We start from the raw sequence: 57,671 nt of genomic DNA on the forward strand, positions 1-57,671 counted from the left end.
GCGCGACCGGCATGAAGGACTCGGATTTCGGCAAGCCGATTATTGCGGTGGTGAACTCCTTCACCCAGTTCGTCCCCGGTCACGTCCACCTCAAGGATCTCGGCCAGCTGGTCGCACGCGAGATCGAGGCAGCCGGCGGCGTTGCAAAGGAATTCAATACGATCGCGGTCGACGACGGCATCGCCATGGGCCATGACGGCATGCTCTATTCGCTGCCGTCGCGCGAGATCATCGCGGACTCTGTCGAGTACATGGTCAATGCCCATTGCGCCGACGCCATGGTCTGCATCTCGAACTGCGACAAGATCACCCCCGGCATGCTGAATGCCGCGATGCGCCTCAACATTCCGTCCGTCTTCGTCTCCGGTGGCCCGATGGAAGCCGGAAAGGTCGTTCTTCACGGCAAGAAGCACGCGCTCGACCTGGTCGATGCCATGGTTGCCGCCGCCGACGACAAGATCTCCGACGAGGACGTCAAGGTCATCGAGCGCTCCGCCTGCCCGACCTGCGGCTCCTGCTCCGGCATGTTCACGGCCAACTCGATGAACTGTCTGACCGAAGCCCTCGGCCTGTCGCTGCCGGGTAACGGCTCGACGCTCGCCACCCACGCCGACCGCAAGCGCCTGTTCGTCGAGGCCGGTCATCTCGTCGTCGACCTCGCCCGCCGTTACTACGAGCAGGAAGATGAAAGCGTGCTGCCGCGCAACGTTGCCAACAAGAAGGCCTTCGAGAACGCCATGTCGCTCGACATTGCGATGGGAGGCTCGACCAATACGGTGCTGCACATCCTCGCCGCCGCCTACGAAGGCGGGATCGACTTCACGCTGGACGACATCGACCGTCTGTCGCGCAAGGTGCCGTGCCTGTCGAAGGTGGCACCGGCGAAGAACGACGTTCACATGGAAGACGTCCACCGCGCGGGCGGCATCATGCGCATTCTCGGCGAACTCGATCGCGGTGGCCTTATCCACCGCAATAGCCCGACTGTGCATGCCGAAACACTCGGCGACGCCATCGACCGCTGGGATATCACCCGCACCAGCAGCGAAACCGTTCGCACCTTCTTCCGCGCGGCACCGGGCGGCATCCCGACCCAGGTCGCCTTCAGCCAGGAGGAGAGGTGGGACGATCTCGACACCGACGGCGAAAAGGGCGTCATCCGCTCGGTCGAACACCCCTTCTCCAAGGACGGCGGGCTTGCCGTGCTGAAGGGCAACATCGCGCTCGACGGCTGCATCGTGAAGACGGCGGGCGTGGATGAGTCCATCCTGAAGTTCACCGGCCCGGCGGTCGTCTTCGAAAGCCAGGACGCAGCCGTCAAGGGCATCCTTGGCAACGAAGTGAAGGCCGGCGACGTCGTCGTCATCCGCTACGAAGGCCCGAAGGGCGGCCCGGGCATGCAGGAAATGCTGTATCCGACGAGCTACCTCAAGTCGAAGGGCCTCGGAAAAGCCTGCGCGCTCGTCACTGACGGCCGCTTCTCCGGCGGCACCTCCGGCCTCTCGATCGGCCATGCCTCGCCGGAAGCGGCGCAAGGCGGCACGATCGGTCTGGTGCGCCAGGGCGACATCATCGAAATCGACATCCCGAACCGCACTATCAATCTCGCGATCTCGGATGCAGAACTTGCCGTCCGTCGCGCCGAGCAGGACAAGCTTGGCTGGAAGCCGGCACAACCGCGCAAGCGCAACGTTACCACGGCACTCAAGGCCTATGCCGCGTTTGCCAGCTCCGCCGACCTCGGCGCAGTGCGCATCCTGCCGGAATGATATCCATATGGCTCAGCCCGGAGACCTCCGCCTGAGCCATATGCCGCCCCCCCGCAAGCGTCGTGAAGACAATGTCAGCTGCCCGTGACGATCGTTTGGGCCGTCACAGCGGCCTGCTGATGTTCTTGTAGGCCTGGTCGAGTTCCAGCATGCGCTTCTCATAGGCGCGTCCGATGCAATCGGCATCGCCGCCGCAGGCCTGCCGCTCCTTGAGCCACGCCGCCTGCTGGTCCTGGAGCGTGCCGCGCGCACCCATCGCCAGAAGGCCCGACAACAGATCGAAGGTCGTGACCATGCGCACGTCCGCATCGTTCAGCTTCCGGTTTTCGCAGATCGCTTTCTCGTCCGCGGCAAGTTCGGCAGCGTCGCAATCGAAGCTCGCGGCCTCGGCCCGAGATGTCACCGCGATCAGGCAAACGACCGCCGCCATCACCGGCTGCGAGCGGAAAAGACTGAGAAATTGCATACCTCGCATGATGTCAGGTTCCTCGTGATCATCTCCTGCTCCAGATAGCGCACACTTTTTTTTGACAAGGCGTGTCGGATTGCTGCCCTTTCCTTCGTCTACAGGTAACGGCGCGGATGAAGGAGGTTGCAGCCGGGTGGTTCGCCCCCTCCGGAACCCGTCGGATTTTTGACAGATACGAGAAACGTTGATATCAACTCATACAGTCGAAATGTCTTGTGAAAGAGGAGTTACGAGCATGAGACCAGATCACGAGGTCGTATCCCGTGAGGAGTGGCTGGAGGCGCGCAAGGCGCTCCTGGCGATGGAGAAGGAAGAAACCCGCCTCAGGGACAAGGTCAGGGCCGAGCGCCTGACGCTGCCCTGGGTGAAAGTGGACAAGACCTACACATTCGATACACCGACCGGCAAGAAGACCTTGGCCGAACTCTTCGACGGCCGAAGCCAGCTGATGGTCTACCACTTCATGTTCGGCCCCGACTGGGAAGCCGGATGCCCCGGATGCTCGTTCATGGCGGATCACATCGACGGCATGTTGACCCACCTGAACCACCACGACGTGACCTATGTCTGCGTCTCTCGGGCACCGCTGGATAAGATCGAAGCCTACAAGAAGCGCATGGGCTGGAACTTCCCCTGGTTTTCCTCCTACGGCAGCGACTTCAACTTCGACTACCACGTGTCCTTCTCCAAGGACGAGCTGGCGCGCGGGACGGTCTACTACAACTACCGCGACACGCCCTCTGCGGATGCACACGACGAACTGCCCGGCATGAGCGCCTTCATCCAGGACGAAGCGGGCAACGTCTATCACACCTACTCCGACTATGCCCGGGGCGGCGAGGAATGCCTCACCACGCTGATGGTCCTCGACCGGGCACCGAAGGGGCGCAACGAGACGGGCACGCTGAGCTTCGTCAAGCGCCATGACGAATATGAGGACGCAGCCCCGAAGAAGGCCAATGCCTGCTGTGACTGACAGGTACGTCTCGAAACGAAGCGGGCTTTGACCCGCGGCACCCGACCGCAGCGTCCACGCGATTGATTGCGGCCGGAAAGCCGAAAACACAATCTTGGGAGAAGAGAATGACCAAGCATCAAGGAAGATTTGTCTGGTACGAGCTCATGACCAGCGACATCAGCGCGGCCGAGAATTTCTACAAGTCGGTCGTGGGCTGGAGCGCCAAGGACGCAGGCATGCCGGACATGAAGTACACGATCGTTTCTGCGGGCGAACGGATGATTGCCGGCCTGATGACGACCCCGAAGGAGGCGGAAGGCATGCCGCCGGCCTGGATCGGCTACATCTATGCCGACGACGTGGACGCCACGGCGAAGGAGATCGCTGCCAAGGGTGGCAAGGTGCACCGCCAGCCGGACGACATTCCCAATATCGGTCGCTTCGCCGTGGTCGCAGACCCTCATGGTGCAATCTTTTCGATCTTCAGCTCGGCCAGCGAGGGCGAGCCCCCTGCCGATCCGATGTCCCCCGGCCATGTCGGCTGGCATGAGCTGATGGCCGGCGATCTCGAAAGCGCATGGAGCTTCTACGCCCAGCTCTTCGGCTGGACCAAGGACGAGGCACTCGACATGGGAGAGATGGGCACATACCAGCTCTTCAAGATCAACGACCAGACGGCAGGCGGCATGATGACCAAGCCGAAGGACCTGCCGGCACCGCCCTACTGGGGCTTCTATTTTACGGTCGATGCCATTGATTCGGCGATCGAGCGCGTCAATGCCGGTGGCGGCAAGGTGGTCATGGGGCCGATGGAAGTCCCCGGCGGCGCCTGGATCATCAACGGTGTCGACCCGCAGGGAGCCTATTTCTCGCTGGTAGCGCCGAAGCGCTGATTGCTCGAAGGCCCGCGCCCGGCGCACCCATCCGGTGCCCGTGCGCGGGCCTCCGCGCGGCGGAGGCAGGTCGTTCGGCCCGCGTTGCCCGCCGTTGCGATCCATATCCCGCAGGCTGGCGCCCGCTCGACGGCGCGAAGATCCGAACGCTGTTCGCCATTCCTGCTTGCAATCCTTCTTTGCATTGCACAAACTTCCACGGATGGCGGCAAAGACCGTCACCGAGGGGATAAAAATCGCGCATGTCGATAAAGGCCAGCATCTACCACCTGACCCACTACAAGTATGACAACCCGGTCCGCCTCGGACCGCAGATCATAAGGCTGAAGCCGGCCGCCCATTCGAAGACCAAGGTCATAAGCCACTCACTCAAGGTTTCGCCGGCAAATCACTTCGTCAATCTGCAGCAGGACCCCTACGGCAACTATCTTGCCCGATATGTTTTTCCTGATCCGGTGAGCGAACTGAAGATCGAGGTTGATCTCGTCGCCGACATGACGGTCTACAACCCCTTCGATTTCTTCGTCGAGGAGGAGCACGAAAACTGGCCCTTCAGCTATCCGCAGGAGCTGCGGGAAGACCTGATGATTTACACGCAGCCGGAGCCCATGGGGCCTGCGCTCGAAGCGTTCATGAAGACGATCGACAGGTCCCGCCAGCGGACCGTGGACATGGTGGTCGGCATCAATGCCCGCCTGCAGCACGACGTCGGCTACGTGATCCGCATGGAACCGGGCGTCCAGACGCCCGAGGAGACGCTGACCACGGCGCGCGGGTCCTGCCGTGACTCGAGCTGGCTGCTCGTCCAGGTGCTGCGCAATCTCGGCTATGCCGCCCGCTTCGTCTCAGGCTACCTCATCCAGCTCACGCCCGACCTGAAGGCCCTCGACGGTCCCTCCGGTACCGAAGTGGATTTCACCGACCTCCATGCCTGGTGCGAGGTTTACATTCCGGGCGCCGGCTGGATCGGGCTCGACCCTACCTCGGGCCTCCTGACCGGGGAGAGCCACATTCCCCTCGCCGCCACGCCGCACTACCGCAACGCTGCGCCGATATCGGGCGGCTACTTCGGCCATGCCAACACCTCGTTCGATTTCGACATGAGAGTGACCCGGGTGGCCGAGCATCCGCGCATTACCAAGCCCTTTTCCGACGAATCCTGGGAGGCGCTGAACGCGCTTGGCAAGGACGTCGACCGCGTTCTCGCGAGCAACGACGTACGCCTCACCATGGGCGGAGAGCCCACCTTCGTCTCGGTCGACGACTTCGAATCCGGGGAATGGAACACCGATGCCGTGGGTCCGACCAAGCGCGAGAAGGCGGATACGCTGATCCGTCGCCTCAGGGAACGCTTCGCACCGGGCGGCTTCCTCCACTATGGACAAGGCAAGTGGTATCCGGGCGAAAGCCTTCCGCGCTGGACGTTCTCGCTCTACTGGCGCCGCGACGGCAAGCCGATCTGGTCCGATCCGAAGCTCATCGCCGTGGAAGGCAAGTCCTCTCCGGTGACGACGGACGACGCGGAACGATTGCTCTCGGGAATGGCCGCCGAACTCGGCATCGCGAAGGAGATGGTCGTACCCGCCTTCGAGGATCCTGCCGAGTGGCTGATCAAGGAGGCCAACCTTCCCGACAACGTCGACCCGTCCAACTCGAAGCTCGAGGATCCGGAGGAGCGGACCCGTATCGCCCGCGTCTTCGAACGTGGCCTCACCAGTCCGACCGGCTATGTTCTGCCCGTCCAGCGCTGGAACGCGCAGGCCAAGGACGTACGCTGGATGAGTGAAAAATGGCGGACGCGTCGGGGGCGGATCTTCCTGGTGCCGGGCGACAGCCCCGTCGGCTACCGCCTGCCGCTCGGATCGCTGCCATGGGTTTCCGTCTCGGCCTATCCCTACATCAATCCGGTGGACCCGACGGTCGAGCGCCCCGAACTGCCTGATTTCACCGAGGAAAAGGGCCGGACCATGGCGGCCGTGCACTTCCAGGCGGCGACCGGCCAGCAGCAGATTAACCCGCAAAGCACGGAAGAGATCGACGGCCATGTACGCACCGCCATCAGCGTCGAACCGCGCGAAGGCCGGCTGTGCGTGTTCATGCCGCCGACGACGAGCCTGGAAGAGTATCTGGACCTCATCGCATCCGCCGAGCGCGCCGCCGCGGCGCTGAAGCTGCCCGTCCACATCGAAGGCTATGCTCCGCCGCAGGACGAGCGCCTGAATGTCATCCGCGTGGCGCCGGATCCCGGAGTGATCGAGGTCAACATCCATCCGGCTTCGAACTGGCAGGAATGCGTCTCCATCACCTCGGCGGTCTATGAGGAGGCTCGCCAGAGCCGCCTCGGCGCCGACAAGTTCATGATCGACGGTCGCCACACGGGCACGGGCGGCGGCAACCACGTCGTCGTCGGCGGCAGGAACCCGAACGACAGCCCGTTCCTTCGCCGCCCTGATCTGCTCAAGAGCCTCGTCCTGCACTGGCAGCGCCATCCTTCGCTGTCCTATCTCTTCTCGGGCATGTTCATCGGCCCCACCAGCCAGGCACCGCGCATCGACGAAGCCCGTCACGATTCGCTCTACGAGCTGGAGATCGCCCTTTCCCAGATCCCTGCCCCCGGCAAGGGCGCAGCACCCCTGCCGTGGCTGGTCGACCGGCTCTTCCGCAACCTGCTCGTGGACGTCACCGGCAACACCCACCGTTCCGAGATCTGCATCGACAAGCTGTTCTCGCCGGACGGCCCGACCGGTCGCCTCGGCCTTGTCGAGTTTCGTGGCTTCGAGATGCCGCCGAACGCGCGCATGAGCCTCGCCCAGCAGCTTCTCGTCCGCGCACTGATTGCGCGCTTCTGGCTGCAACCCGCCGACGGCAGGTTCGTTCGCTGGGGCACGACGCTGCACGACCGGTTCATGCTGCCTCACCATGTCTGGCAGGATTTCCTCGAGGTGCTTGCCGATCTGAAAACCAACGGCTTCGATTTCCGTCCCGAATGGTTCGAGGCCCAGCTGGAGTTCCGCTTCCCCTTCTGCGGCGAGGTCGAGTACGAGGGCGCCACGCTCGAACTGAGGCAAGCGCTGGAGCCCTGGCACGTGATGGGCGAGCAGGGAGCGATCGGCGGTACGGTCCGCTATGTCGATTCCTCTGTCGAAAGGCTGCAGGTAAAGCTAGAGTCCGCCAATCCCGGGCGCTATGCCGTTACGTGCAACGGGCGGCCGCTTCCTCTCGCCAGGACCGGCGCCAACGGCGTTTCGGTCGCAGGCGTCAGGTACAAGGCCTGGCAGCCCGCTTCCGGGCTCCATCCGGTTCTGCCCGTAAACACCCCGCTCACATTTGACATTTATGATACATGGTCGCGCCGGGCGATCGGCGGATGCATTTATCACGTTGCCCATCCGGGTGGGCGCAACTATGAGACATTTCCGGTGAACGGAAATGAAGCGGAAGCGCGTCGGCTGGCGCGTTTCGAACCGTGGGGACATACGGCTGGCGGATATACGGTCTGGCCGGAGACACCATCTCCGGAATTTCCGTTGACGCTGGACCTTAGGCGCCCCGCAGGAGTGTAGGGATTGACGAGAAAGGTCGCCGAGGCAGAGCGTTCCGGTACCGGGCTTTCTGGAAAGCCGGTAGACGGTTACGCGCCGCTGTCCGGCATTGCCGACGAGATGGTCGATACCAACGGCAGCGTCCGCCCCGTGTGGCGCCGCCTGCTTTCGGCGATCGAGAAGATGGACGAAACGGAACTTGCGAACCGCTTCGCCCGCGCCGACCGCTACCTGAGGGATGCCGGCGTCTTCTATCGCGCTTACGGAGGCAAGGAATCGGGCGCCGAACGCGCCTGGCCGCTTTCGCATGTCCCGGTGCTGATCGACGAAGCCGAATGGGAAAACCTGTCCCGCGGCATCATCCAGCGCGCCAATCTGCTCGAGATGATCGTCGCCGACATCTACGGCAAGAACAGGCTTGTGGCCGAGGGGCACCTGCCGCCGGCGCTGATCGCCTCGAATGCGGAGTTCCTGCGCCCGCTCGTCGGCGTCGCGCCCGCTGACGGCCATTTCCTCCATTTCTGTTCCTTCGAGATCGGCCGTGGCCCGGATGGGACATGGTGGGTCCTTTCCGACCGGACCCAGGCTCCGTCAGGCGCCGGTTTCGCGCTTGAGAACCGGGTGGCGACCACCCGCGCCTTCTCCGACATCTACGCCGAAACGCACGTGCACCGCCTCGCCGGCTTCTTCGGCGAGTTCCGCGAGACGTTGCAGGGCAACAAGCTGCATTCCGAGGATCGCATCGCCGTCCTGACGCCCGGCCTTGCGAACGAGACCTATTTCGAGCACGCCTATATCGCCCGCTACCTGGGCTTCATGCTTCTCGAAGGCGAGGACCTGACGGTCGTCGACGACAAGGTCATGGTCCGCACCGTTGCCGGCCTCAAGCCTGTGGGCGTGCTCTGGCGCCGCCTCGACGCGACGTTCGCCGATCCGCTCGAATTGAACCAGAACTCCCACATCGGCACGCCCGGCATGGTCGAGGCGCTGAGGGCGGGGTCCGTCAGCATCGTCAACGCGCTTGGCTCCGGCATACTCGAGACCCGTGCGCTGCTCGCCTTCATGCCCGGCATCTGCCGCCACCTGATGGGCGAAGACCAGATACTGCCGAGCATCGCCACCTGGTGGTGCGGCCAGAAGGCCGAACGCGAACATGTCGCCCGCAGCATCGAGAAGATGGTCATCGGGCCCGCCTACTCGACCCGTCCCTTCTTCGACGACAACGAGCAGTCGGTGCTCGGCTCGTCGCTGACGGACAACGCGAAGGTCTCGATTTCCGATTGGCTCGCCGCCGACGGAGCCAAGCTCGTCGGCCAGGAAGCGGTGACGCTGTCCACCACGCCGGCCTTCGTGAACGGCAAGCTGGTTCCGCGACCGATGAGCCTCCGTGTCTTCGCGGCGCGCACGCGCGACGGCTGGCAGATCATGCCCGGCGGCTTCGCGCGCATAGGCGCGGACAACAACGTCTCCGCCATCGCCATGCAGAAGGGCGGCTCGGCGGCGGACGTCTGGATCGTCAGCTCCAAGCCGGTCGCCCGCACCACGCTTCTCCCGGCCGAGGAAACCTTTACCCGCAACATGCCGGGAAGCCTGCCGAGCCGGGCAGCGGACAATCTCTACTGGCTCGGTCGCTACATCGAGCGCGCCGAGGGGGCGCTGCGCATCCTGCGCGCCTGGCACGGCCGGTTCGCTGAGTACGCGGACCCGGAACAGCCGCTCCTGAAGGACGTCAGCACCTATCTCGACGTGCTGGATATCGACACCGCCGAAGCGGTTCCGAGCAGCCTGATACGCAACATCGAAAGCGCGGTGTTCAGCGCCAGCAACATCCGCGACCGCTTCTCGCCCGACGGCTGGCTGGCCCTTACCGATCTTTCCAAGACCGCACGTCGCTTCCACGTCAGCGTCGAGGCTGGCGACGACGCGACGCGGGCGATGACCGTGCTGCTCAGGAAGCTTGCGGGCTTTGCCGGTCTCGTCCACGAAAACATGTACCGGTTCACCGGCTGGCGCTTCCTGTCGATCGGACGCTATCTCGAGCGCGGACTGCATATGACGCGCCTGCTTGGCCACATGTCTGGCGAGGATGCACCGGATGGCGCGCTGGACATGCTTCTTGAGATCGGCGACAGCGTCATGACGCACCGCAGGCGCTACAACGTCGCCACCGCGCGCCTCACCGTGACCGATCTTCTCGCACTCGATCCGCTCAATCCTCGCTCCGTGCTCTATCAGCTGAACGAGATCAAGAACGAGGTCGAGCAACTGCCGAACGCCTTCTCCAACGGACAGATGTCGCCCTTCTACCGCGAGGCCATGAGGCTGCATGCGGGCCTTGCGGTCATGACGCCCGAAGGCATGTCGGGCCCGATCTACAAACGGTTCGAACAGGAACTGGAAAAGCTTTCCGACGTTCTCGGCCAGACCTATCTGAGTTGAGCCGAGAGAACCCAGACGGACACTGACCCGCCCAATCTACCTCACGAGGGACACGCATTCCGCCCATGCTTTACGATGTCACCCTCCGGATCGAATACGTCTATGACACGCCGGTTTCCGGCGGACGCCACATGGTGCGCGTTCTCCCGCTCTCGATCGGCGGTCGCCAGAGGCTCGTTGCAGGATCGATCGACGTCATGCCGCGGCCGATCGAACGCACCAACGTGACGGACTTCTTCGACAATCCCGCCATGTCGATCCTCTTCCGCAGCGTACATGACCGGCTCGACATCAAGATGCAGGCGCGCGTCCACGTCGACGGCCAGGATCCGACACCCGACTTCTCGCCGCAGCTTGATGGCCTTCCCGACGACATCGTGAGCTACTGGTCGCTCGACGCCGGTTCTCCCCACCACTATGTCGGCCCAAGTCCTCGCCTTCCCCACTGCCCCGAGATTGCCGAGTATGCGAGCCGGTTCGTCACCCCGGACATGACGGTGCGTGAAATCGCAAAGGCCATCTGCGCCGGCATCCACAAGGACTTCACCTACGATGCGAAGGCCACCACCGTGGACACGACGCCGCGCGAATCCTTCAAGCTGAAGCGTGGCGTCTGCCAGGACTTCACCCATGTCATGATCGTCGCGTTGCGCAGTCTCGGCATCCCGGCCGGATATGTCAGCGGTTTCCTGCGCACGATCCCGCCACCCGGCAAGGAACGGCTGGAAGGAGCCGACGCGATGCACGCATGGGTGCGTTTCTGGGGCGGGCGGATCAACGGCTGGATGGAGCTCGATCCCACCAACAACATTCCCGCCGGAACGGACCACATCGTGGTCGGCTACGGCCGCGACTATTCCGACGTGGCGCCGGTGATCGGCATCCTGAAGGGATACGGCCGCCACAAAACGGATCAGGCCGTGGACGTCGTACCCGTTCATCAGTTCGCGTGAGGGCGGGATTCCCGAATGTAAACAGCCTGGGTGACCCTCAAAGTGCCGAAAATTCGGCATTGGTGCAATTTTACTAAAACTACACCACCCGGTAGAACCGATAAATAAGAGTTCGCTGCTACTTTCCCCCCAACATTATGACAATGGGTGGGTAAGTCAGATGAGTGACAACAGGCAACGGCAGGCATCTTTCCTGAAACTCTACAAGGACCGTCTCGGCAATTTCTCCATGCTGACGGCGCTCGTCCTGCCGGTCCTGCTGGGGCCGGCGGCGTCGCGATCGACCTGACCGGCATGATCCGGACCAAGGCCAACCTCCAGGACGCAACGGACGCTGCCGCACTTGCAGCCGCCGCCGCGATGACCAAGCAGGGCTTCACCGCGGAAGCGGCAAAGCTCCTGGCGATGAACTTCCTAAAGACGCAGATGGGTAGCACCAACAGCGTCGACGGGGAGGACGAGGCAAAAGGTGACGGCGGCAGCGACATCGACTCCAACTCGTCCGTCACCGTTACCGAAACCGCCCTTGAAGGCGGCGGCAAATCCTACAAGGTCGAGGTCAGCGCCAAGTACGACTTCATTTTCAATCCGTTGACCCAGCTCTTCGGCCAGGAGTCGACGACGCTGAACGCCGAAAGCACGGCCGAAAGCGGCACCGAATCGAAGAACGCGCTTTCGATGTACTTCGTGCTCGACCGTTCCGGCTCCATGGCTGAGGATACGTCCACGAAGACGACCTACACCTGCTACGACAAGAAGGGCAACGCGAAGACCTGCACGGGCTATCTGACCAAGATGGAATCCCTGAAGCTGGCGACCGCCGACCTTCTCACGCAGATGAAGACGGCAGACCCGACGGAGACCTACGTTCGCACGGCGGCGATCTCCTACAACTCCGCCGCCCAGACACCCACGGCCTTCGCCTGGGGCACGTCCGGCGTGCTGTCCTACGTGAATGCGCTTACCGCATCCGGCAATACGGACTCCTCGACCCCGTTCAAGACGGCCTACCAGACGCTCGCGACAACGGCTGAGGATACCGCGCACAAGAACAAGGCGAACAACGGCCAGGTGCCGACGAAGTACATCGTCTTCATGACGGACGGTGACAACACGTCGTACAACGGCAGCTCCAGCGGCAGTGCCGGGACCTCGGCCGACACCGAAACCAAGAAGTGGTGCGACAAGGCCAGGACCGACAAGATGGAGGTCTACACGATCGCCTTCATGGCACCGACCCGCGGCCAGACCCTTCTGAAGTATTGCGCCACCACCACGAGCCACTACTTCGCGGCGGAAAGCGCGACCGACCTGATCGCCGCCTTCAAATATATCGGCCAGCAGAGCTCCGCAGTCGTCGCCCGCCTGACGAAATAGCGGTTCCGAAACAGCAATTCACGATCAGCCCCGCTTCGCGCCGCGAAGCGGGGCTTTGCATTTCAGGGCTTTTGCCCGTACTTCCGACAGACGCTCAGTTAATGAAAATGGTATATTGCAAGCGCTTCGGATAGATGCATAAATCGGACCGTGGATTGATTTTCATGAAGCCGATCAAGAATTAAAGGGGATAGCGTCCTGCTATGACGAACCGGGTTTCCGCCACCGACCTCCCCACTCCGGCGCTACGCTCGTCGAATCCGGATCAGATCGCCACCGAGCTTCTCGAGCGTCTGAAATACCGTATCGGCAAGGATCCGAAGGTCGCCAAGCCGCATGACTGGCTGACCGCTGCGATCCTGGTGGCGCGCGACCGCATTACCGACAAATGGATGGAATCGACCCGTCGCACCTACGCGACTGGCGCCAAGCGCGTCTATTATATGTCGCTCGAGTTCCTCATCGGCCGCCTGATGCGCGATGCGATGACGAACATCGGCATAATGGACGAGATGCGGGCAGCGCTGACGTCCCTCGGCGTGGACATCGACATAATCGCGGAGCTCGAACCCGATGCGGCGCTCGGCAATGGCGGCCTTGGCCGTCTCGCGGCCTGTTTCATCGAATCGATGGCGACGGTGGACGTGCCGGCCTATGGCTACGGCATCCGCTACGTCCATGGCCTGTTCCGCCAGCAGATGGCCGACGGCTGGCAGGTGGAACTGCCCGAGACCTGGCTGGCCCACGGCAACCCCTGGGAATTCGAACGCCGCGAAAGCTCCTACGAAATCGGCTTCGGCGGCTCGGTCGAGACGGTCAACATCGGCGAGGACAGGCAGCGTTTCGTCTGGAAGCCTGCCGAGCGGGTGATCGCGACAGCCTATGATACGCCGGCCGTCGGCTGGCGTGCGAAGCGCGTCAATACCCTTCGCCTCTGGGCGGCCAATCCCATCGATCCGATATTGCTCGATGCGTTCAATGCCGGCGACCACATCGGGGCGCTGCGCGAAAGCAACAAGGCCGAAAGCCTGACCCGCGTGCTCTATCCGGCCGACGCAACGCCCGCGGGCCAGGAACTGCGGCTGCGTCAGGAGTTCTTCTTCTCCTCGGCGTCGCTGCAGGACATCCTGCGCCGCCATCTGCAGCAGTACCCGGATTTCACCTCCCTCCCGGACGCGGTGGCGATCCAGCTGAACGATACCCACCCGGCGGTTTCCGTTGCCGAGCTCGTGCGCCTGCTGACTGACGTTCACGGCATGGATTTCGACATCGCCTGGGATATCGCTCGCAGGACCTTTTCCTACACCAACCACACCCTGCTGCCGGAAGCGCTGGAAAGCTGGCCTGTACCGCTGTTCGAACGGCTCCTGCCCCGCCACATGCAGATCGTCTATGCGATCAACGCGAAGATCCTGCTCGTCGCACGCAAGGAAAAGCAGTACGACGATCCCCGCATCCGCAACATATCGCTGATCGAGGAAAGCGGAGAGCGGCGCGTGCGCATGGGCAACCTCGCCTTCGTCGGCTCGCATTCCGTCAACGGCGTATCCGCGCTTCACACGGAGCTGATGAAGGAGACCGTCTTTGCCGATCTCCACCGGCTCTACCCGGACCGCATCAACAACAAGACCAACGGGATCACGCCGCGCCGCTGGCTGATGCAGTGCAATCCGGGCCTGTTCGGCCTCGTCCGCGAGGCGATCGGCGATGACTTCGTCGACAATGCCGAAGCGTTGACCGCGCTCGACGCCCATGCCGGCAACGCTGAGTTCCAGGAGCGCTTCGCGGCCATCAAGCGGGCAAACAAGAACCGGCTGGCAAACCTCGTCCAGAGCCGCATGGGCGTGCGCATCGATCCTTCGGCGATGTTCGACATCCAGATCAAGCGCATCCACGAGTACAAGCGCCAGCTTCTCAACATCGTCGAGGCCGTGGCTCTCTACGACCAGATGCGCTCGCATCCCGAGCTCGACTGGGTGCCGAGGGTCAAGCTCTTCGCGGGCAAGGCTGCCCCGAGCTACCACAACGCCAAGCTCATCATAAAGCTCGCGAACGACGTGGCGCGCGTGATCAACAACGATCCGTCCGTGCGCGGCCTTCTGAAGGTGGTGTTCGTCCCGAACTACAACGTCTCGCTCGCCGAGGTGATGGTGCCCGCGGCCGACCTGTCCGAGCAGATCTCCACCGCCGGGATGGAGGCATCGGGCACGGGCAACATGAAGTTCGCCCTGAACGGTGCGCTCACCATCGGCACGCTCGATGGCGCCAACGTCGAGATGCGCGATCACGTCGGCCCCGAGAACATCATCATCTTCGGCATGACCGCGGCGGAAGTCGCCAAGGTCCGCGCGGATGGCCACAACCCGCGGGAAATCATCGAGGCTTCGCCCGAACTGTCGCAGGCGCTCGCCGCGATATCTTCCGGCGTCTTCTCGCCCGACGACCGCAACCGCTTCACCGCACTCGTCGACGGCATCTACAATCACGACTGGTTCATGGTGGCCGCTGATTTCGAGGCCTACGCCAAGGCGCAGCGCGAAGTCGATGCGCTCTGGAATGACAAGGCAGCCTGGAACTCCAAGGCGATCCTCAACACTGCCCGGATGGGCTGGTTCTCTTCCGACCGGACGATTCGTCAGTATGCGACCGAGATCTGGAGAGCCTGATGAAGGACGCGCAAAACAAAGGCGCGGACGCTGCGTCAGGGCCCCTGACGCGTTCAGACATTGATGCGATTCTCGGAGCCAGGCACCCCGATCCCTTCGCTGTCCTGGGACTTCACGAAAGCGGCGGGAAATACGATACGCGCTGCTTCATCCCCGGTGCGCTGTCCGTCACGGCGGAGACGCTGGCGGGCAAGGAAATCGGCGTGCTGGAGCGCCTTGACCCCGCCGGCATCTTTGCCGGCAGCGTCTCCGTTCGCAAGCAGCAGCCGATCAGATACCGTGCCCGCAACGACGGCGGCGAATGGATCGTGGTCGATCCATACAGCTTCGGCCCGGTTCTCGGACCGATGGACGACTACTATATCCGGCAGGGTTCGCACCTGCGTCTCTTCGATCGCATGGGTGCCCATCCTCTCAATCTGGATGGGGTCGATGGGTTCCACTTCGCCGTATGGGCCCCCAATGCGCAACGCGTTTCGGTGGTCGGCGAATTCAATTCGTGGGATGGACGCCGCCACGTCATGCGGCTGCGGCGCGATACCGGCATATGGGAGATATTCCTCCCCGGCGTTCCGGCCGGAAGCGCCTACAAGTACGAAATCGTCGGCAAGAATGGCGACCTCCTGCCGCTGAAGGCGGATCCCTTCGCCCGCCGTTCGGAATTGCGTCCCCAGAACGCATCGGTGACCGCGGCCGAAATCGAACAGGAGTGGCAGGACGAGGCCCACCGCGCCTTCTGGTCGTCAACCGACGCGCGCCGGCAGCCGATTTCGATTTATGAGGTCCATGCGACCTCCTGGCAGCGGCGTACCAACGGCGAGATGCTAACCTGGGACGAGCTTGCGGAAAAGCTGATCCCCTACTGCGTCGACATGGGCTTCACCCACATCGAGTTCCTGCCCATCACGGAGTACCCGTTCGATCCCTCCTGGGGCTATCAGACAACGGGCCTCTACTCGCCGACCGCCCGTCTCGGGGAGCCGGAGGGACTGACGCGTTTCGTCAACGGCTGCCATAAGGTGGGCATCGGCGTCATTCTCGATTGGGTGCCGGCGCATTTTCCGACGGACGAGCATGGCCTCATGTGGTTCGACGGCACGGCGCTTTACGAGCACGAGGACCCGCGCCAGGGCTTCCACCCCGACTGGAACACGGCCATCTACAACTTCGGCCGCATGGAGGTCCTTGCCTACCTGTTGAACAACGCCCTCTACTGGGCGGAGAAGTTTCATCTCGACGGGCTGCGCGTCGATGCCGTCGCGTCCATGCTCTACCTCGACTATTCGCGCAAGCATGGCGAATGGGTACCGAACGAATACGGCGGCAACGAAAATCTGGAGGCGGTGCGTTTTCTCCAGAACATGAACGCCCGTGTCTATGGCAGCCATCCCGGCATTCTGACCATCGCGGAGGAATCGACCTCCTGGCCGAAGGTCTCGCACCCTGTCCACGAGGGCGGCCTCGGCTTCGGCTTCAAGTGGAACATGGGGTTCATGCACGACACGCTGCAGTATCTGTCGCGTGAGCCGGTGCATCGCAAGTTCCACCACAACGACATGACCTTCGGATTGCTCTACGCATTCTCCGAGAATTTCGTGTTGCCCCTTTCGCACGACGAGGTGGTTCACGGGAAAGGGTCGCTGATCGCCAAGATGGCTGGTGACGACTGGCAGAAGTTCGCGAACCTCAGGGCCTATTACTCCTTCATGTGGGGATATCCCGGCAAGAAGCTGCTGTTCATGGGACAGGAATTCGCTCAGTGGCAGGAATGGAGCGAAAGCAAGGCCCTCGACTGGAACCTGCTGGAGTATCCGCTTCACGCCGGAATGCGCCGGCTGGTCAGGGACCTGAACGGAACATATCGCCGCAAGCCTGCCCTCCATGCCCGCGACTGCGAGGGTGAAGGGTTCGAATGGCTGATCGCCGACGACCGCGACAACTCGGTCTTCGCCTGGCTGCGCAAGGCGCCGGGCGAGAAGATGATCGCCGTGATCACCAACTTCACGCCCGTCTACCGGGAGAACTATTCCGTGCCCCTGCCTGTCGAAGGCAGATGGAAGGAAATCCTGAACAGCGATGCCGAGATCTACGGAGGAAGCGGGAAGGGCAACGGAGGCGCCGTTCAGGCGATAAAAGACAATAAGGGAACAGTGTCGGCCGCAATCACTTTGCCACCCCTGGCAACATTGATGCTGGAACAGGACACGTAGTCGTTTGTCGGGAGGACACTATGGATCAAAAGCGAATTCAACCCCTCGCCCGTGACGCCATGGCCTACGTGCTCGCAGGCGGGCGCGGCAGCCGTTTGAAGGAACTCACGGACCGCCGGGCAAAGCCGGCCGTCTATTTCGGCGGCAAGGCGCGCATCATAGACTTTGCGCTTTCCAACGCCCTGAACTCCGGCATCAGGCGCATCGGGGTCGCCACGCAGTACAAGGCGCATTCGCTGATCAGGCACCTGCAGCGGGGCTGGAACTTCTTCCGCCCGGAGCGCAACGAAAGCTTCGACATCCTCCCGGCCAGCCAGCGCGTCTCCGAGACGCAATGGTATGAAGGCACGGCCGATGCGGTCTACCAGAACGCGGATATCATCGAGGACTACGGCGTCGAGTACATGGTGATTCTCGCCGGGGACCACATCTACAAGATGGACTACGAATTGATGCTGCAGCAGCACGTCGATTCGGGCGCCCACGTGACGATCGGCTGCCTGGAAGTGCCGCGCATGGAAGCGACCGGCTTCGGCGTCATGCACGTCGACGAGAAGGACGAGATCATCGCCTTCGTCGAGAAGCCTGCCGATCCTCCCGGCATACCCGGCAATCCGGAAATGGCACTGGCGTCGATGGGGATCTACGTCTTCCATACGAAATTCCTGATGGAACTGCTGCGGCGCGACGCGGCCGACCCCAACTCCAGCCGGGATTTCGGCAAGGACATCATCCCCTACATCGTCGAGAACGGCAAAGCGGTGGCACATCGGTTCGCCGCCTCCTGCGTGCGCTCCGACTTCGAGCGCGAGGCCTACTGGCGGGATGTCGGAACGGTGGACGCCTACTGGCAGGCGAACATCGACCTCACCGACATTACGCCCGAGCTGGACATCTACGACGGCACCTGGCCGATATGGACGTTTGCGGAAATCAGGCCGCCGGCCAAGTTCGTCCACGACGACGACAACCGGCGCGGCTCCGCGATCTCGTCGCTCGTCTCGGGCGATTGCATCATCTCGGGCTCCTCGCTTCATCGCAGCCTGCTCTTCACCGGCGTGAGGGCAAACTCCTATTCGCGTCTCGAGGGAGCGGTGGTCCTGCCCGACGTCAAGATCGGTCGCCATGCGCAGCTGAGGAACGTCGTCATCGACCGCGGCGTGATCATTCCGGAAGGGCTGATCGTCGGCGAGGATCCGGACTTCGACGCAAAGCGATTCCGTCGGTCGAGCGGCGGCATCTGCCTGATTACCCAGGCCATGATCGACAAGCTCGATCTCTAAGACACCACTCCGGGGCGCTGCTCCGGAGCACATCCAGAGCAGTTAGGACCCATCCCCGATGAACGTACTTTCGGTGGCATCCGAAGTCTTCCCGCTGATCAAGACCGGCGGGCTTGCCGATGTCGCAGGAGCGCTTCCGGTGGCGCTGGCGGGGCATGGCGTACGCGTGCGCACGCTCGTTCCCGGCTATCCGGCAGTGGTCCAGAGCCTGACGTCGTCGGAGGTCGTCGCGGAGTTTCCCGACCTCTTCGGCGAGGAGGCGCGCGTTCTCGCCGCCACCCATGCGGGTCTCGACATTCTGGTTCTGGATGCCCCGGGCTTCTTCGACCGCACGGGCGGCCCCTATACCGATGCGACGGGCAAGGACTTCGTCGACAACTGGAAGCGCTTCGCCGCGCTTTCCTATGTCGGCGCCGAAATCGCCCGCGGCCGGATTGCCGGCTGGAAGCCGGACATCGTCCACGCCCACGACTGGCAGGCAGCGATGACGCCGGTCTACATGCGCTTCACCGGGATTGCGAACACGCCTTCCGTGATGACCGTCCACAATCTCGCATTTCAGGGGCAGTTCGGACCGCAGATCTTTCCCAGCCTCGCCTTGCCGCCCGAGGCCTTCAGCGTCGACGGCCTCGAGTACTACGGCGACGTCGGTTTCCTGAAGGGTGGGCTCCAGACCGCCTGGGCGATCACGACGGTAAGTCCCACCTACGCCCATGAAATCATGATGCCGGAATTCGGGATGGGCCTCGAGGGCCTGATGAATGCCCGCGCCTCCGAACTGTGGGGCATCGTCAACGGTATCGACACCGCGATCTGGAACCCCGAACTGGACCCGCACATCGCAGGCACCTTCTCCGCCGGCTCGCTTCGCCGTCGCTTGGTCAATCGCAAGGCGCTTTCGGATCGATTCGGCCTCCATGACGACCAGGGTCCGATCTTCTGCGTCGTCAGCCGGCTCACCTGGCAGAAGGGGATCGACCTCATCATCGAAGTGGTCGACTGGATTGTCTCGCAGGGCGGCAAGCTTGCCGTTCTCGGCTCGGGCGACCAGGGCCTGGAAGGCGCGCTTCTGGCAGCAGCCTCACGTCACCGCGGCCGGGTCGGAATCGCGATCGGCTATGACGAGCCGCTGTCGCACCTGATGCAGGCGGGCGCCGACGCCATCCTCATTCCCTCGCGTTTCGAGCCCTGCGGCCTTACCCAGCTTTACGGTTTGCGCTACGGCTGCATCCCCGTCGTCGCGCGTACCGGCGGTCTTGCGGACACGGTGATCGATGCCAACCAGGCGGCGCTCACCGCGCGAGTGGCGACCGGTTTCCAGTTCACCCCGATCAATGCTGAAGGGTTGCGTCAGGCATTGAGACGGGTATTCAAGGCCTATCACGAGCCCAAGGTCTGGGCACGGCTGCAAAATCAGGGCATGAAGTCCGACGTTTCCTGGGAGCACAGTGCCGAGCGGTACGCGCATCTCTACTCCAGCCTCCTTGCGAGAGTGTAAGACCATGATCAAGACGATTGCGACAACCCCTTACGACGACCAGAAGCCCGGGACCTCGGGCCTGCGCAAGAAGGTGCCCGTCTTCCAGCAGAAGAACTATGCGGAGAACTTCATCCAGGCGATTTTCGATTCGCTGGAAGGCTTTGCCGGCGAGACGCTGGTGATCGGCGGCGATGGCCGCTTCTACAATCGTGAAGTCATCCAGATCGCCATCAAGATGGCTGCCGCGAACGGCTTCGGGCGCGTTCTGGTCGGCCGCGGCGGAATTCTCTCGACTCCGGCCGCCTCCAACATCATCCGCAAGTACAAGGCTTTCGGCGGCATCGTCCTTTCCGCCAGCCACAATCCCGGCGGGCCGACCGAGGACTTCGGCATCAAGTACAACATCGGCAATGGCGGTCCCGCGCCGGAGAAGATCACCGACGCGATCTATGCCCGCACGAAGGTCATAGACAGCTACAAGATCGCCGATGTCGAGGATATCAACCTCGACAACGAGGGTGCGCAGGACGTCGCGGGCATGTCGGTAACCGTCATCGACCCCGTGACGGATTACGCCGCCCTGATGGAGGAGCTTTTCGATTTTGCTGCGATCCGCAGCCTGATCTCCTCCGGCTTCAACGTCGTCTTCGACGCCATGAGCGCAGTGACGGGTCCCTATGCGAAGGAGATCATCGAGAACCGTCTGGGCGCGCCCAAGGGATCGGTCCTCAACTTCGTGCCGCTGCCCGACTTCGGCGGACACCATCCGGATCCGAACCTCGTGCACGCCCGCGCGCTCTACGACCAGATGATGGCCGACGACGCGCCCGACTTCGGCGCCGCGTCCGACGGGGACGGCGACCGCAACCTCATCATCGGCAAGGGCATCTTCGTGACGCCGTCGGACAGCCTCGCGCTCCTGGCCGCCAATGCCCATCTCGCCCCCGGCTATTCCGCCGGTCTTGCCGGCATCGCGCGCTCGATGCCGACGAGCGGAGCGGCCGACCGCGTTGCCGAGAAGCTCGGGATCAAGCTCTACGAAACGCCGACCGGTTGGAAGTTCTTCGGAAACCTGCTCGACGCCGGCCTTGCGACGATCTGCGGCGAGGAAAGCGCCGGCACCGGTTCCAACCATGTACGCGAGAAGGACGGGCTTTGGGCAGTGCTGCTGTGGCTCAACATCCTTGCCGTGCGCAAGGAGAGCGTGATCGATATCGTCCACAGCCACTGGGCGACCTATGGCCGCAACTACTATTCGCGCCATGACTACGAAGAGGTCGATTCGGCAGCCGCCAACGGCCTCGTGACGGCGCTGCGCGACCAGCTCGCAACGCTGCCCGGAAAGTCCTTCGGAGCGCTCAAGGTCGTGGCGGCGGACGATTTCGCCTATCACGATCCGGTCGACGGCTCGGTCAGCAAGAACCAGGGCATCCGCATCCTGTTCGAAGGCGGTTCGCGGGTCGTGTTCCGCCTGTCCGGCACTGGAACCTCAGGCGCGACGCTTCGCGTCTACATCGAGCGGTTCGAGCCGGACACATCCCGCCACGGCATTGAGACGCAGGCGGCTCTCGCCGACCTTATCGCTGTTGCCGACGAGATTGCCGGGATCAGGAGCCGCACCGGCCGCGACGCACCAAGCGTCATCACGTGATGGCGGTAACGCCGGTGGCCCTTCCGATGCTGGGAGCAAGCGTCTCCGCGGATGGCGTGATATTCGCGGTGCACTCCCACGACGCAGCGCGCATCGACCTGTGCATCTTCGACGACGAGGGGCGGACGGAAGTCCGCCGCCTTGCAATGACGCGCGAAGAAACCGGCAGGCACGCAGCCTTCGTGGCCGGCATCGGCGCCGGCACCCGCTACGGCTTTCGTGCCGACGGTATCTATTCGCCCGATCACGGGCTCTGGTTCGACCCGTCGAAGCTTCTTGTCGATCCCTATGCCAAGGTGCTGGACCGCCCCTTCGTCTACGACGGGCGGCTTGGCGTCTACGGAGAGGATACCGCCGCCCTCGTGCCGAAGGCGATCGTTACTGTCGACAAGCCCGTCGCGGTGTCGCCGCCCCTGCTGGGTCGCGGCGGCTTCATCTACGAAGTTGCGGTGCGTGCCTTCACCATGCTGCATCCGGAGGTGCCCGAGGCGATGCGCGGCACCGTCGGCGCTCTCGCCCATCCTGCCGTGCTCAAGCACTTGAAACGGCTCGGCGTGGAAGCGGTGGAGCTGATGCCGATCACCGCATGGATAGATGAACGCCACCTGCCGCCCCTCGGACTCCACAACAGCTGGGGCTATAACCCGATCGCACTGATGGCCCTTGATCCGCGTCTCGTCCCGGGCGGCATGCCGGAGCTGGCATCCACGGTCGCCGCGCTTCGCGCCGAAGGCATCGGCGTCATACTCGACCTCGTCTTCAACCACTCCGGAGAAAGCGACCGCCACGGCGCGACGCTTTCGATGCGCGGACTGGACAATCTTACCTACTACCGGCGCCTCCCCGACAGGCCCGGCGACCTCGTCAACGACACCGGATGCGGCAACACGATCGCGTGCGAGCATCCGCAGATCCGCCACCTCGTTCTCGACAGTCTCCGGCACTTCGTGCTGAATGCCGGCGTCGATGGCTTTCGCTTCGACCTCGCATCGATACTCGGGCGCGAGGATGGCAGTTTCCGGCCAGAAGCCGCGCTGCTTTCTGAAATGCATGCCGATCCCGTTCTCGCCGACCGTGTGCTCATCGCGGAGCCGTGGGATATCGGGCCCGGCGGCTATCAGCTTGGCAACTTCCCGTCTGCCTTCCTGGAATGGAACGACCGGTTTCGCGACGACATGCGCATGTTCTGGCGCGGAGACAGGCATCGCCTCGGTTCGCTTGCAACGACCATCAGCGGTTCGTCCGACATCTTCTCGCGCAACGGCGGCACGACCAGCCGCAGCGTCAACTTCATCGCCGCCCATGACGGCTTCGCTCTGATGGACGTCGTCTCGTACACCGAGAAGCACAACCAGGCCAACGGCGAAGACAACCGCGACGGCCACAACGAAAACCACTCCTGGAACAATGGCGTCGAGGGTGAGACCGGCCAGCCGGACATCGTCGCCGCACGGCGCAGGGACGTGATGGCGCTCTTGGCGAGCCTCTTCGCCTCGAAGGGCTCCGTGATGATCACCGCCGGCGACGAGTTCGGCCGCACGCAGCACGGCAACAACAACGCCTATTGCCAGGACAATTCGCTGACCTGGCTAGACTGGACGACGGCGGACGAAGACCTGCTTGCCTATGCCTCCCGCCTCGCCGCCGCCCGAAAACGCTTCTCCGTCTTCTCGCAGGACGCCTTCTTCACCGGTGCGGGCGATGTCGCCTGGCTGACGCTTGGCGGCGCTCCGATGGCCGTGCCCGATTGGGAAAATGCCGTTGCCGGCAGCCTCATCATGCTGCTTTCGACAATAGACAGCGAGCAGAAACGTCAGACGCGGCTCGCGATCGTCTTCAATCGGGAGCGCTGCGACCAGCCCCTCTCGCTCCCCGAAACCCTGGGGAAAGGCTGGCGTGCTTTGCTGGCCGAGGGTGCCTCACCGCACACCGCAGCCTCGCGCAGCGTTGAGTTCTTCGTGGAAATCTATTGAATTGATCCTGCGGTCGCTGGCCTGTAAGAACGCCTCGCCCACCCGTGCACAGGGACAAGCTATGCCGAAAGACATTCATCTCCGCGACGTCAAGGACCTGATCGGCAAGGAAATCGGTGTCTCGAAATGGTTTACCGTCGACCAGAGCATGATCGACCGGTTCGCCGATGCCACGGAAGATCACCAGTTCATCCATACTAATCCGGAGCGGGCCGCCGCCGAGACGCCCTTCGGCGGAACGATCGCGCATGGCTTCCTCTCGCTTTCGCTGCTTTCGGCGATGAACTACGACTGCCTGCCGCGCGTGATCGAGCAGACGATGGGCATCAACTACGGCTTCGACAAGGTCCGCTTCATGACGCCGGTGAAGAGCGGCGCGAAGGTGCGCGGCCGCTTCACGATGGCGGACGCCCGTTTTCGTGGCGGCGGCATGCTCATGGTCACCTATGACGTGACGGTGGATGTCGAGAACGAGCGCAAGCCTGCGCTGACGGCAAGCTGGATCACGATCATCCAGTTCGACCCGAAGGACCGTCCGGAAGACGGCTGAGACGGGATCAAGGAATGGCCCCGACAATCGGGAGATTGCGGGGCCACAAGACTTTCATTCGCGGATGTTTATCCCAGGCGGAGCCGCAGGGCGCGTCCGGTCAGACAGACACGTCCTCCGCGCCCTCGGACAGGATTCCGAAGGCATAGGGAGAAAATGACCTCCAGAACTCCACCCTGTAGTCGTCCTTGCCCGTGCGATAGATCACGGCCTCGATCTTGCCGAGCACGGTGCGTGCGCAGGCACCAACGGGGAAGACCACCGGCGACAGGTCGAGGGGGCTCGCGCTCGTGATTGCCTCGGCAGCGCTCGGACCCGACACGATCACGGCGGTGTTGCGGTGGGAAACATCCACGGCCGAATGGAGGACCTTGGCGGATGCCGCCGCAGCCAGGAGATCCGCGCCGTTCTCGTCGATCAGCAACCATTCGTCGGGACCGAGCCACAGCGCGTGGCGGCCCTTCGAGGAGGCAGACGTCTTCGCCTTCGTGGGAAGGGTGAGGCCGAGGGCGGCGGAAAGCGCGGACACGGCGTCAGCCCCCGCCCGCAGCGACAACCGGGTGGCGGGTGCCGCCGGCTCGACCCGTGCGGCCCGGGAGCCGCCATGACGGCCGGCGAGCGGTTCGATACGAAGTGCTTCAGCCATTGAGGCGTACCCCTTCCTTGTCAATGAACACCATTTCGCTGACTTCCACCGCGATCGTCTTGTCAGGCATGGGGATGTAGAGCGTCTGGCCGAGCTTGGCCTGGCCACCCGCCACGACCGCAAGCGCGATCGACCGTCCGCAGTTCTCCGACCAGTAGGACGAGGTCACGTGGCCGAGCATGGTCATCGGCTTGGGCTCGTTCGGATCGGCGACGATCTGCGCGCCCTCTTCCAGCACTTCCGTCGGGTCCTTGGTCAGCAGGCCGACCATCTGCTTGCGGCCTTCCTTCACCAGATCCGGCCGCTTGAGGCCCCGGATGCCCACGAAATCGGTCTTCTTCTTCGAGACCGCCCAGCCCACGCCCGCATCGAAGGGGGTGACCGTTCCGTCCGTATCCTGGCCCACGATGATGTAGCCCTTCTCGGCGCGCAGCACGTGCATCGTCTCGGTGCCGTAGGCGCAGGCGCCGAGCGGTTCGGCCTGGGCCCAGATCGCCTCCCATACGGCCTGGCCGTAGTCGGCAGGCACGTTGACCTCATAGCCGGCCTCGCCGGTGAACGACATGCGGAAGAGCCGGGTCGGAACGCCGCAGATCTTGCCCTCGCGCACGCTCATGTGCGGGAAGGCTTCATTCGACATGTCGATGCCCTCGACCAGCGGAGCGATGATCTCGCGCGCCTTCGGGCCCTGGACGGCGATGACAGCCCATTGCTCGGTCGTGGATGTGAGCCAGACCTTGAGGTGCGGGAATTCCGTCTGGAGATAGTCCTCCATATGGTTCATCACCCGGGGCGCTCCGCCCGTCGTGGTCGTCACATGGAAGCGGTCTTCCGCCAGCCTGCCGACGACGCCGTCGTCATAGACGAAGCCGTCCTCGCGCAGCATGATGCCGTATCGGCAGCGACCGGGCTTCAGCGTGTCCCATGCATTGGTGTACATCAGGTTGAGGAACTCGGCCGCATCCGGACCGACGACCTCGATCTTGCCGAGCGTCGAGGCGTCGAAGATGCCTGCGACGTCGCGGACCGTGCGGCATTCGCGGTTGACCGCATCGTGCATCGTCTCGCCCGAGCGCGGATAGTACCAGGCTCTCTTCCAGTTGCCGACATCCTCGAAGACCGCGCCATGCGCCTCTTCCCAGGGATGCATCGGTGTCTTGCGGGCGGGATCGAACAGGTCTCCGCGCGAGTGGCTGATCAGCGTTCCGAACGTGACCGGCGTGTACGGCGCGCGGAAGGTCGTCAGACCAACCTTCGGAATCTCGCGACCGAGCATGTCCGCAGCGATCGCCAGCCCGTGGATGTTGGACAGCTTGCCCTGGTCGGTCGCCATGCCGTTGGTGGTGAAGCGCTTGATGTGCTCGATGGAGTGCATGCCCTCGCGCACGGCAAGGCGGATGTCCTTGGCGCAGACGTCGTTCTGGAAGTCGACGAAGGCCTTGACGGTGGTGTCCGCTCCAGCGCCCTCCGCGCTCCCGGCCATGCCGCCGGTCCACTCGATGGCGTTCTCGCCGTGCAGTTCCAGCTTTGCGCCGCTCTGATGGCCCGTTGCGCGCGCCATCAGGTCGCCCGCCGCAAGGGCTTCCTCGATCGTTGCCTGCAGGCCGATCGTGCCGTTGCACGCGCCGATCGAGAGGCAGTCCTGCGCGTAGGTTCCCGGCAGGAACCGTCCGGTCTCGGCATCGTAGGCAACCTTGCCGCGCGACTGCGAGAACAGGTGCACGGAAGGCGTCCAGCCGGCCGACATGATCAGTGCATCGACGGGAATGGAGCGCGCGGCGCCGCCGCCGTTGCGCACGACCTTCATGGAAGAAATCCGGCGATATCCCTTGGTGTCCACGACGGAATGGCCGGTGAGAACCTCAATCCCGAGCGACCGCGCCTCGGAGAGCACCTTCTCGCCCGGTCTTTCGCGGCAGTCGACGATCGCTGCGATCGAAACCCCGGCGCGCTTCAAGTCGAAGGCCGCCTCGTAGGCGGAATCGTTCGCGGTGTAGACGCCGATCTTGCGGCCTACCGCGACGCCGAAATGGTTGAGGTACGTGCGGGCCGCAGAGGCCAGCATGATGCCGGGCCGGTCGTTGTTGGCGAACACCATGTGCCGCTCGATCGCACCCGTCGCCAGGATCACGCGCTTGGCACGGACCTGCCACAGCCGCTCGCGGGGGAGCTTGCGGTCGGGTCGCGACAGGTGATCCGTGACGCGTTCGGCAAGACCGACGAAATTGTGGTTGTAGTAGCCGAACGCCGTGGTGCGGGTGAGCACCGTGACGTTTTCCATGGTCGAGAGTTCGGCGGTTGCGGCCTGCGCCCAGGCGTAGCCCTCCTGTCCGTCGATCGTCACGCCCTTGTCGAAATGCAGCGCGCCGCCGGCTTCCGGCTGCTCGTCGCAGAGGATGACTTTTGCCCCTGCCCGCGCAGCAGACAGCGCCGCCGCAAGACCGGCGACACCGGCTCCGACCACGAGCACGTCGCAATAGGCGTATCGGTTGGCGTAGTGGTCCGGATCCTCTTCCGTCGGCGCCACGCCGAGGCCGGCGGCGCGGCGAATGAAGGGCTCATAGACCTTTTCCCAGGCGGCGCGCGGCCACATGAAGGTCTTGTAGTAGAAACCCGCCGCGAAGAAGGGGGAGAAAGCGTTGTTGATGCCGCCGACGTCGAAGGCGAGCGAAGGCCAGCGATTCTGGGACTCCACCTTCATGCCGTCGAAGACTTCCTGCACGGTCGCCCGCACATTGGGCTGCTTGCGCGCCGTGTCGCGGGCGACGTCGATGAGCGCGTTCGGCTCCTCCGGTCCCGCCGACAGGATGCCCCGCGGCCGGTGGTACTTGAACGACCGTCCGACGAGATGGACGCCGTTCGCGATCAGCGCGGAGGCGACCGTGTCGCCTTCGAGCGCCGCGTAGGTCTTGCCGTCGAAGGTGAAACGCGCGGTCTTGGCGGGGGTCAGGCGACCGGCGCCTGCAATGCGATTAGCGCCCGTCATTTCGCCAGTCCTTCCGTGGCTTCATAGGTCTCGACAGTCTTTTCCGTGGCCTTCGGCTTGTCCGAAAGATCCGGCTTGGGTTCGCCCGCCTTGTAGCTCATCAGGAACTTGTCGCTGACCGTATCGCGTGCGGCATTGAAGAAGCGCCCGCAGCCGTGGATGTGCCGCCAGCGTTCGAAAATCAGTCCCTTGGGGTTGTCGCGCAGGAAGAAGAAGGCTTCGAATTCCGCGTCGGTGATATCCGCAATGTTGGTCGGCCGCGCAATATGGGCGTCGCCGGCATGGCGGAATTCGAGCTCGGAGCGATCTTCCTCGCAATAGGGGCAGTGGATCAAAAGCATCGTGTCTCTCCTGTCCCATGGGCGCCGGACCCGGGCCGGCCGGCGCGCACGGGAGAATCTCTGTCAGTGCGCCACGGCCGCGGCGGCCGCTTCATCGATGAGGCGTCCCGTGCGGAAACGGTCCAGCGTGAGCCCCGCCGCCAGCTTGTGCGGCTCGCCTTTCGCGATCAGGTGGGCAAACAGGTGCGCCGAGCCGGGGGTCGCCTTGAAGCCGCCGGTTCCCCAGCCGCAGTTGACGAAGAGGTTCGGCACGGGCGTCACGCCCTGGATGGCCGAGCGATCCGGGGTGTTGTCGGTGATGCCGCCCCACTGGCGCATCATCTTCACCCGGCGGAACATCGGGAACAGCTCGCAGATGGCGTCGAGCGTATGCGTGATGATCTGCAGGCCGCCGGTCTGGGAATAGGAGTTGTACTGGTCCGTACCGGCACCGATCACCAGCTCGCCCTTGTCGGACTGGGAGATGTAGGCGTGAACCGAGTTCGACATGACCACGCACGGGAAGATCGGCTTCATCGGCTCGGAAACCAGCGCCTGAAGCGGCGTCGAATGCAGGGGAACGCGAACGTCGGCCATCGCCATGACCACGGAATTGTGCCCCGATGCGGAAACGGCGATCTTCTTGGCGCCAATGAAGCCCCGGCTGGTGTCGACACCCGTCACTTCACCGCTCGGGCCGCGGCGGATGCCCTTGACCTCACAGTTCTGAATGATGTGCACGCCGCGATCCGAAGCGGCACGCGCATAACCCCAGGCGACCGCATCGTGGCGCGCCGTGCCGCCGCGCCGCTGCAGGGCTGCACCGTTGATCGGATAGCGCGCGGTAGCGGAAATATCGAGCGGCGGGCAGTAGGCCTTGGCTTGCTCCGGCGTCAGCCATTCATTGTCGATGCCGTGAAGGCGATTGGCGTGAATGTGCCGGCTGAAGGACTGGCGATCGTGGACATTGTGGGACAGCATCATGACGCCGCGCGGCGAGTACATGACATTGTAGTTGAGCTCCTGCGACAGCCCTTCCCAGAGCTTCAGCGAATGCTCGTAGATGTCCATGCTTTCGTCATAGAGATAGTTCGAGCGGATGATGGTGGTGTTGCGGCCCGTATTGCCGCCCCCGAGCCAGCCCTTCTCGATCACGGCGACATTGGTGATGCCATGTTCCTTCGCGAGATAGTAGGCGGCGCCGAGTCCGTGACCGCCACCCCCGATGATGACGACATCGTACTCCTTGCGCGGTTCCGGTGAAGTCCATTGGGCTTCCCACCCCTTGTGACCGCGCAACGCCTCGCGTGCTACGGCGAAAACCGAATATTTGCGCATCCGCCTCTTACTCCGTATGTCCCGGCCCGATGTCCGTGTCGCCGATAAAAAGCAAATCTGCGCAACGCACAACGTTTTCTTTGCGACGCATTCGGGCGCGCCTTGCAACACCTGCGACATGCCGGCCGACATGTCGCAGACGGGCGCTTCCATTCCGGACGCAGATACGGCATCCTGCGGCTCCAGGAGCGGCCGGGAGCGGTTTTTTCGGGGGCGGCGGGCACATATTTTCCACCGCCTGCGACATCGAGGCTGGACTTGCAGCGGGTGATCTGGTATCCGACGCTCCAATCGCACGCCAATCCGGCGCCGCGAACGTATTTTATTTGCCTTGGCGGCCTGCGCTCGCGAGGCTCACCACTCGAACTAAAGGAACGGGATTCTCGTGCAGGTACTTGTCCGCGATAACAACGTCGATCAGGCTCTCCGCGCTCTCAAGAAGAAGATGCAGCGCGAAGGCATTTTCCGGGAAATGAAGATGCGCGACTACTATGAAAAGCCGTCGCAGAAGCGCGCCCGCGAAAAGGCTGAGGCTGTCCGCCGTGTTCGCAAGCTGGCTCGCAAGCGCGCACAGCGCGAAGGCCTCGTCAGCGGCGGTCGCACCGCAGCACGCTGATCGGTCGTTTTTTCGACGTTTTCCGATGCAAGGTCTGGCGGGGGCGATATGTTCGCCGCCGCCTTTTTAATATGACGCAGGGACTGGCGCGTCCGCCCCTCTGTGAAGGGGACGAGACAGCCTGGCCATCGACCTCGGTCGAAACTGTCTTCACGGGTCCAGCAGGACAAAAGCGGCTGCAGACATCAGCCGGAACTGGCGGCGGGCATTCACGAATATCCGCGATACGCTCAGAGGGCCGCAGCTCCATGTTGCGGACGGCGGGTTCCGGCATGATCAGAATCGGGCGCTTGGCGCCGCCTTGAGGGACAACACTTGAACATGGCAGGCATTTCCGGTTTTTCTTCCTACACTTCCGATCGCCGAACGACCCGATTGCTTTCAAAGGGGCGTCTCGCCGCTCTTCTGCTTGCTGTCGCCGCCCCGGCGCTTCTGGCCGGCTGCCAGTCGAACAATTCCTCCGACGTGATCCAGATCGAACGCGAGCAGGGATCGAACGAGAACATCGCCTCGCTTTCGAGCGTGATCGCGGCCAACCCGCAGGATCCCGAAGGCTACAACGTCCGCGGCTCCGCCTATGGCCGCGCAGGCCAGTTCCGCAAGGCTCTCGACGATTTCGACCGTGCGATCACGCTGAACCCGCGCTTCTACCAGGCCTACGCCAACCGCGCGCTCGTTCAGCGCAACCTCGGCAAGCAGGGCGAAGCTGCCGCCGACTACAATTCGGCACTGCAGATCAACCCGAACTATGACGTCGCGTATATCGGCCGTGGCAACCTCTACCGCCAGGCAGGCCGCGTCGACGATGCCTTCAAGGATTTCAACAAGGCGATCGAGCTCGACACCACCGATCCGCGCGCCTATCACAACCGCGGCCTGATCTACCAGACCCGCGGGCAGCACGGGCAGGCCATCGAGGACTTCTCGAAGGCGATCTCGCTGTCGCCGAATTCGCCGGAGCCGTACAACGGCCGTGGCATCTCCTATGCCGCCCAGGGCGACGACGACAACGCGTTCTCGGATTTCAACACCGCGATCACGCTGAACAACAAGATTGCGGAATCCTGGGCGAACCAGGCGCTGATCTACGAGCGCCGCGGCGACAAGGCCCGCGCCGCCAAGTCCTATTCGCATGCGCTTCAGCTCGATCCGAAGTATCAGCCCGCAAAGGACGGCCTGGCGCGTACCCGCGGTCAGGCGTGATTTTGCCCGGCCGGTCGACGGCCTGGGCCTAGGCCCGCTGAAGGCGTAAACGACAAAGCCCGCGAGATCGTCTCGCGGGCTTCTTTTTTGTCCTGTGGAGCCCCCTGAGGGGACCCCGTTCGGGCGTGTCAGTGCGTCAGTGGTTCATCGCCTTGACGATTTCCTCGGTCATCTTCTTGGCGTCGCCCAGAAGCATCATCGTGCCGTCCTTGTAGAACAGCGTATTGTCGATGCCGGCATAGCCGGAGCCGAGCGAACGCTTGACGAAGAGGCAGGTCTTGGCCTTGTCGACGTCGAGGATCGGCATGCCGTAGATCGGCGAGGTCTTGTCATCGCGGGCCGCCGGATTGGTCACGTCGTTGGCACCGATGACATAGGCGACGTCGGCCTGCGCGAACTCGGAGTTGATGTCCTCGAGCTCGAAGACCTCGTCATAGGGAACGTTCGCCTCGGCGAGCAGCACGTTCATGTGGCCGGGCATGCGGCCGGCGACCGGGTGGATCGCATACTTCACCTCGACGCCGTTTTCCTTCAGCTTGTCGGCGAGTTCGCGCAGCGCATGCTGCGCCTGGGCGACAGCCATGCCATAGCCGGGGACGATGATCACCTTCGAGGCGTTCTGCATGAGGAAGGCCGCGTCGTCTGCGGAACCCTGCTTCACCGTCCGCTGGACGCCGTCGTCCGCCGCTACAGCCGTCTCTCCGCCGAAACCGCCGAGGATGACCGAGATGAACGAGCGGTTCATCCCCTTGCACATGATGTAGGAGAGGATGGCACCGGAGGAGCCGACCAGCGCCCCGGTGATGATCAGCGCGAGGTTGCCGAGCGTGAAGCCGATACCGGCCGCTGCCCATCCCGAATAGGAGTTCAGCATCGACACGACGACGGGCATGTCTGCCCCGCCGATCGGCACGATGATCAGAACACCGAGCGCCAGCGACAGCAGCACGATCGCCCAGAAGTCGAAGTGGCTTTCGCTCACCGCCAGACCGGCGATGAAGAAGACGATCAGGACCAGCAGCGCCGCATTGATCAGGTGCCGGTAGGGCAGCAGGATCGGCTTGCCGGACATGCGCCCGTCAAGTTTCAGGAAGGCGATGATCGAGCCGGTGAAGGTGATCGCGCCGATCGCCACGCCGAGCGCCATTTCCACCAGCGCCTGGCCGTGGATGGAGCCGACCTCGCCGATGCCGAAAGCGGACGGCGAGTAGAGTGCTGCGGCGGCCACAAGCACGGCTGCGAGACCGACCAGCGAGTGGAAGCCGGCGACGAGCTGCGGCATCGAGGTCATCGGGATGGAGCGTGCGATGTACGCCCCTGCCCCGCCGCCGATGGCAAGGCCGAGCACGATCAGCAGCAGCCCGCCGAAGGAGGGCGTCGCCAGGAGCAGCGTCGTGACGATCGCGATCCCCATGCCGGTCATGCCGAGCATGTTGCCGCGACGGCTGGTTGTCGGATGAGAGAGCCCGCGCAGCGCTATGATGAACAGGACGCCCGAGACGAGATAGAGGAAGGCAGCAATATTCTGAGACATCAGCGCGCCCTCACTTCTCTTTTTTCTTGTACATCGCCAGCATGCGCTGGGTGACGAGGAAGCCGCCGAAGATATTGACGGACGCGAGTATGAGCGCGATGAAACCGAAGCCCGTGGCGACGCCCGAAAGCGAGATGCCGACGGCGAGCAGGGCGCCGACCACGATCACCGAGGAGATCGCGTTGGTGACGGCCATCAGCGGCGTGTGCAGCGCCGGCGTCACCGACCAGACGACATAGTAGCCGACGAAGATCGACAGCACGAAGATCGCAAGGCGGAAGACGAAGGGGTCGATCGCGCCTCCCGAGACGCCATGGGCGACCGCGCCTGCGGCGTCGGGCGCATATTCGGCGGCCGTGCGCACGGCCTCCACCGCACGCTCGAGATCCGTGATTGCCTTGTCCAAAAGCTCGTTTGCCATCAGGCGGTCCCTCCCATCGCCGGAGCTGCGGCGGCGGCGAAGTTCGGATGAACCACCGCGCCCGCATGCGTCAGCATCGTCGCCTTCACCAGTTCGTCTTCGAGGTTGAGCGCAAGCGCCTTCGTTTCCTTGTCGATCATCGTCTCAAGGAACGCGAGAAGGTTCTTGGCATAGAGCAGCGAGGCCGAAGCGGCGATGCGCCCTGCCATGTTGAGGTAGCCGATGACCTTGACGCCTTCGACTTCGGCCGTCTTTCCGGACTTGACCCCCTCGACATTACCTCCCCGCTCGACAGCGAGATCAACCGCGACCGAGCCGTTGCGCATCGCCTTCAGCATGTCGCGGGTGACGAGCTTCGGCGCCGGACGCCCCGGAATGAGCGCCGTGGTGATGACGATGTCCTGCTTGGAAATATGGTCTGCGACGAGTGCGGCCTGCTTGGCCTGGTACTCCTTGGACATTTCCTTGGCGTAGCCGCCGGCTGTTTCCGCTGCCTTGAACTCCTCGTCCTCGACCGCGATGAACTTGGCGCCGAGCGAGGCGACCTGTTCCTTGGCGGCCGGACGGACGTCGGTTGCCGAGACTGCGGCGCCGAGGCGCCTGGCGGTTGCGATTGCCTGAAGGCCGGCGACGCCCGCCCCCATGACGAAGACCTTCGCCGCCGGCACCGTGCCGGCCGCCGTCATCATCATCGGCATTGCCCGGTCGTAGGCCGCGGCCGCCTCGATCACCGCCTGGTAGCCGGCGAGGTTTGCCTGCGAGGAAAGGACGTCCATCGACTGCGCGCGGGTGATGCGCGGCATCAGCTCCATCGAGAAGCTGGTGAGCCCCGCCTTGGCCATCGCCGCCAGCGCCGCATCGTTGCCGTAGGGATCCATGATCGCGATCACGATCGCGCCGGACTTGAAGCCGCCGATCTCGGTGTCCGTCGGCCGGCGCACCTTCAGCACGACGTCAGCCGCCGCCGCGTCGGAGGTCGTTCCGATTCGGGCTCCCACGGCCTCGTAGTCGCTGTCGGAAATACGCGAGGCGAGGCCCGCGCCCTTCTCGACGACGACGCTGAAGCCGAGGCCGATCATCTTCTTGACCGTCTCGACGGATGCCGCGACGCGGCTTTCGCCCGCCTCTATTTCTTTTGCAATGAAAACCGACTTACTCACACGCCGCCCCTCCCCCAGCACGGACATAAACAGTCAGTGGCGCCCCTGGGAGGGGCACCGGCGATCCGGACAGATCCGGATGTTCAGATCAACGCAGGATGATGAATCCGAGAACGTTGAGAATGATGAGGAGGAGAAGGGCCGAGAAGAAGCCAGCGCTAGTGAAGAAGGCGGCAGCCATGGCGATGAGCAGCGTGACGCAGAACATCGTGCCGTACTTGGCGGCATTCACGAAGAGGTTGTAGGTCTTCTCGTGCTCGGCGTAGTCCATCGAAGCTCCGGTTTCGACCGGTCCGTGGTGATGCTCAGCCATATTTCACTTTCTCCTCGATGCGCACGACGTCGCCAGTTTCGAATGGCTCCCGCGCCTGCGTAAATTCCGGCCCCGACCATCAGGCGTCACTGCCCTGGATGCACGAGACGTTCTCCTTTTTGGCCATACACAAACCGCCGTGAAAGAGCAACGGTTCGGCACTGGTCGGCGAGGCACAAATATCGATTTAAGAGACACGAAAATGCCGGCGCATCGCTGCGCCGGCAGGGTCCTGTCGAAGTAGAGGTCGGATTGGACTAGATGCCCGCGCTGATGAGGCGGCCCCCGAGCTCAATCCGTCCGCCATAGTGGGCGAGCCGCGCGGTCGGCTTCACCGTGAGCGGGCTGAACATCATCTCGTCGCTGCGGCCGAACATCATGCGGCGCTCGAAGGCTTCCGACTTGAAGAAGGGGAAGCGCTCGTAGAGCGGCGGAAGCACTTCCTTCACGCGGGTGGCAAGCAGCGTCAGGTCTATGTTGTAGCTGCCGCAGTTCTTCTGCGGAGAGACGACCGTGTCGGCATCGAACACGCGCTTGTAGAAGGCGGCATGCTGCGGCTTCACCAGCTGGAGGCAGCGATCGACGCCGAAATAGTCCGTCGCCATGGTCGCAATCCGGAGGGTGAGGTAGGGGATCGCCGGCATCTCGCTCAGGACTTCCGGGTCGGCGGCAAGGCGGACCGGATCGATCAGCGACATTCCCGCATCGAGGAAAGCGTTGATCTCGTTGGGGAAGATCGAACCCGAGGAGCTGACCCGATGCTCCGGCGTGACGTGGTGCAGGCGCACCGTCGAGATCAGCCGCTCCTCGTAGTAGATCCCGAAGACGTAGGCATGGCTGTCAAAGTCGATGTCGTCGATGAGCGTCGAGCCCTTCAGCGGCAGGATGTCGGCCATCTTGTAGGCCTTGAAGCGGATTCGCGCCACATCCTCCATGTCCTCGCCCGTCTCGACGCGGCGATACTCGACCCTGTCCAGAAGCTCGAGAAGTTTATCCGAAAAGCGATTGCTCGCCGATTGCCCGGTAGCCGTTTGCACGCTGGCCATTGCACGAAGATCCCTGATTGCACGGAACGGTCACTTTGACGCGTGCGCACAATCAAGCATTTCAAACAATTTGTGTAAATTACCATTCATTAACCTTAACAGTTGGTTAACACTAATATTTGGCAATACACTTTAGTACCTTCTAACAAAGGCGGAAAATCTATCAAATTTCAGGGTTTTCAGGCGACCTGCCAGCCCTTTTGGGAGGTGTCGACGGGCCTCTTGTCCAGGGATTCTGCAAGCTCGAGAAGCGCCGAGGACGTCATCGGCGTCGCGAAGACATATCCCTGTATCAGATCGGCGCAACGGAACTTGTTGATGAGGGCGAGCTGCTCGCGCGTCTCCACCCCTTCGACAACGATGCGCAGCCCGAGCTCGCGGGAGAGGTTCACCGTGCCGCGCAGCAGCTTGAAGCGGCGGGAATCCTCACCGATGTTGCGCACGAAGGAGCGGTCGATTTTGATGATGTCGAGCGGCAGCGCATCGAGGTAGCTGAGGCTCGAGTAGCCCGTGCCGAAATCGTCGATGGCGATCGTGATGCCGCGGGCGCGCAACTCCTGCAGGATCGCCTGCACCGTGACGGGCTCTTCCATCAGGCAGCTTTCGGTCACCTCCAGGTGAAGCCGCGAGGGTTCGAGCCCGGTTGCCGAAAGGGCTTCGGAGATGATGGTGACGATCTCCGCATTGCGCAGGTCCTGCACCGAGAGGTTCACCGAGACGCCCATGTGCTTCGGCCAGCTTGCGCAGTCCGTGCATGCCTGGCGGATGACGAAGCGGGTGATTTCCGAGACGATGCCCATCTCTTCCGCAATCTGGATGAAGACGTTCGGGGGCACCGGACCGCGTTCCTCGTGGGTCCAGCGCGACAGCGCTTCGCAGCATTCGATCCGCGAGCCGTCCGGCAGGAACATCGGCTGGTAGGAGACCGACAGCTTGCCGTTCGCCACGGCGTCGCGCAGATCCGTCTTCAGCTTCTGCCGGTCGACGTAGCGCGCGTCCATCTCTTCTTCGAAGGCCGTGAACCCGCCCTTGTTGCGCGATTTCGTCTCGAACAGCGCGAGGTCGGCCTTGATCTGCAGGTCTTCGAGCCTGAAATCGTCGCTTGATACGAGAACGCATCCGACGCTGAGGGAGACCTGGAAGGTCATGCCGTCGAACTGGTACGTTCCGCGAATCTGGTCATGCAGGCGGCGCATGCGGTCTTCGAGATCCCGGCGGTTTGTCTCGTTCGGGAAGAACAGCATGAATTCATCGCCCATGAGATGGGCCGCGATCGCCCGGTCGCCGCCGAGCTTGCGGATGCGTTCCGCGATCATGCACAGCAGACGGTCGCCGGTGACATGGCCCTTCATGTCGTTGACGTGCTTGAAGTCGTCGACGTCGAGAACCATGAAGCCAACGGTGCCGGCGCGCTTGCGCTCGGCAAGTGCTGCCTGTACCAGCTCGCCGAAATAGGCGCGGTTCGGGAGGCCCGTGAGACTGTCGTAGCGGACCATGTGGAGAATCTTGTTCTCGGCCCTCATGCGCGCGGTGACATCCTCGAAGATCAGGACCGTGCCGCCGCTGTCGCGCGGACTTGCGGTGAATTCGAGATAGAGGTCGTCATTGACCTGCACCAGGGTCCTTGAACGCTCGCCCCTCAGAAGCTCGTCGAGCTGGCGAAGGACGGATTTGCTCTGCTCGGCATTGAGGAATGTGTTGCGGACCCCGAAGCGAAGCACCACGTCGAGGTGACAATCCTTCAGCCGATCCTGGTGGCCGAGATGCAGGAGCTCGCATGCCCGCCGGTTGGCGACGAGGATGCGGTGATCGGCATCGAGCATGAACAGGCCGTGAGGCATGTTGTTGAGCGCGGTATCGAAGCGCTCGGCGATCGTGGCGATCTCGCGCGCGGCAAGCACGTTTCTATAGAGGAACGCCCGGACGCCGTTTGCCATCATCCGCGTCGTCAGGATGAAGGGCAGGATCAAGACCGCCAGCACCGCATGATAGAAATCCTGCAGCCCCAGGAAGCCCGCGACCATCGGAATGCAGGCAGAAAGGGTAATGTAGTCCACCGCCCGGCGGGAGCCGTAGTTGCGCCCCACGACGGAAACCATGGTGGCGAGCGTCACCGAGATACAGGCGAGCTCGGCGAAACTGTCACGACTGACGAGGAGGCTGTAGCCGCAGGCCGACCCCAGAACCAGTGTCGTGCCGACCGCGCCGGCATTGTACCAGTTCTCCCAGTAGCGAATGCCGTCCATGGTCAGCGACTGCGAGTCGACGCGGTCGAACCGGCGCATTCCAAAGGCGCGCAGCGACCAGATCACCACGACGAGAGCGCTGCAAAGAAGATAGAAGGGGTCCGCAGTTTTCGCATAGACGAACGAGAACGTCACGACATGCGAGATCATGCCGACGAACAGCGTTTGACGATTCCCGTAGAGCGAACTGACAAAGGACAGATACACGTCCATCGGCAGCGAACTCTGACCCTTATCCTTCATGGATGCGGAGCTCCCAGTGACAGGAGAGGCTTACCCCTGAAAATTTAAGGAATGATTTCGTCCATGCGGCAATATCGAACAGGTATTGTCGGCTATTCCAGTTAAATGTGTCCAACCAACTGCCGATTTCAACTTTCTATTGCGCCAGGTTCAACGGATCCGCAAAGTACAACTTGGCATAGGCGGGCCCGTTTCAATTCGAATCTTTGCGAGATTCGGCCACAGGATAGGCCAGCGCAATCCACCATGACTGGCAGCTTGATGCAAGTCTGGTTAACAACGTACTCACGCCGATCTCCTCATTCTGGAAGAAATGTCGACATTTCGCCGGATTCTGAACGAAACAGATGGCGGGAAGTCCGGAAAGACTCTCGGATCGCGTGCCGTTTGTCCCCAATTTGGCGATTGACTGCCCCCGAATTGACTGCGATGCCTATTTCATCCCCTGATACCGGAGTTCCGTTCATGTCCGTACCCTTGGTTGCCATTCCCTGCGACATCCGCGAGATCGAAGGCAACGTCTGGCAGGCTACCCCCAATCAGTACGTGCGTGCCGCTGTCAAAGGCGCCGACGTCATGGTGTTCCTCGTTCCCGCACAGGAAAACGGCCACGATTTCGACGGCATCCTCGACAGGGTGGACGGGTTGCTTGTCAGCGGCTCGCGCACCAACGTGCACCCATCGCTCTATGGCGCTCAGGCGACGGAAGCCGACGGCCCGTTCGACCCCGCGCGCGATGCCACGACCCTGCCGCTCATCCGCCGCGCGATCGAACGCGGCATTCCGCTGCTGGCGATCTGCCGTGGGATTCAGGAACTGAACGTGGCGCTCGGCGGTACGCTCGCCAACGACATCCAGGACACACCGGGCATCTGGGATCACCGCAAGCCCGACGTGCCGGAACTCGACGAGGCCTATGGCATCCGGCAGAACGTGATCGTCAAGGAGGGCAGCTGCCTTGCGGCGGCGGTGGGCCCGGGTGAGATCCAGGTCAACTCCCTGCATCGTCAGGCGATCTCGCGCACCGCGCCGCGCCTTGCGGTCGAGGCGCTTGCCGAGGACGGCACGATCGAGGCCGTTTCGGTGATCGACTCCAAGGCCTTCGCCGTCGGCGTCCAATGGCATCCGGAATACTGGGTGGGAACGGACGGAACCTCGAACAAGCTGTTCAAGGCTTTTGGCGATGCGGTGCGCGACTATGCCGCCCGCAAGCAGCACACCTCCGAGAAGGCCGGAGCGGCCTGAACCAGGCCGTCAGTCGACCACGGCCATCGTCAGCAGCGCGTCCGACGGTTCGATCGCCTCATAGGCAAGCCCGTCACCCTCCGCGATGGTGATGATCGCCTCACCCTTGGCATTGCCGACAACGACCATCCCGTCCCCGGTCTCGATCCAGGTTCGGGCCTTCGACAGGCCCGGCCAGACGAGGTCGCAATCGGGCCCGGCGCTGAAACGCAGGCTGCGGTTTGAAAGCTTCTCGCCGCGCTGCGCAAGACAGCTCGTGTGCTCGGCGGCATTCGCAATCGAATAGGTCTTCTGCGGATTCGGTTTGGCGATCGACGCAACGACGATCGGGTCCGGCCCGTCCTGTACCTGCCGGCTCGCGAAGGCCCACAGTCCGGACGCGACGATGGCTGCCATGCTCGCAATCATAAGCATCTTCATGGACGCTTCCCTCAAGCTTGGTCCCGCATGAGACGCGGCGCGAGGCGCGCCGCAGCGGGTATCTGGAAGATCACGCTACGCGCCCAAGCTTGCGAAAGGCTTACTAAAGGATTTTCTTGATCGCTAAAATGCTGCCGGAACGAGGACCGCAGCACGAAACCGTTGCCGCCCCCTTCCCCAGCCGGAGCGGCGGCATCCGTGCCTCTGCATTCCCTCAGTGCGGGTAAGGGGTCTCCGCGACAGGGGTCAGCGGCGCGCCGTTGAAGAACCAGCCAAGCAGATTGTCCGCGACCAGATCGGCCATGGCGTCACGGGTGGCGACGGAAGCCGATGCGACATGCGGCAAGAGCGACATGTTCGGCATGTCGAGGAAAGCCCGCGGCACGTGCGGTTCGTCCTGGAAAACGTCAAGGCCCGCCGCCGCTATCGTGCCATCCCGAAGAGCGCGCGCAAGATCGTCCTCGTCCACGGTCCAGCCACGGCCGACATTGATGAGAACGCCGTTTGCCCCGAGCGCGCCGAGAACCTCGGCGTTGATCGTCTTGTAGGTGTCCGGCGTCTTCGGCACGATGGCGATGAGCGTATCCACCGCCGAGGCAAGCCCCAGCAACGTCGAATGATAGGTATAGGCTACACCCGGCCTCGGCGTACGGGTGTGATAGCTGATCTCCACGCCGAAGCCTTCAAGGCGGCGGGCGATCGCCATGCCGATGCGGCCCAGACCATAGATGCCGATCTTGCGCCCTCTGAGCGTGAGCGGCGTCAGCGGGAACTGGCCGTCGCGCTCCCAGCGTCCTTCCCGCAGCCATGCCTCGGCTTGCGGGTAACGCCGGACAGTGTTGAGGAGAAGCGCAAGCGTCGTATCCGCCACTTCCTCGTTAAGCACATCCGGCGTGTTCGTCACCACGATACCGCGTGCCGCCGCCGCACCGACGTCCACTCCATCATATCCGACGCCGAAGCTCGCGATGATCCGCAGTGCCGGCAAGCGCTCCATGAGCTCGGCGCTGAACCTGCCTGATACGGCCGCACCCGTAATTTCCGGAGCAAGCTCGGGATCGATGAGGTCGGGATCCGCGCGCTCGATCCGCACGATGTCACACTTTTCCTGAAGCCTGAGGATGACGCGTTCGCGGATCTGGCCGGGAATGAGGATTTTGGGTCGGATGTCGCTCATGGTTGTCCTGTATTGCGCATGCGTGGAAATGCCGCGTCAGCTCTCGATGTGATGGCGCAGGGGCCCTGTCGACTGGCGGATTCGCATTTCAGGCTTGATGAGGTGAATGCCGTCAGGATCGTGATTTCCGGAAAGCTTGTCGAGGAGCGCCCGGGCGGCGCTGCGCCCGACCTCCGACTGGCCGTTCCAAACGGTTGTGAGCGAAGGGGTCGCGATGGACGCCTCCTCGAGATCGTCATACCCCGTGACCGAGACGTCGCGGCCGGGAACCAGCCCGGCACGGGCGATGCCGTTCATCAGGCCGATCGCCACGAGGTCGTTCCAGCAGACGGCGGCCGTAGGCTTCTGCGGCAGTGACAGGAAGTTGACCGCCGCCTCGAACCCGCCCTGCTTCGAGCGGGGCCCCGGGATGCGCAGCGCGGGGTCGACCTCGATATTGGCCTTGCGCAAGGCGTTGACGTAACCTTGGTAACGGTCGCGGCCTGTCGAGGTCTGGTCGGTGCCGCCGACCATCGCGATGACCCGGTGGCCGAGCCCGATCAGGTGGTTGGTGGCAAGCGAAATCCCGTAGGTATCGTCTCCCCGGAAGATCGGCACGTCGAGCCCGTCGATCGAGCGCGCGATGAGGATGGCCGGCATGCCATTGTCCTCCGCGAGCTGGATGTCCTCCGCCGGTGTTCCGATCGCCGGCGACATGATCACCCCGTCGCCGCCAAGCTGCAGCAGCGTCTCCACGAAGGTGCGCTGCTTTTCCACCGAGTCGTAGTGGTTCGACAGGATGAATGTCTGCTGGTTTCGGTCGAGTTCGCTCTCGATTGCCTTGAGGATTTCGGCATAGAAGGGATTCATGATGTCGTGAACCACGACGCCGATGATACCCGATCGCGAGGTCCGGAGACTGGCGGCGCGCCGGTTGTAGATGTAGCCGAGTGCCCTCGCCTGCTCCTTGATGCGATCGCGGGTGCTCGAGGCGACCAGGGGGCTGTCTCTGAGGGCCAGCGAAACTGTTGCCGTCGAAACGCCGAGCGTCTCGGCAATGGTCGAAAGCTTGATCTTTTGTGCCACGACGCGCTCCCCCGCGGAAGCGCTCCTGAACTGTGCGGCGCCCCTTAAAAGATTTATTTAAACGCTTTAAATCTCCTCCGCAACATCCTTCTCAGCGGGCTCCGAGCGGCCTTCGATCACCCCGCGCAAATTGTCGTCGACAGCTCTCAGGAGCTTGGAAAGTGTGCGGATCTCCTTCTCCGACAGCCCCTCGACAGCCTGGCCTTCGCTGACCCGTACAGCCTCTCCGATGACGGAGAGCGAACTCCTCCCGGCATCGGTTAGGTGAACGACGGTGAGGCGCCCGTCATCCTCATCCGGTCGCCTCTCCACGAAGCCCTGCGCCTCGAGCCTGCCTATGGTGCGGGTCATGGTCGGCGCCTTGACGCCGAGGCGCGCGGCGAGCGAGCCCGCGGTCAGTCCGCCCTCCTCCGCCAGTGCCATGATGACCCCGTCCTGCCCGGCATAGAGACCGGCAGACAAGAGGTTCCGCGACAGCACCGTGCGCATGGAGCGCGCGGCCTGGACTATGCTGCCGCCGAGCGGCGGAATCCCCGCCTCCTCCTGGCCCTTCTTTTTGCCGGATTTACCCTTTTTGCCGTCCTTGTGTTTCTTGCCCATCGTTTCCACCTGACGCGGATTGTTCTGTGGTTGCTTCTCGGCTGCAAAAATCTTGCATCGTATGGTCCTCCCTGTATGACTCATTGCAACTGCTTGCGGCAAGACAAGATCAGGGGATGGGCGATGGTGCGACCGGCGCGACGCTGGAGTGACAATGACGCAAGACTCGCTCCGGCCGAACGCGCGCGATGGATCGCCGTCCTCCCGCTCGGTGCTCACGAGGGCCATGGCCCCCATCTGCCCCTCGACACGGACACGCTGATTGCGGAAGGCATCGTCAAGCGCCTGATCGCCGCCCTGCCCGCAGACCTGCCGGTGAGCTTCCTTCCGGTCGAACCGGTCGGCTACTCGCCGGAGCACCTCGACGTCCACGGCACCAAGTCGCTGGAATATGATGAAGCCATCGAGCGCTGGCTCGCGGTCGCCGGCGAACTGTTTCATCTCGGGCTCCGCAAATTCGTCATGCTGAATGCCCATGGCGGCAATTCCCCCCTGATGACCATCGTTGCGACCGAGGCACGCATCCGCTTCGGAATGCTTGCGGTCGCAACCAGCTGGACCCGCTTCGGCCAGCCCGAAGGCTGGATCTCGCCGGAACGCAAGGCGATCGACATCCATGGCGGGGACATCGAGACTTCCGTCATGCTGGCGCTCGACCCGGATCTGGTGGAGATCGGCAAGGCAGAGGATTTTTCGTCTCGCCAGACAGAGTTTGCCGAGCGCTTCACGCACCTGCGCGCCTATGGGCCGCATGCCTTCGGCTGGAAGATGTCCGATCTCAATCGGAAGGGCGTGGCCGGCAATGCCGCCAACGCCACGGCCGAGCGCGGCGAGCAGCTCCTCGACCACGCGGTCGCCGGCATCATTGAATTGCTGAGGGACGTCGACGCATTCGACATGTCTGATCTGGACTAGCCCGAGTGCGTCGCCGGCCCGCCCGGTCCGGGACAAGAATTCCGCGCCCAAGACCTTTGCTCTTGGCTCCCTCATCTCCTATATGAGGGCGACAATCCGACAAACGCGGCAGAACGCCAGCTCCGAGGCTACCATGACCGACACCGCCACGCAGAAGCCCATCCCCGTCACCGTTCTCACCGGCTATCTCGGCGCGGGCAAGACCACGCTGCTCAACCGCATCCTGACCGACAACCATGGCAAGAAATACGCCGTCATCGTCAACGAGTTCGGGGAGATCGGCATCGACAACGACCTGATCGTGGAGTCCGACGAGGAAATCTACGAGATGAACAACGGCTGCATCTGCTGCACCGTGCGCGGCGACCTGATCCGGGTCGTCGAGGGCCTGATGCGCCGCCCCGGGCGCTTCGACGCCATCATCGTCGAGACCACCGGTCTTGCCGACCCCGTTCCGGTGGCGCAGACCTTCTTCATGGACGACGACGTTCGCTCCAAGACCGAGCTCGATGCCGTCGTCGCCCTCGTCGATGCGAAGCATCTGCCGTTGCGCCTCAAGGATTCGCGGGAGGCCGAGGACCAGATCGCCTTTGCCGACGTCGTTCTCCTGAACAAGACCGACCTGGTAACGCCGGAAGAGCTCGCACGGGTCGAGGCCACCGTGCGGGTAATCAACCCCTCCGCACGCATCTACCGCACCACGCGCTCCGACATCGACCTTTCCAAGGTCCTCGACCAGGGCGCCTTCAACCTGGAGCGCGCGCTCGAGAACGATCCGCATTTCCTCGATCACGATCACGAGGACCATGTCTGCGGTCCCGATTGCGACCAGGATCACCACCACCACGATCATGACCACGACCATCATCATCATGACCACGATCACGACCACGATCACGACCATGATCATGGCCATCATCACCACGATCATGGCCCGTCCCCGATCCATGACGTGACGGTCCAGTCGATCTCGCTGCGCGGCGGCGAGATGAACCCCGACCGGTTCTTCCCCTGGATCCAGAAGATCACCCAGACCGACGGGCCCAACATCCTCCGCCTGAAGGGTATCATTGCCTTTGCCGGCGACGACGAGCGCTACGTCGTGCAGGGCGTGCACATGATCGTCGAGGGAGACCACCAGCGGGCCTGGAAGGACGGCGAGAAGCGCGAGAGCCGCCTCGTCTTCATCGGTCGCGACCTCGACCGCGAGAAGATCGAACGCACGTTCAAGGCCTGCGAGGCTCAGCCGAACTGATGCCGACAGTCGCACCTCTCGATCTCGACGGCCACGTCGTCGCGGCCGTTTTCCTCGGTGACGTACCGTTCTTCGCGTCCGCCTCCGGGGAGATCCATCGCCTGGACAACGGACACAAGGTGACGCAGGCCCATCAGGGACTGCTTGCCTGCGTACGGGACGCGGCGAACGACACGCTTGTGACGGGCGGCGAGGACGGCAAGGTCCTGCGCATCAGTTCCGAGGGCACCAGCACCACCCTTGCGGAAGTGCCGCGCAAGTGGATTTCCGTCGTGGCGCCGGGCCCCCAGGGGGCGGTCGCCTTTGCAGAAGGCAGAACGGCCCGCGTGCGCCTGCCGGACGGCACGGTGAAGGAATTCGCCGAGACCCGCACCGTCGAGGGCGTCGCCTTCGCGCCCAAAGGGTTGAGGATCGGCATCGCGCGCTACAACGGCGTTTCGATGCACTGGGTGGCCACCAATGCCCCGCCCGTCGACCTTGAGTGGAAGGGCGCCCATACGGGTGTGATCTTTTCGCCAGACGGGCGCTTCGTGGTGACGTCGATGCAGGAGAACGCTCTCCACGGCTGGAAGCTCGACGGCAAGGCGGGCGCCGACACGCGCCACATGCGCATGACGGGCTATCCGGCCAAGGTAAAATCTCTCTCCTGGTCGGCCAAGGGCAAGTGGCTTGCTTCCTCCGGCGCGCCGGCAGCCATCGTCTGGCCCTTTGCGGCCAAGGACGGCCCGATGGGCAAGGCACCGCTGGAACTCGGTACGCGCGCCGACGTGATGGTGACGGCCGTCAGCTGCCATCCGGTCGAGGATGTCGTCGCCATAGGCTATTCCGACGGCATGGTTCTCGCCGCCCGCTTCGCGGATGCGCGCGAAGTGCTGTTGCGCCGGCCGGGCAAAGGTGCGATCACCTCGATGGATTGGAGCCGCAACGGCAAGCTCCTGGCCTTCGCATCGGAAACCGGCGACTGCGGCGTGATCGACATCGCCGGATAGGAGAATGGCGCATGCCTTCGAAAACCGCACTCTCTCCGCAGATCGCTGACAAGACGCCGGCGCCGAGCCTGCGCCCGCACCCGGCAGACAGCGAGATCTGGACGATCGTCCGCGCGGAGGCCCGCGATCTCGCCGAACGCGAGCCGGTCCTGCGGGCAAGTCTCGAGCGCCTCCTCGCGGCCGAAAGCGATGCTGCGCTGCTTTCCGGCGTGCTTGCCACGCGGCTGGCGGCCGACGAGGCCGAGCGCCGGACGATCGGGCAACTCCTGACGGAGGTCTTTTCCGCAGAGCCCTACATCCTTGCAAGGGTGGAACTGGATCTCAGGGCCGTGCGCGAGCGCGACCCCGCCTGCGAGAGCTTCCTTCATGTGCTCGCCAACCTCAAGGGCTTCCACGCGCTGGAGACCTACCGGGCGGCGCACAGCCTCTGGCATTCCGGGCGGCGCGAGGCGGCAAACTGGCTTTCCAACCTCGCCTCGCTGGTCTTCGGCGTGGATATCCATCCGGCGGCCACGATCGGGTCAGCGGTGATGCTCGATCATGGATCCGGCATCGTGATCGGCGAAACCGCCGTGATCGAGGACGATGTCTCGATCCTGCAGGACGTGACGCTCGGCGGCACCGGCAAGCAGACCGGCGACCGCCATCCGAAGGTCAGGCGGGGCGTAATGATCGGTGCGGGCGCCAAGATCCTTGGCAACATCGAGGTGGGAGCCTTCAGCAAGATCGCAGCCGGAAGCGTGGTCCTGAAGGCGGTTCCGTCTCACTGCACGGTTGCCGGTGTGCCGGCATCTGTCGTTCGCATCCACCGCGCCGACGAGATCCCGTCCGCGAGCATGGACCAGACGATCCTCTGAGGCTCAGCTCTCTGCCGTCCCGATGATTTCCGCGAGCAGGCCGTGGAGCGCGTCCCGGTATCCCGTGCGCGCCGATGGTCCGCTTTCGTCGGACGTCATGGCGACGGTCAGGCCGAGTTCGGGCACGATATAGAGCATCTGGCCACCGAAACCCCAGGCGAAATGCACGGTCTTGCCGCCGATGACGCGCTCGAACCAGCCGTAGCCATAGCCGTCATTTGAGAAGCGGGAATTGGTGCGCACCTCCCAGGATTGCCGGACCCATTCCTCCGGCACCAGCTGCCTGCCGTCCCGCGTGCGGCCGCCGTTGCGGTAGAGCTCGCCGAACGCCAGAAGCGAGCGAGCGCTCATCGCCATCTGGTTGCCACCGAGATAGATGCCCTGCGGATCGCGCTCCCACGCGCCGATATGGAAATCCTCGAGCGGCCCGAGCCACTCGCGCGCCAGCGCCAGCGTGGGCTTGCCGCCGACCCTGGTGAGAATCGCCGAAAGCAGATGCGTCGACGCCGTAGAATAGAGCATCGCACCGCCCGGCTCTTCCACGAACGGCGCAGCAAGTGCCGTGCGCACCCAGTTGCGGCTCGACACCCAGCGCCCGTAGTTCGCACCGGACATCCGCTCCAGTCCCGCCTGCATCGACAGCAGATTGCCGATCGTCACCTGTGCGAGTCTCGGATCGGGGTCAGCCGGCAGGTCGGCGCGAAGGATCGGTGCGATCGGCTGGTCGGTTCCCTCCAGCAGGCCCTTTTCGATGGCGATCCCGACCAGCGCCGAGACGATACTCTTCGATGCGGACTTGATATTGGTGCTCTCGCTCGTCGAATGTCCGCGATAGCCGCGCTCCGCGATGATCTCACCGTTGCGTGCAACGATGACCGTCCTGAGGGCCGGAAACGCCGACGCTTCGTCGAGAACACGCGAAAGCCCGCCACTGCGGGTCGCCGATGCCGGTTCCGCTGACCCTTCCAGCGCTTGCGCCTGCAGCGATCCCGGCGCCAACGGGAGCGCCAGGCAAAGGAAGAGGATGAGGACTTTTCTGGTCATGGGAGTGAGGTAGGGCATCGTCCGGCCGAAATCGCGGCGCCCCGCCACGCTTCACGCGTTCTTGAAGATTGGTGATGTGCGAAGCGTGCACGCCGGGCTTCGCAATCCGCCCCGCCACGGGAGCGGGGTGGATTGCGCGTGGGCACCCACGACGAACCAGATCCGGCCTACCACTCCAGCTCCACGTGCGGCCTGCCGTCCGATGTCTTCGAAGCGGTTCGCCCCGTTTCGTCGACGGTGCAGCTCACGCGCTGCCGGAAGGCGGAGAAGCTCTCGAAGGTCACCACGTCGACGGGTTCGTCAAAATGGAGCGTCAGGCGATAGTGGCCGGGGCTGGACGTAATCGCCTGGACCGCGAGCACCGTCGCGTCGAAGGGCTGTCCGAGATAGTGGCCGCGCACTCGCGAGCCGAGTTGCCAGGGATCGAATGGCGGGCGATTGCCGAGAGCCCCGTGAAGGGTGTTCCAGTCGCGAAAGCCGTATTGCGCGGCAACGAGTTCGAGCGCGCGGGAATGGCCGATTGGCTGGTCTTCGGCGGCAAGCCGGATCCTCAGACGTTTGGCCTGACCCTTCAGGCTCTCCAGGGAAGGAAGCGGCGTCGATAGACGCATGGTTTTCTCCAGTGTCTGCATGCGCCGTGTCGGAGGGGTCCGCATTGCCACCGGTCCGCATGCTATGATGCTGGAAAACCGTGTCGTATCAGAGAGACTTCACCAAAGCTTGCGCTCGCGGACGGCCGGGGCTCTCACCCGTCGGCCAGGTTTTTATCGCGAGGTGGGCCAGCTGTCAAACCAGCCCGCGACGGGATCCGCGAAGCCGAAAAAACGCACGCCGAAACCCCGGCACGGACGGCGGTCGAAACCGTCCGTGCCGGTTCTGCTCGGGAGGCAGGCAGGCGGCTCGGTTGCATTGGTATTTCATGTCAGGCTTTCCGCCTGCCCGGTTCCTGCAGGTCTTGCGAAGACGAAGGGATTGTGACGCTGTCAGCGCCGCAACACCCTCGCCCCGGAGACCCCACCCTGACGGCGAAGGCCTCAACCGGAGAAACCATCCTTCTTGCCCGGGTTGCGCCGGTGAGGCGGCCGGTTCGCGAACCCGGCTCCCTTCCCGAAGGACCGCCTTAGAATGACATACCCTTCGCGGGCGGGGAAAACGGGGAAAGTTTCCCCGCTCCGGATTCGCACACATAACCTAGAAACGATAGGTGAAGCCCGTGCCGATCAGCCAGGGGTCAAGCTTGGCCTTGCCCGAGAGCGACGTGCCGCCGAAGTCGACCTTCCACTCCGGCTCCAGGAACAGCTTCTTCACGTCGAAGTTGACACCCCAGTGGTCGTCGATCATGTAATCGAAGCCGACCTGAAGCGCCGCGCCGAACTTGTTCTTCACGTCGAGGTTGGAAAAGTCGCCGCTGCCGGACTGATCGAAGAAGATGGTGTAGTTGACGCCAGCCCCGACATAGGGCTTGAAGGCACCGAAATCGGTGAAATGGTATTGCAGCGTCAGCGTCGGCGGTAGCAGCCATGTCTTTCCGACCTTGCCCAGCCCGGCGATCGAACCTGCTGCATCGATGTTGGCATAGGTGGCGCCGAGGATCAGTTCCGCAGCGATGTTGTCAGTGAAGAAATAGGAGATATCGAGCTCCGGAACGATCGTATCGCTGTACGACAGGTCGGAGCCTGCAATGCCGTTCACATGGCCCGAATCATTGGTCACGACACCCAGGCCGCGCACGCGGACCTGCCACGGGCTCGACGCCGCAAGTTCCGCCGCCCCTGGCGCCGGCTCGGTTATGGGCGTCAGGTCCGCCGCCGAGGCCACCTGCCCCAGGGTGGCGGCGACTGCGATCGCAAAAAGCCCCATGGGACGGGTCAGGGTGTTCAGCATCATTCTCTCCTTCATCGGTCATGAGCAGCGGAATCGCCGCTGCGATGCGGCGACTATCCGCCGATCCGACATGAGAGAGTTGAGCTGGATCAATACTTTAGCAACTGCTGTGCAGGTCTTTGCCGGTTTGGACAAGCGTTGCACTTATGCCACGCATTGCAATGCGGAGATGTATGCGCCGGTGGCTATCTTTCCAGGAAGGCCGCCCTCCCTTCCGGCAAGGCGGCGCACCGCCCTCGCTGCGACAGGCAGCGAAGGTTTCAACGACGGTCCGGATCGCTACCGGTTTCTGTCCGGGAGCGGCGAAGCCTGCCTCAGGCCGGGCGACCGGCCCTGCCCTCGAGTCTCACCGGGGCGTTCCGCCGAAGCGCGAACAGACAGAGCATGCCGAGCGCACCGAGCAGGATGATGAGCGCGCCGATCTTGGCGAGTGTCGGCTCTCCGCCGGCATCGATCTGCATCTTGCCGATGACGAGCAGCACGGCGCCGAGTTGATAGACGACGAACTGCGGCAGGGCGAGCCGGGATTCGCGCATGGATGGGTAGGCGCGCAGTATGAGCCCGAAGAGGATCGAAGAGACAAATCCCAAAAGATTGGCGTGGGCATGGGAATTGGAGAAGTTCAACTGCATCGCGACCCCCATCCAGATCCCGAATGCCATGCCGAACGCGAGCCAGAGCAGCCCGCAGCCAATATAGGCGTCGTCCAGTTTACGCATGATTATTCCCCCGTTTTGAGGCGGTGCCCGCCGGCACCGCCGCCCGATCGTAACATCGGGCGGGGAGATTGTCGCGCCAGCCGCAGTTCAACCGCAGGCCGCCCGATCAGGCCGCCTTGTTGAACTCCGGCCGACCCAGCCGGCGGCCGGAGGCGACGAGGACGCCGGCGGTGCCCTCGAGCCAGCCCTCTTTCAACTCCAGCGCCAGGAAACGATGGCGCTCGAACGGGCCGGGCATGACCAGATGGCAGGCCTTTTCCGCAAAGAAGCCGAAGCGCTCGTAATAGGGTGCGTCGCCGACCAGCAGGACTGCACCATGCCCCAGGTTGCGGGCTTCGGTCAGCGCTGCCCGCATCAGCGCGGAGCCGATGCCCTTGCCTTCGTGATCGGGGTCGACAGCAAGCGGACCGAGCAGAAGCGCGGGAACGGGAGCGCCCGAGGCGTCGATACCGGCCTCGACGTTCCACAGCCGCACTGTGCCGATCATGTGTCCGTCCCGATCTCGGGCGACGAGGGCGAGACCTTCTGCCGGAACCCGGCCGTGGCGAAGCTTCTCCGAGGACTTGCGGAAGCGGCCCTCGCCCATGGCGCGGTCGAGGAGGCGTTCACGCGCGACGACGTCGCCGGCATTCTCCGAGTCGATTGCGAATGCGGATTGCGCGAAAAACGCGCGGACAGAGTCAAGAACAGTGGCCATCCCGGCCTCCCGAACTTCAATTGCCGCCACAAGCGGGCATCAGACAGAGTTGTGAAAGGCGCTCCCGCGCAAATGCGGGAGCTGCCGGATCAGATGACATAGGCCTTCAGGGGCTCGAAGCCGTTGAAGGCGACGGCCGAGTAGGTCGTCGTATAGGCCCCGGTGCCCTCGATCAGAACCTCGTCGCCGATCGAAAGAGAGATCGGCAGCGGATACATGTTCTTCTCGTACATCACGTCGGCCGAGTCGCAGGTCGGGCCTGCAAGCACGCAGGGCTCCATCTCGTCGGCATCGCGAACCGTGCGGATCGGGTAGCGGATCGCCTCGTCCATGGTTTCGGCGAGGCCGCCGAACTTGCCGATGTCGAGGAACACCCAGCGATGGTTGTCGTTGTCAGACTTCTTCGAGATGAGGACGACTTCCGCCTTGATCACGCCGGCGTTGCCGACCATGCCGCGGCCCGGCTCGATGATGGTTTCCGGGATGTGGTTGCCGAAGTGCTTGCGCAGCGCCCCGAAGATCGCCTGGCCATAGGCCTCGGCGGAGGGAACGTCACGCAGGTACTTGGTCGGGAAACCACCGCCCATGTTGACCATCTTCAGCTCGATGCCCTGCTTGGCAAGCTGGACGAAGACGCGCTTGGCATCGGCGAGCGCAGAATCCCAGGCATCGAGCTTCGTCATCTGCGAGCCGACATGGAACGAGACACCGTAGGACACCAGGCCGAGCTGGTGCGCATAGACGAGCACGTCGACCGCCATCTGCGGTACGCAGCCGAACTTGCGCGATAGCGGCCATTCCGCACCTTCGCCGTCCGTCAGGACGCGGCAGAATACGCGGCCGCCCGGGGCAGCACGGGAGATCTTCTCGACTTCCTCGTGGCTGTCGACGGCAAACAGGCTCACACCAAGCGCGTGGGCGCGGGCAATGTCGCGCTCCTTCTTGATCGTGTTGCCGAACGAGATGCGGGCGGGCGTCGCACCGGCATCGAGCGCCATTTCGATTTCCGCGACGGACGCGCAGTCGAAATTGGAACCCATGCTGGCGAGCAGGCGCAGGATTTCCGGAGCCGGATTGGCCTTGACGGCATAGTAGATCGAGCTATCCGGCAGGGCATGACGGAAAGCCTTGAAATTGTCGCGCACGACATCGAGGTCGACAACAAGGCACGGACCGTCGGGACGTCGGGTGTTCAGGAAATCGATAATACGTGCGGTGGTCATCTTGCCATTCCCCATGATCAATTGGCTCCGGAAATCCGGAGGACAAAGGGCATACGCGAACATGCGATGGAACCAGCCGGTGGAGACCCCGGAACCAAGCATGCGCACGATGCGCGAACGATGAACTGAAGCCCGCCTAGGCTTCAATTCGGCTTTGTCTGCCATGGATTGGAGGGGAATAACCCAACCGCACTTCCGGCAATGAAGGTGTGCCTCTTCAGTAACCCCGGCTGATGGAAAGCCGGCAGACACCAGAAAGGCCCGCACCGTCGTTGCTTCAAGATGTCCTCGCATTTCCCGGTTGGCCGGAATAGCGACTGGAGGGGTTAGTTCCAGGTACCTTACCGATGACCTCACCTAATCGAGGGTCGGCGGACACCCACAGGCACGTGCGACTTTGGGCAGCACGGGAGATAAGGAGATTCCCTGTCGCAATCAAGAGTTTTTTGCCCCCCGCTATTGAAAATTCTTCCCCATCGGCGAAATTCGACCCAAGCCGCTCGAAGAATCAAGGATTTGGAGCAAAAGATCCACCCGGGGCGATCGGGCGGCGAGATCGGCGCAGACAGACATGTTTCAGGATTTCAGCTGCGCTCGCCGCTTACGCGGCGCCGCCAAATTGGAAAGTCTTTTCAGATGGATACCTTGACCCGCATTCGGGCCTTCATCGATGTCGTGGACGCCGAGGGGTTTTCAGCCGCCTCGCGCAAGATGGGCCGCTCGAAGGCGCTCCTTTCCAAGTACGTCCGGGAACTCGAGGACGACCTCGGTGCGCTGCTTCTGAACCGCACGACACGCCAGTTCTCGCTGACCGAGGCGGGCCATACCTACTACCGCACCGCGTCCGAGATCCTGAAGGAAATAGACAACCTCGCCGACCTCGTGCGGGAGAAGAACACGGACCTCAAGGGGACGCTGAAGATCTCGGCGCCGCGCACCTTCGTCGATGCCGACATCGGCCAGTCGCTCGTCGATTTCGGGCGGGCGCACCCGGAACTGTCGCTCGAGATTGTCGCCGAGGACCGCTTCGTCGATCTGGTCGAGGAAGGCTTCGACGTGGCGGTGCGCATCACCCGGCTGGAAGATTCGGCGCTGATTGCCCGCAAGCTCGGTGACTTCCACCTGAAGATCTGCGCCTCGCCCGATTTCATCGAACGGACCGGCGCGATCACCCACCCGAACGATCTGGCGCGCCTTCCCTGCATTCTCGACACCAATGGGCGCTCCTACAGCAATTGGCGCTTCGTCGACGAGAAGGGCGCCGGCTTCAGCGTTCCGGTCAGCGGCCACATCGAGGTCAACAGCCCGATGACGGCGATCCGCGCCGCCGAAAGCGGCCTCGGCGTAGCCCAGGTGCCGGAATTCATCGCATCGAGCCGGCTTGCGTCAGGTTCTGTGGTGTCCCTGCTCGAGGACTTCCTGCCCACCGATCGCGGCATCTACGCGATCTACCCGCACCGCCGCTACCTGCCGGCCAAGGTCCGCACCTTCGTCGATTTCCTTCACGGCTGGTTTCGCCGTTTCCCTTCCACCGGCGGCTGACTGCGACAATCCGACAACCGCGACGGGTCCCAATTCCGTCCCAATTGAGATACATTCCATTGACTTGTTTCCACTTCGATCAAAGGGCGTCAGCGAACGCATGAACCATCGTACCATGCTCTTGCCGGGCTCGCCTGGCTTGCTCCGGTGGCCGCCCTCGCCCACCCGCATATCTTCGCCGAAGCCCGGCTCGAGATCGTCGCAGGCGAGGACGGGACGATTTCCGAACTGCGCAACGTCTGGCGGTTCGACGACATGTTCTCCTCGAGCGTGATTCTCGATTTCGACAAGAACAGCAATGCGAAGCTCGATCCGGACGAGCTCGCAGAGGTCGGCCAGACGGTTCTCGAGTCGCTGGAGGAGTTCAACTACTACACCTCGATCACCGAGGACGGGAAAGACATCAAGGTCGCAAAGCCGGACGTGATAAACGTCGACTTCAAGGATGGGCAGCTCCTGATGTTCTTCAGCGTCAAGCCTGCGGAACCGATGCCCCTGAAGGGCAAGCTTACCTTCGGCGTCTACGATCCGACGATGTATGCCGCGATGGACTTTGCCAATGACGACGACATGACGGTCCTCGGCGACAAGTTCGACGCCTGCACGCACAAGGTCGTCCGGCCGGACCCGGACGAGGTTCTCGCGGAAAACCAGTCAACCCTCACCGATGCCTTCTGGAACGATCCGACGGGCACCGACATGTCCAAGCTCTTCGCCACGAGGATCGAAATCACATGCTGAATGGCAGGCTCGTGCGGCTCGCCCCGGCCGTCGCAATCCTGGTCCTCGCGGGACTGGGCTACGCCCACGCCCAGTCGCCGCTCGGCATCGGTACCGCAGAACCGGCATTCAACACGACCGGTCCCTTCGGCAGCTTCTTCGCCTGGGTCAACAGTGAGCAGCAGGGCTTCTATCGCATGCTGACGGGCGCGCTGAAGCAGATGCGCGACAATCCCTGGGCGGCCTCGACCCTCGTCGGACTGTCCTTCGCCTACGGCGTCCTCCACGCCGCCGGGCCCGGCCATGGCAAGGCGGTCATCTCGTCCTACATGCTGGCGAACGAGGTGGAACTGAAGCGCGGCGTCGTGCTGTCGTTCCTGTCCTCCATGCTCCAGGGCGCGGTCGCGATCCTGCTCGTCGGCGCGGCCTACCTCGTGCTGCGCGGAACCACGATCTCCATGACACGCGCCACCCATGCTCTGGAAGTCGCGAGCTATGCCCTGATCGCCGCCTTCGGCGCCTGGTTGCTCTATCGCAAGCTCCGGGGCGGTCCCAGAAAGGGCCGCCCTGAGCGCGCAGGTCAGCGCCACGTCTCACGAGCCGCACCACCACGATCATCACCACCACGGCCATGCAAATGACCACGGCCACCACCATGGGCCCGGCGAGATCTGCGCGACGTGCGGCCATGCCCACGCACCCGATCCGCAACTCCTGAAGGGTGAGCGCTTCAGGCTGAGGGAGGCATGGTCGGCAATCGTGGCCGTCGGTCTGCGTCCATGCTCGGGCGCGCTGATCGTGCTCACCTTCGCGCTGCTGAACGGGCTTTATCTCGGCGGAATTCTTTCGGTCTTCGCCATGTCGATCGGCACGGCCATCACCGTTTCGATCCTCGCCACGCTTGCCGTGACCGCCAAGAACGCGGCGATGCGCTATGCCGGCGACGGATCGGCGGCGCTGCGCCTCGGCAGTGCAATCGAGATCGTGGGGGCTTTGCTGGTCATGGTTCTCGGGCTCGTGCTCCTCGGCGCGTCGCTCCAGGCCTAGAGCAATTCCGCTTCTCTCGGGCTAGCGAGAGCGCTCAAACCCTTGTTTGACGCTGCTGCGGACACGAACCCGCTGCACGCCTCTTGAGGGGTAGACCTGCCGCAAATTGCGACGAGGCCGACCGTCGCGCTGACGGCAATCCGCAGAAATGGTGACTGAGACGGGCGAAATGCCTGCTACTTGTCGTGTCCGCGCTGGTAGCGTGCCCAGCAGCCAGAACAGCAGGAAGAAAGCCAGCACGACCGCCGTGCCGAAGACGCCCGCGAGCCAGGGAGAAATCCCCCGAGGGCAATCATCACCTTCGGAAGGAAGAAGAAGGCAAGCCCCGTCACGACCAGAATCACGGCGGCGGCGACGGCAGGCGACGTTCCCTTTCTTTCGGGCTCCACGCTCATGCCTTTTCCTTCAGGAGCTGAGCACGGATATCCTCCAGACGACGCTTCTGGCTTCCCGCCGCATCGAAGTTTTCCGGGTCGAGCCACAGTTCGAAAGCCCGGGCGACCACCGGCCATTCACCGTCGATGATCGAAAACCAGGCCGTGTCCCGGTTCTTGCGCTTGGACAGCATGTGTTGGCGGAAGACGCGCCTCGTACTGGAAGCCGAGGCGGGCAGCCGTTCGCTTGCTCGGCTCGTTCTCGTCGTTGCATTTCCATTCGTAGCGACGATAGCCGAGGTCCTCGAAGGCATGCTTTGCCAGCAGATACTGCGCTTCGGTAGATAGAGGTGAACGCGCCATTGCCGGCCCGTGTGCTATACCGCCGATCTCGACGACGCCGTTTGCCGGATCCGGCCGCATGTAGTTGGCCATGCCGACGACCGTGCCGGTTGCGCGGTCGCGGAACACTTCGGTGACCCAGCCGCCCTTCTGCACGGCGCTCAGCCACGCATCGAAATCCTCGATGCCCTTGAAGTCGTCCTGGGTGAAATAGAGCAGCAGCGGGTTGATCGCCAGGCCGCCGAAGGCATCCCAGAGCGCCTGCAGGTGCGTCTCGCGATCGTATGGCTCGATACGAACATAACAGCCCTCCAGCGTTACCGGCGCGGGCGCCGGACGTGCAGTCCAATTTGCAAGATCAGCCATAAGTCACTCCCTGGTCCGCGACATCGCGCCGGCGGCATCAACGTGCTGCAGGCGGCGTTGCGGGTCGAGCCCGCAACGCATATTGCCATAATTCAGGGGATGCCCCGGCACAAATGGAAAGTGGTGATCGATCGATCACACGGCCGTGCCGGCCGGCGTCTTGGCGGCGGATACGGTCGCCTCGATATGGTCTACGAGCGCGTCCGCAAGCCCGAGCCTTCCCGCCAGCAGGTCGAGATAACCACGCTCCGCCCGGCTGTCAGGCTCGATTGTCAGCCGCGACGCTGTATAGAGCTCGACCTTCTGCTCCTCGCTTTTGGCGGCCGCAACGATCGCGTCCATGTCGATCGGATTGGCGAGCTCGCTATCGAGGAATGCCGTGGCGTCGTCGCCGAGGCCGGATACCTTGAGCTTGTCGATGATGCGTTCCCGCTCGGCCGCATCGATATGGCCGTCGGCGCGCGAGGCGGCGATCATGGCGCGCACCAGCACCAGTGCGAAATCGGCGGATACCGCTTCCGTCTCGAAGCCGGAATTGGTCGGAGGGGGAAGCAGTTCCGGGGTCGTCCCCGCGGCAGCGTCCTGCGGCGCCTGCCCTGCCTTGTAGGCCTGGTACGCCTTGTAGCCGAGGCCGGCGATTGCGGCCAGGCTGCCGAGCTTGAGAGCGCTGCCGGTCACCTGCCGGCCAGCGCCGGTGCCGAGCAGCACGCCGGCGATCGCGATCGAGGCGAGAGGGTTGTCCTTGGCGAGCTGGGTCACTTGCCCGGCCCTGTCCCGCACGGTCCCTCCCGCGCCAGGCACCTGCGATCCGAGGAACTGATCCAGCAATTTCTTCGCATCGAACATCTTGGCTCTCCGTTTCTTGTGCCGACTGCAACGGAAGATAGGATTGCCATATGCGAATT

Annotated in this window: 45 protein-coding genes and 4 pseudogenes (1 of these 49 only partly in view); 25 read left to right on the top strand and 24 right to left on the bottom strand. The window is 63.3% G+C overall.

Translation table 11 applies throughout. The annotated features are described in order from the left end of the window. A protein-coding gene (gene ilvD / locus F3Y30_RS20795; RefSeq protein ID WP_203424542.1) for a dihydroxy-acid dehydratase crosses the window boundary here: on the top strand, positions 1-1,769 show its 3' portion. 67 nt of this gene lie to the left of the window's left edge; the window shows 1,769 of its 1,836 coding nt (coding positions 68-1,836); the start codon falls outside the window, past its left edge; its stop codon occupies positions 1,767-1,769. 103 nt (positions 1,770-1,872) lie between these two features. On the opposite strand, the gene F3Y30_RS20800 is transcribed toward ilvD, so the two are convergent. Beyond that, a complete protein-coding gene (locus tag F3Y30_RS20800; protein WP_203426714.1) occupies positions 1,873-2,199 on the bottom strand; it encodes a lysozyme inhibitor LprI family protein in 327 nt (108 codons plus the stop codon). A gap of 274 nt (positions 2,200-2,473) precedes the next feature. Here F3Y30_RS20800 and F3Y30_RS20805 point away from each other — a divergent pair, with 274 nt between their 5' ends. The 14 genes and pseudogenes from F3Y30_RS20805 to F3Y30_RS20865 all read left to right on the top strand — a co-directional run bounded on the left by F3Y30_RS20805 (position 2,474) and on the right by F3Y30_RS20865 (position 24,213). Beyond that, positions 2,474-3,214 carry a thioredoxin family protein gene (locus F3Y30_RS20805; protein WP_203424543.1) on the top strand — a complete coding sequence of 247 codons (741 nt, stop codon included), beginning with the start codon at positions 2,474-2,476 and terminating at the stop codon, positions 3,212-3,214. 107 nt (positions 3,215-3,321) lie between these two features. Continuing rightward, positions 3,322-4,089, top strand: a complete 768-nt coding sequence (locus tag F3Y30_RS20810) for a VOC family protein (RefSeq protein ID WP_203424544.1) — start codon at positions 3,322-3,324, stop codon at positions 4,087-4,089. 242 nt (positions 4,090-4,331) lie between these two features. Further along, positions 4,332-7,652 carry a transglutaminase family protein gene (locus F3Y30_RS20815; protein WP_203424545.1) on the top strand — a complete coding sequence of 1,107 codons (3,321 nt, stop codon included), beginning with the start codon at positions 4,332-4,334 and terminating at the stop codon, positions 7,650-7,652. A 66-nt stretch (positions 7,653-7,718) separates the two neighbouring features. After that, positions 7,719-10,070, top strand: a pseudogene (locus F3Y30_RS20820) (circularly permuted type 2 ATP-grasp protein); the annotation flags it as partial. 65 nt (positions 10,071-10,135) lie between these two features. Continuing rightward, on the top strand, positions 10,136-11,023 hold the full coding sequence (locus F3Y30_RS20825; protein ID WP_203424546.1) for a transglutaminase family protein: 888 nt from the start codon (positions 10,136-10,138) through the stop codon (positions 11,021-11,023). A gap of 160 nt (positions 11,024-11,183) precedes the next feature. After that, entirely contained in the window at positions 11,184-11,312 is a 129-nt protein-coding gene (locus tag F3Y30_RS26775) for a hypothetical protein (RefSeq protein WP_348649856.1), read from the top strand. Positions 11,313-11,317: 5 nt separating this feature from the next. Continuing rightward, a complete protein-coding gene (locus F3Y30_RS20830) occupies positions 11,318-12,400 on the top strand; it encodes a vWA domain-containing protein (protein ID WP_348649857.1) in 1,083 nt (360 codons plus the stop codon). A gap of 203 nt (positions 12,401-12,603) precedes the next feature. Further along, complete coding sequence (locus F3Y30_RS20835) at positions 12,604-15,066, top strand: glycogen/starch/alpha-glucan phosphorylase (protein ID WP_203424547.1); 2,463 nt, start codon at positions 12,604-12,606, stop codon at positions 15,064-15,066. Then, positions 15,066-17,276, top strand: coding sequence for a 1,4-alpha-glucan branching protein GlgB (glgB, locus tag F3Y30_RS20840; protein WP_203424548.1), 2,211 nt, complete (start codon positions 15,066-15,068; stop codon positions 17,274-17,276). Before F3Y30_RS20835 ends, glgB begins: the two co-directional genes overlap by 1 nt. A 20-nt stretch (positions 17,277-17,296) precedes the next feature. Beyond that, positions 17,297-18,559 (top strand): glucose-1-phosphate adenylyltransferase, encoded by a 1,263-nt coding sequence (gene glgC, locus F3Y30_RS20845; protein WP_203424549.1) that lies wholly within the window; start codon positions 17,297-17,299, stop codon positions 18,557-18,559. A 58-nt stretch (positions 18,560-18,617) separates the two neighbouring features. After that, positions 18,618-20,057 (top strand): glycogen synthase GlgA, encoded by a 1,440-nt coding sequence (glgA, locus tag F3Y30_RS20850; protein ID WP_203424550.1) that lies wholly within the window; start codon positions 18,618-18,620, stop codon positions 20,055-20,057. 4 nt (positions 20,058-20,061) lie between these two features. Beyond that, positions 20,062-21,690 carry an alpha-D-glucose phosphate-specific phosphoglucomutase gene (locus F3Y30_RS20855; protein WP_203424551.1) on the top strand — a complete coding sequence of 543 codons (1,629 nt, stop codon included), beginning with the start codon at positions 20,062-20,064 and terminating at the stop codon, positions 21,688-21,690. A gap of 26 nt (positions 21,691-21,716) precedes the next feature. Beyond that, positions 21,717-23,663 carry a glycogen debranching protein GlgX gene (glgX, locus tag F3Y30_RS20860; RefSeq protein ID WP_246752823.1) on the top strand — a complete coding sequence of 649 codons (1,947 nt, stop codon included), beginning with the start codon at positions 21,717-21,719 and terminating at the stop codon, positions 23,661-23,663. A gap of 61 nt (positions 23,664-23,724) precedes the next feature. Next, positions 23,725-24,213: a MaoC family dehydratase gene (locus F3Y30_RS20865; protein ID WP_203424553.1), complete on the top strand. Its 489-nt coding sequence runs from the start codon at positions 23,725-23,727 to the stop codon at positions 24,211-24,213. Between the two features lie 100 nt (positions 24,214-24,313). On the opposite strand, the gene F3Y30_RS20870 is transcribed toward F3Y30_RS20865, so the two are convergent. The 4 genes from F3Y30_RS20870 to F3Y30_RS20885 all read right to left on the bottom strand — a co-directional run bounded on the left by F3Y30_RS20870 (position 24,314) and on the right by F3Y30_RS20885 (position 29,503). Continuing rightward, on the bottom strand, positions 24,314-24,859 hold the full coding sequence (locus F3Y30_RS20870; protein WP_203424554.1) for a sarcosine oxidase subunit gamma: 546 nt from the start codon (positions 24,857-24,859) through the stop codon (positions 24,314-24,316). Beyond that, the gene (locus F3Y30_RS20875) at positions 24,852-27,845 is read right to left on the bottom strand and encodes a sarcosine oxidase subunit alpha (protein WP_203424555.1); all 2,994 of its coding nucleotides are present in this window, start codon (positions 27,843-27,845) and stop codon (positions 24,852-24,854) included. The genes F3Y30_RS20870 and F3Y30_RS20875 overlap by 8 nt, the downstream gene beginning before the upstream one ends. Further along, positions 27,842-28,186 carry a sarcosine oxidase subunit delta gene (locus F3Y30_RS20880; protein ID WP_203424556.1) on the bottom strand — a complete coding sequence of 115 codons (345 nt, stop codon included), beginning with the start codon at positions 28,184-28,186 and terminating at the stop codon, positions 27,842-27,844. The genes F3Y30_RS20875 and F3Y30_RS20880 overlap by 4 nt, the downstream gene beginning before the upstream one ends. A gap of 63 nt (positions 28,187-28,249) precedes the next feature. Further along, positions 28,250-29,503, bottom strand: coding sequence for a sarcosine oxidase subunit beta family protein (locus tag F3Y30_RS20885; RefSeq protein WP_203424557.1), 1,254 nt, complete (start codon positions 29,501-29,503; stop codon positions 28,250-28,252). A gap of 385 nt (positions 29,504-29,888) precedes the next feature. Between F3Y30_RS20885 and rpsU the strand changes: the two genes are divergently transcribed. Then, positions 29,889-30,119, top strand: a complete 231-nt coding sequence (gene rpsU / locus F3Y30_RS20890; RefSeq protein ID WP_203424558.1) for a 30S ribosomal protein S21 — start codon at positions 29,889-29,891, stop codon at positions 30,117-30,119. Positions 30,120-30,440: 321 nt separating this feature from the next. Beyond that, positions 30,441-31,322, top strand: coding sequence for a tetratricopeptide repeat protein (locus F3Y30_RS20895; RefSeq protein ID WP_203424559.1), 882 nt, complete (start codon positions 30,441-30,443; stop codon positions 31,320-31,322). 136 nt (positions 31,323-31,458) lie between these two features. Here the strand turns inward: F3Y30_RS20895 and F3Y30_RS20900 are convergent, their stop codons facing one another. The 6 genes from F3Y30_RS20900 to F3Y30_RS20925 form a co-directional block, all read right to left on the bottom strand. Further along, entirely contained in the window at positions 31,459-32,856 is a 1,398-nt protein-coding gene (locus tag F3Y30_RS20900; protein ID WP_203424560.1) for an NAD(P)(+) transhydrogenase (Re/Si-specific) subunit beta, read from the bottom strand. A gap of 10 nt (positions 32,857-32,866) precedes the next feature. After that, positions 32,867-33,277, bottom strand: a complete 411-nt coding sequence (locus tag F3Y30_RS20905; RefSeq protein ID WP_203424561.1) for an NAD(P) transhydrogenase subunit alpha — start codon at positions 33,275-33,277, stop codon at positions 32,867-32,869. Further along, a complete protein-coding gene (locus F3Y30_RS20910; protein ID WP_203424562.1) occupies positions 33,277-34,437 on the bottom strand; it encodes a Re/Si-specific NAD(P)(+) transhydrogenase subunit alpha in 1,161 nt (386 codons plus the stop codon). Before F3Y30_RS20910 ends, F3Y30_RS20905 begins: the two co-directional genes overlap by 1 nt. A gap of 88 nt (positions 34,438-34,525) precedes the next feature. After that, on the bottom strand, positions 34,526-34,750 hold the full coding sequence (locus F3Y30_RS20915; RefSeq protein WP_203424563.1) for an aa3-type cytochrome c oxidase subunit IV: 225 nt from the start codon (positions 34,748-34,750) through the stop codon (positions 34,526-34,528). A gap of 257 nt (positions 34,751-35,007) precedes the next feature. Further along, positions 35,008-35,796, bottom strand: a complete 789-nt coding sequence (locus tag F3Y30_RS20920) for a hypothetical protein (protein WP_203424564.1) — start codon at positions 35,794-35,796, stop codon at positions 35,008-35,010. A gap of 179 nt (positions 35,797-35,975) precedes the next feature. After that, positions 35,976-38,285: an EAL domain-containing protein gene (locus F3Y30_RS20925; protein WP_203424565.1), complete on the bottom strand. Its 2,310-nt coding sequence runs from the start codon at positions 38,283-38,285 to the stop codon at positions 35,976-35,978. A gap of 465 nt (positions 38,286-38,750) precedes the next feature. Here F3Y30_RS20925 and F3Y30_RS20930 point away from each other — a divergent pair, with 465 nt between their 5' ends. Then, positions 38,751-39,530 (top strand): gamma-glutamyl-gamma-aminobutyrate hydrolase family protein, encoded by a 780-nt coding sequence (locus F3Y30_RS20930; protein WP_203424566.1) that lies wholly within the window; start codon positions 38,751-38,753, stop codon positions 39,528-39,530. Between the two features lie 9 nt (positions 39,531-39,539). Here the strand turns inward: F3Y30_RS20930 and F3Y30_RS20935 are convergent, their stop codons facing one another. The 4 genes from F3Y30_RS20935 to F3Y30_RS20950 all read right to left on the bottom strand — a co-directional run bounded on the left by F3Y30_RS20935 (position 39,540) and on the right by F3Y30_RS20950 (position 42,792). Then, complete coding sequence (locus F3Y30_RS20935; protein ID WP_203424567.1) at positions 39,540-39,950, bottom strand: hypothetical protein; 411 nt, start codon at positions 39,948-39,950, stop codon at positions 39,540-39,542. Positions 39,951-40,164: 214 nt separating this feature from the next. Next, entirely contained in the window at positions 40,165-41,127 is a 963-nt protein-coding gene (locus F3Y30_RS20940) for a 2-hydroxyacid dehydrogenase (RefSeq protein ID WP_203424568.1), read from the bottom strand. Positions 41,128-41,163: 36 nt separating this feature from the next. Then, positions 41,164-42,192 carry a LacI family DNA-binding transcriptional regulator gene (locus tag F3Y30_RS20945; RefSeq protein ID WP_203424569.1) on the bottom strand — a complete coding sequence of 343 codons (1,029 nt, stop codon included), beginning with the start codon at positions 42,190-42,192 and terminating at the stop codon, positions 41,164-41,166. Between the two features lie 66 nt (positions 42,193-42,258). After that, complete coding sequence (locus F3Y30_RS20950; protein WP_203424570.1) at positions 42,259-42,792, bottom strand: MarR family transcriptional regulator; 534 nt, start codon at positions 42,790-42,792, stop codon at positions 42,259-42,261. Between the two features lie 123 nt (positions 42,793-42,915). Here F3Y30_RS20950 and F3Y30_RS20955 point away from each other — a divergent pair, with 123 nt between their 5' ends. The 4 genes from F3Y30_RS20955 (at position 42,916) to cysE (ending at position 46,808) form a co-directional block, all read left to right on the top strand. After that, entirely contained in the window at positions 42,916-43,707 is a 792-nt protein-coding gene (locus F3Y30_RS20955) for a creatininase family protein (protein ID WP_203424571.1), read from the top strand. A 133-nt stretch (positions 43,708-43,840) separates the two neighbouring features. Next, positions 43,841-44,962, top strand: a complete 1,122-nt coding sequence (locus F3Y30_RS20960) for a GTP-binding protein (RefSeq protein ID WP_203424572.1) — start codon at positions 43,841-43,843, stop codon at positions 44,960-44,962. Further along, positions 44,962-45,951 (top strand): WD40 repeat domain-containing protein, encoded by a 990-nt coding sequence (locus F3Y30_RS20965; protein ID WP_203424573.1) that lies wholly within the window; start codon positions 44,962-44,964, stop codon positions 45,949-45,951. The genes F3Y30_RS20960 and F3Y30_RS20965 overlap by 1 nt, the downstream gene beginning before the upstream one ends. A gap of 11 nt (positions 45,952-45,962) precedes the next feature. Next, positions 45,963-46,808 carry a serine O-acetyltransferase gene (gene cysE, locus F3Y30_RS20970; RefSeq protein ID WP_203424574.1) on the top strand — a complete coding sequence of 282 codons (846 nt, stop codon included), beginning with the start codon at positions 45,963-45,965 and terminating at the stop codon, positions 46,806-46,808. Positions 46,809-46,811: 3 nt separating this feature from the next. Here cysE and F3Y30_RS20975 read toward each other — a convergent pair whose 3' ends face one another. The 6 genes from F3Y30_RS20975 to odc2 all read right to left on the bottom strand — a co-directional run bounded on the left by F3Y30_RS20975 (position 46,812) and on the right by odc2 (position 52,375). Continuing rightward, positions 46,812-47,852 carry a serine hydrolase gene (locus F3Y30_RS20975; RefSeq protein ID WP_203424575.1) on the bottom strand — a complete coding sequence of 347 codons (1,041 nt, stop codon included), beginning with the start codon at positions 47,850-47,852 and terminating at the stop codon, positions 46,812-46,814. Between the two features lie 167 nt (positions 47,853-48,019). After that, complete coding sequence (locus F3Y30_RS20980; protein ID WP_203424576.1) at positions 48,020-48,463, bottom strand: glyoxalase superfamily protein; 444 nt, start codon at positions 48,461-48,463, stop codon at positions 48,020-48,022. A gap of 580 nt (positions 48,464-49,043) precedes the next feature. Next, positions 49,044-49,736: an OmpW family protein gene (locus F3Y30_RS20985; RefSeq protein WP_203424577.1), complete on the bottom strand. Its 693-nt coding sequence runs from the start codon at positions 49,734-49,736 to the stop codon at positions 49,044-49,046. A gap of 314 nt (positions 49,737-50,050) precedes the next feature. Then, positions 50,051-50,455 (bottom strand): hypothetical protein, encoded by a 405-nt coding sequence (locus F3Y30_RS20990; protein WP_203424578.1) that lies wholly within the window; start codon positions 50,453-50,455, stop codon positions 50,051-50,053. A 106-nt stretch (positions 50,456-50,561) separates the two neighbouring features. After that, a complete protein-coding gene (locus F3Y30_RS20995) occupies positions 50,562-51,152 on the bottom strand; it encodes an N-acetyltransferase (protein WP_203424579.1) in 591 nt (196 codons plus the stop codon). Between the two features lie 89 nt (positions 51,153-51,241). Further along, positions 51,242-52,375 (bottom strand): ornithine/lysine decarboxylase, encoded by a 1,134-nt coding sequence (gene odc2, locus F3Y30_RS21000; RefSeq protein WP_203424580.1) that lies wholly within the window; start codon positions 52,373-52,375, stop codon positions 51,242-51,244. 636 nt (positions 52,376-53,011) lie between these two features. On the opposite strand from odc2, the gene F3Y30_RS21005 reads away from it, so the two are divergent. From F3Y30_RS21005 to F3Y30_RS21015, 3 genes and pseudogenes are all read left to right on the top strand, one after another. Then, entirely contained in the window at positions 53,012-53,917 is a 906-nt protein-coding gene (locus F3Y30_RS21005) for a LysR family transcriptional regulator (RefSeq protein ID WP_203424581.1), read from the top strand. Between the two features lie 78 nt (positions 53,918-53,995). Next, positions 53,996-54,658, top strand: coding sequence for a DUF1007 family protein (locus tag F3Y30_RS21010; RefSeq protein WP_203426716.1), 663 nt, complete (start codon positions 53,996-53,998; stop codon positions 54,656-54,658). Further along, positions 54,652-55,684 (top strand): annotated as a pseudogene (locus tag F3Y30_RS21015) (nickel/cobalt transporter). Before F3Y30_RS21010 ends, F3Y30_RS21015 begins: the two are co-directional and overlap by 7 nt. A gap of 176 nt (positions 55,685-55,860) precedes the next feature. Here F3Y30_RS21015 and F3Y30_RS21020 read toward each other — a convergent pair. The 3 genes and pseudogenes from F3Y30_RS21020 to F3Y30_RS21030 form a co-directional block, all read right to left on the bottom strand. Beyond that, positions 55,861-56,079, bottom strand: a pseudogene (locus F3Y30_RS21020) (hypothetical protein). Beyond that, positions 56,076-56,766, bottom strand: a pseudogene (locus F3Y30_RS21025) (GNAT family protein). Before F3Y30_RS21025 ends, F3Y30_RS21020 begins: the two co-directional pseudogenes overlap by 4 nt. Positions 56,767-56,901: 135 nt before the next feature. Then, positions 56,902-57,612 carry a tellurite resistance TerB family protein gene (locus F3Y30_RS21030; RefSeq protein ID WP_203424582.1) on the bottom strand — a complete coding sequence of 237 codons (711 nt, stop codon included), beginning with the start codon at positions 57,610-57,612 and terminating at the stop codon, positions 56,902-56,904. Between the last annotated feature and the right edge of the window lie 59 nt (positions 57,613-57,671).

It is taken from the genome of Sinorhizobium sp. BG8, assembly GCF_016864555.1.
Lineage (GTDB): Bacteria > Pseudomonadota > Alphaproteobacteria > Rhizobiales > Rhizobiaceae > BG8.

Coding starts and splice junctions, on each gene's coding strand:
- F3Y30_RS20975 (WP_203424575.1), bottom strand. CDS start 47,852: ATGACCAGAAAAGTCCTCATCCTCTTCCTTTGCCTGGCGCTCCCGTTG.
- F3Y30_RS20905 (WP_203424561.1), bottom strand. CDS start 33,277: ATGGCAAACGAGCTTTTGGACAAGGCAATCACGGATCTCGAGCGTGCG.
- F3Y30_RS26775 (WP_348649856.1), top strand. CDS start 11,184: ATGAGTGACAACAGGCAACGGCAGGCATCTTTCCTGAAACTCTACAAG.
- F3Y30_RS20925 (WP_203424565.1), bottom strand. CDS start 38,285: ATGAAGGATAAGGGTCAGAGTTCGCTGCCGATGGACGTGTATCTGTCC.
- F3Y30_RS20895 (WP_203424559.1), top strand. CDS start 30,441: ATGGCAGGCATTTCCGGTTTTTCTTCCTACACTTCCGATCGCCGAACG.
- F3Y30_RS20935 (WP_203424567.1), bottom strand. CDS start 39,950: ATGAAGATGCTTATGATTGCGAGCATGGCAGCCATCGTCGCGTCCGGA.
- F3Y30_RS21005 (WP_203424581.1), top strand. CDS start 53,012: ATGGATACCTTGACCCGCATTCGGGCCTTCATCGATGTCGTGGACGCC.
- F3Y30_RS20880 (WP_203424556.1), bottom strand. CDS start 28,186: ATGCTTTTGATCCACTGCCCCTATTGCGAGGAAGATCGCTCCGAGCTC.
- F3Y30_RS20825 (WP_203424546.1), top strand. CDS start 10,136: ATGCTTTACGATGTCACCCTCCGGATCGAATACGTCTATGACACGCCG.
- F3Y30_RS20995 (WP_203424579.1), bottom strand. CDS start 51,152: ATGGCCACTGTTCTTGACTCTGTCCGCGCGTTTTTCGCGCAATCCGCA.
- F3Y30_RS20800 (WP_203426714.1), bottom strand. CDS start 2,199: ATGGCGGCGGTCGTTTGCCTGATCGCGGTGACATCTCGGGCCGAGGCC.
- F3Y30_RS20930 (WP_203424566.1), top strand. CDS start 38,751: ATGTCCGTACCCTTGGTTGCCATTCCCTGCGACATCCGCGAGATCGAA.
- F3Y30_RS20815 (WP_203424545.1), top strand. CDS start 4,332: ATGTCGATAAAGGCCAGCATCTACCACCTGACCCACTACAAGTATGAC.
- F3Y30_RS20990 (WP_203424578.1), bottom strand. CDS start 50,455: ATGCGTAAACTGGACGACGCCTATATTGGCTGCGGGCTGCTCTGGCTC.
- F3Y30_RS20960 (WP_203424572.1), top strand. CDS start 43,841: ATGACCGACACCGCCACGCAGAAGCCCATCCCCGTCACCGTTCTCACC.
- glgX (WP_246752823.1), top strand. CDS start 21,717: ATGCTGGGAGCAAGCGTCTCCGCGGATGGCGTGATATTCGCGGTGCAC.
- F3Y30_RS21030 (WP_203424582.1), bottom strand. CDS start 57,612: ATGTTCGATGCGAAGAAATTGCTGGATCAGTTCCTCGGATCGCAGGTG.
- F3Y30_RS20965 (WP_203424573.1), top strand. CDS start 44,962: ATGCCGACAGTCGCACCTCTCGATCTCGACGGCCACGTCGTCGCGGCC.
- F3Y30_RS20985 (WP_203424577.1), bottom strand. CDS start 49,736: ATGCTGAACACCCTGACCCGTCCCATGGGGCTTTTTGCGATCGCAGTC.
- cysE (WP_203424574.1), top strand. CDS start 45,963: ATGCCTTCGAAAACCGCACTCTCTCCGCAGATCGCTGACAAGACGCCG.
- glgC (WP_203424549.1), top strand. CDS start 17,297: ATGGATCAAAAGCGAATTCAACCCCTCGCCCGTGACGCCATGGCCTAC.
- F3Y30_RS20915 (WP_203424563.1), bottom strand. CDS start 34,750: ATGGCTGAGCATCACCACGGACCGGTCGAAACCGGAGCTTCGATGGAC.
- F3Y30_RS20830 (WP_348649857.1), top strand. CDS start 11,318: ATGATCCGGACCAAGGCCAACCTCCAGGACGCAACGGACGCTGCCGCA.
- F3Y30_RS20875 (WP_203424555.1), bottom strand. CDS start 27,845: ATGACGGGCGCTAATCGCATTGCAGGCGCCGGTCGCCTGACCCCCGCC.
- F3Y30_RS20885 (WP_203424557.1), bottom strand. CDS start 29,503: ATGCGCAAATATTCGGTTTTCGCCGTAGCACGCGAGGCGTTGCGCGGT.
- odc2 (WP_203424580.1), bottom strand. CDS start 52,375: ATGACCACCGCACGTATTATCGATTTCCTGAACACCCGACGTCCCGAC.
- F3Y30_RS20940 (WP_203424568.1), bottom strand. CDS start 41,127: ATGAGCGACATCCGACCCAAAATCCTCATTCCCGGCCAGATCCGCGAA.
- F3Y30_RS20805 (WP_203424543.1), top strand. CDS start 2,474: ATGAGACCAGATCACGAGGTCGTATCCCGTGAGGAGTGGCTGGAGGCG.
- F3Y30_RS20920 (WP_203424564.1), bottom strand. CDS start 35,796: ATGGCCAGCGTGCAAACGGCTACCGGGCAATCGGCGAGCAATCGCTTT.
- F3Y30_RS20835 (WP_203424547.1), top strand. CDS start 12,604: ATGACGAACCGGGTTTCCGCCACCGACCTCCCCACTCCGGCGCTACGC.
- F3Y30_RS20950 (WP_203424570.1), bottom strand. CDS start 42,792: ATGGGCAAGAAACACAAGGACGGCAAAAAGGGTAAATCCGGCAAAAAG.
- glgA (WP_203424550.1), top strand. CDS start 18,618: ATGAACGTACTTTCGGTGGCATCCGAAGTCTTCCCGCTGATCAAGACC.
- F3Y30_RS20865 (WP_203424553.1), top strand. CDS start 23,725: ATGCCGAAAGACATTCATCTCCGCGACGTCAAGGACCTGATCGGCAAG.
- F3Y30_RS20900 (WP_203424560.1), bottom strand. CDS start 32,856: ATGTCTCAGAATATTGCTGCCTTCCTCTATCTCGTCTCGGGCGTCCTG.
- F3Y30_RS20980 (WP_203424576.1), bottom strand. CDS start 48,463: ATGCGTCTATCGACGCCGCTTCCTTCCCTGGAGAGCCTGAAGGGTCAG.
- F3Y30_RS20870 (WP_203424554.1), bottom strand. CDS start 24,859: ATGGCTGAAGCACTTCGTATCGAACCGCTCGCCGGCCGTCATGGCGGC.
- F3Y30_RS20955 (WP_203424571.1), top strand. CDS start 42,916: ATGGTGCGACCGGCGCGACGCTGGAGTGACAATGACGCAAGACTCGCT.
- glgB (WP_203424548.1), top strand. CDS start 15,066: ATGAAGGACGCGCAAAACAAAGGCGCGGACGCTGCGTCAGGGCCCCTG.
- F3Y30_RS20855 (WP_203424551.1), top strand. CDS start 20,062: ATGATCAAGACGATTGCGACAACCCCTTACGACGACCAGAAGCCCGGG.
- F3Y30_RS20810 (WP_203424544.1), top strand. CDS start 3,322: ATGACCAAGCATCAAGGAAGATTTGTCTGGTACGAGCTCATGACCAGC.